The sequence below is a fragment of the Chitinophaga deserti genome (assembly GCF_003149455.1).
GTDB lineage: Bacteria > Bacteroidota > Bacteroidia > Chitinophagales > Chitinophagaceae > Chitinophaga > Chitinophaga deserti.
The window spans coordinates 253,136-310,806 of sequence record NZ_QFFK01000006.1 but is presented as its reverse complement, the minus strand read 5'-3'; the positions used below and the strand labels follow the sequence as shown (position 1 = coordinate 310,806).

The window sequence follows — 57,671 nt, the reverse complement described above, 5'->3', positions numbered from 1 at the left end:
CCTGCTGAACGGCCAGTTCGGTTACCTCACCGGCGGTTTTCTGCATACGGATCATCTGAACGATAGTATCGCTGAGAGAAGCGTTGCGTTTGGCGATATCAAGCTGTGCATCCAGCATCAGGAGGTTAAAGTAGCTGTTGGCTACGTTGGCAACGATGCCTGTCTGCACGGCACGGGCGCCTTCGTACGTCTGAAGGTAGGATGCCAGTGCAGCTTCCTTCTGACGGCGGATTTTGCCCCAGATGTCTATTTCCCAGGAAATACCCAGGCCGAGGGTGAAGTCCTCAATATGGTCCGTTTTCAGGAAGTTTTTGAGGCTGAGCCCGTTCAGGCTGTTCTCTGAAGGGAACGAAGTATTGGCGGTAGCATTGGCGCTAACCGAGGGCAGCATGGCTGCTTTTGCCTGTTTAACGTAGGCCGAGGCCGCTTCTATCCTTTTCAGTGCCAGCTGAAGGTCGAAGTTACTCTTGAGCGCACCGCCGATGAGCTCCTGCAGAGCCGGATCGGGGAAGAACTGCTTCCAGGGGGCCGCTCCAACGGAACTGTCTGCCGCAGCCGTATTACCGAACTGCGCCGGTAAGGCCACTTCGGGCCGCTGAAAGTCTTTCCCGACTTTGCAGGCGGCAAACGAAGCTGCCGTGAGTATAGCTATTAAGTATTTTGAATATTGCGTCATAATTGCCTTGATTTTACTTATACGGTTGCTTCTTCCATTTCCATCTCCTCTTCATAAACTCTTAAGCCGGGGCGGCCGGTTATTTTTTCCTGTAAGAACTGGAATATCACATACAGCACAGGAATGATAAATACACCCAGGATCACACCGGTCAACATACCGCCGATGGCGCTATAACCAATTGAATGGTTACCAACCGCGGAACCTTTGGACACAAATACCAGGGGTATCAGACCTACGATAAAGGCGAATGAAGTCATCAGGATGGGACGCAGCCTGGCTCTTGCCCCGGCCAGCGCCGATTCTAGCAATCCCATGCCGTTGCGCCGCCGCTGCAGTGCAAATTCTACTATCAGGATGGCGTTCTTCGCAAGCAAACCTATCAACATGATCATACCAATCTGTACGTAGATGTTATTGTCCAGACCGGCAAAACCGATGAAGGCAAATACACCCAGGATACCTGTTGGGATAGTCAGGATAATTGCTAGCGGCAATACATAACTTTCGTATTGAGCTGCCAGCAGGAAGTATACGAACAGGATGCTGAGCAGGAAGATGTAGATCTGCTGGTCGCCGGCGGAGATCTCTTCGCGGGTCGCACCTGTCCATTCGTAACCATATCCCTGCGGCAACGCCGTTTTAGCTGTCTCCTCAATGGCTTTGATCGCATCACCAGTACTGTAACCCGGCTTGGGCGTACCGTTGATAGTAACGGAATTGAACATGTTGTTGCGGGTCACTGTTTCAGGACCGTACACACGCTTGAGCGACACCATTGATTTTACCGGTACCATCTCGCCCAGGCTGTTCTTCACGTAAATACCATCAAGCGAGTGAATGTCGGTACGGTAAGGCACATCGGCCTGCGCTACAACACGGTAGTATTTTCCGAAACGGTTAAAGTCAGAAACATAGCTGCTACCGTAATATATCTGCATGGTCTGCATCAGATCGGTAACGGATACGCCTAATTGTTTGGCCTTGAAATTATCCACTTCTACCTTATACTGGGGGTTACCCGCGGAGAAGGTGGTGAAGGCCGCGCCAATTTCCGGTCTTTGCATCAATGCGCCGATAAAGGCCCAGGCGTTGTTACCCAGCTGGTCCAGCGGACGCCCCTGTTTATCCTGCAGCATGAACTCAAAACCGCTCACGTTACCAAAACCCTGAACCGTAGGGAAGTTGAAGAAGAAGGCACCTGCATCTTTCAGTTCGCTTGCAGGTCCGTACATCATACCGGTGATCTGGTCGATGTTATCTACGTCCCCCCTTTCACCTTTGTCTTTCAGACGTACAAACCCTGCGGCATAAGGAGATGCGGCGGCATTGCTGATAAAGTTAAAACCGTCCACCGTCCAGGTGTGTTTCACAGACGGGAACTGGCGAAGTTTTTCGTCTATTTTTGACGTAGACTTATGCGTTCTGTCCAGTGAGCTGCCCGGAGGCGTGTTCAGCGCATATAATACGAAGCCCTGATCTTCCGTAGGAATAAATCCTGTCGGTGTCTTCTTTACCAGTATAAAAGATGCGATGGCTACGATCACCAGCAGACCGATGGCAATCGCCTTCCGCTTGATCAGGAAATTAAGGCTCTTGATATACCGGTTCGTCATGGAACGGAAACCGGCGTTGAAGGCATTAAAGAAGCGGCTTCCAAAGCCCGTTTTCTGGCCATGCTCGCCGTGTTCAGGTTTTAAGAACAAGGCGCACAGCGCGGGGCTCAGGGTCAATGCATTGATCGCGGAGATCATGATAGCGATCGCCAGCGTAAATGCAAACTGCCTGTAGAACACACCTGCAGGGCCCTCCATAAAACCAACGGGTATAAATACCGCCATCATCACCAGGGTAATGGAAATAACCGCGCCTGATATTTCATCCATCGACTTCAGGGTAGCTTTTCTTGCGGGCCATCGCGTTTGTTCCATCTTGGCGTGCACCGCTTCCACGACGACTATCGCATCATCCACCACGATACCGATTGCCAGTACCAGGGCGAACAGGGTGAGCAGGTTAATGCTGAAACCAAATAGCTGCAGGAAGAAGAATGTGCCTAAAATGGCCACGGGTACTGCAATAGCAGGGATCAACGTAGAACGGAAATCCTGCAGGAATATGTATACCACGAGGAATACCAGCAAAAATGCGATGATGAGCGTTTCACGAACCTGGTGTATAGATGCGTCCAGGAAGTCCTTGGCGTTGTACATCACCACCGTCTTCACGCCGGTAGGAAGCGAGGCCTCAAAATCCACCAGCAGATGCTCGATGTTATCAAGGATCTCATTGGCGTTGGAACCGGCAGTTTGAATAATAGCAAAACCTGCCGCAGGTTTGCCATCCAGCAGGTTGTTCGCTCCGTAGTTGAGCGCCCCGAATTCAATACGGGCCACGTCTTTCAAACGAAGCATGGAACCATCGCTGTTGGCTTTTATAACAATATTCTCATAATCTTCATTCAGGCTCAGCTTGCCTTTGTATTTCAATACAAATTCAAAGGTTTCCGTGCTGTTTTCGCCCAAACGGCCCGGGGCCGATTCGATGTTCTGATCCCTGATCGCGCTCAATACATCCTGCGGGGCAAGGTTATTCGCTGCAAGACGATCGGGCTTCAGCCAGATACGCATGGAATAGTCCTTGGCGCCAAAGATCTGCGCCTGGGCTACGCCGGGTACACGTTGGATCTGGGGGATCAGGTTGATCTTGATATAGTTTTGCAGAAACTTTTCATCGTATTCCTTAGGGTTTTCGCTATACAACCCCATGAACATGATGAAACCGTTCTGCACCTTCTGCGTGCTGATGCCCGCGCTCACCACTTCTGCGGGTAACTGGCTGGTGGCTTTGGACACCCTGTTCTGCACGTTTACGGCAGCGATATCAGGATCGGTTCCCTGTTTGAAATAGACGGTCAACATCATGCTTCCGTCGTTATTGGAGTTGGAGGTCATGTAGGTCATGTTCTCCACCCCGTTCACCGATTCCTCTATCGGGTTGGCCACGGAACGGGCCACTACTTCAGCGTTGGCGCCGGGGTAGACGGCCGTCACAGTCACACTGGGCGGCGCGATGTCGGGAAACAACGTAACAGGCAGGGCAAAGTAGGAGATAATGCCCAATAATAGCAGGATTATGGACACTACCGTTGAAAGCACCGGCCTTAATATAAATAATCTTAACATGATAAATTCACTTTTAGATCGTAAGTAAAATTTGATTCTTGCATGTCATACTTTACAGGTAAAGTATGGCCTGTTACTTACAACGTTTTTGATTTAAGCACACTGTCTGCCGGTACCAGCTGCGGTGCGATGACTGCCCCGTCCTTTAAATTGCCGGTTCCGGACAGCACGATCTTCTCGCCTGCTTTCAACCCGTCGCTTACAAAATAAAAGTTGGCTGTCTTTCCGGAAATCCTGATGGGCCTGCTGGCCACTTTGTTGCTGTCTGCCACGGTGTATACCAGCACTTTGTCCTGGATCTCGAACGTAGCTTCCTGCGGAATGGTGATAGCAGCGGGAACTTCCTGTGCAAACCTTACTTTGCCCGTGTTGCCCGTACGCAGTACGCCATCGGGGTTGGAGAAAGTGGCGCGGAAAGTGATGGCGCCGGTGGTCTTATTGAACTGCCCGTCTATCATTCCCATTTTTCCTTTCTCAGTGAACGTGCTGTTATCTGCCAGTATCAGTTCAACCGGAGGTGCATTCTTCAGTTTCTCTTCCAGCGTTTTGCCGGGGAAGTTGTTCTTGAATGTGATAAAGTCCGCTTCGCTCATTGAAAAGTAAGCGTACATTTCGCGTACTTCGGAAAGCAGCGTAAGGGGCTGGGCATCGGCGTTGCTTACGAGGGCGCCCACCTTATAGGGGATCCTTCCGATGTAACCGCTTACCGGCGCGGTAACCAGGGTATAGCCTACATTGATCCGCGCGCTGCCTGCTGCTGCCCTGGACTGGGCCAAAGCGGCTTTTGCTGCCTCATAGTTTGCTTTCGCCGTTTTCAACTGTACATCAGAGATCACGTTGCTGGCAACCAGAGGGGTCAGGCGGTCTACTTCAACCTGCATCTTTTCAACGTTAGCCTGCGCAGCAAGCTGGTTAGAAGTGGCGCTGTTCAATTGTTCGGCATATACCTTCGGATCTATTTTAAACAAAGGCTGCCCTGCTTTTACATAAGCGCCTTCATCTACAAATATTTTTTCGAGGTAGCCGGATACCTGCGGGCGCACGTCTACATTCACCTTTCCTTCCAGCGAAGCGGGAAACTCCAGGTAAGTGGTAGCCGGGGCCGATGTAACCACCATCACGGGCAACTGCGGGGGACCCTGCTGGGGGGCACCAGCCTGGGGAGATGAGCAGCTATATAGTAGCATGGCTGAGGCAATACTGGCGAGTGCTCCTGCCATAAATTTTTTCTCTGAAATCATTAACGGTTTCATACTTCGGTTGTTTTTATAGATCAATTAGAATGCGTTACCATGTGCTTTCCATTGCTGGAAATGCATAGTACAGACAAGGGCATAACATTGCCTTGTATTCAAAACATGGTGTGAAAAAAGGAAAGACTACGCTACTGCCTGGGCCGCAGTAGTGCTGTAACAATCAGGGTTTTGACGCAAGTTGCTGTCCATGCGTCATCGGATTACTGTTACAGTTAGGTTATTTAACTTTCATGGTCGTTGAAATTGATGCGTTGCAATTGACAATGCAAAAGTATAAAAAGTCACATTTGCCTGTTAGTTCCATATCACGGGATTAATTGTACTTTTCGCGGATGCTTTTCTGAAACAAGGCTGGTGTTTGCCCCGTATGCTTCTTAAAGAACCTTGAAAAGTAGGCGTCATCGTCGAAATTCAGCTCTCCCGCGATCTGTTTAACGGAATGCTTCTGCCAGAACAAAAGCCGCTTGGCTTCCGTGATCCGCTTGGCATCTATTACCTGCTTGGCGCTCCGCCCGATGGTATTTTTTACCGTATCGTTGAGATGGCCGGGTGTTACATGCAGCATTTCCGCATATTCATTCACCTGCACTTTGTCCCGGAAATGCTCATCTACCAGTATCTTGAACTGCACACCTAATGCATTGCCCCCGTAATGCTCTGCCCGGTATTCTTCCGTTACCGGCCGTGCAATACGGCCGCAGGCGATGATGAAGGCCGATAGTACATTACGGATGATAGCTTCTTTCCGGACCTTATCACTCCGGTATTCATGCAGTAAGATCCGTGCAAACGAAAGCAGCTCCTGCATCTGATGATCTTCCAGGTGCAGAATGCTGTCTTTAAACGTGCATTGCCAGCAACTTAACACACCGAGGGTTTCTGTAATCAGAAAGTCACGGGTGAAGTACATGGCAAGCACTTCTGCATCGGCGCTCCTGTCGTGCTGGTGGATCTGATCCGGCTCCAGCATAATCAGCGCAGGTGCATGTATGGTATGTTTCTCGAAATCAATATATTGCGTTACACTCCCTTTCAGCAGCAGATCTACTGTGTAACCATCGTGCCGGTGGGGAGATGAAATTCCTTCCCAGTCGATCTCCTTCAGGTTAGCCAGATGTATCATGAACTGGGACCCTTCTTCCGCATAGGGAGAGTCCTGCACGCTCACAAGGGGTATATGGTTGTACTTTGTCAGTTGCATGGGTAGTATTTTTATGGGTTTCCCGCGCTGACGGTTTTTTCAATAAGCATAATTCCACGGCAAAGATAAGGCTAATCCACCTGCTGGCGCTCCTGCACCAGTACGAGGTCAGACAGCTTTACCTGTATGGGTATATTCCCGACCTGCACCACAGCGGCTTTAGACCTCAATTCGAGTACTTTGCCCACCTGGTTGTTGGTCCGGATCTTCACCCTGTCGCCTACCTTCACATCTCCCTTGATTTCCTGGAACCGGGTATCGATCTTCTTCTGAATCTTATCGTTAGCGGCTTTGGCCCTTTTATGGAAAAGCAGCTCTTCCGCCTGGCGGATTACTTTCTGCTTATCGTCGGTCCGCTTCCACTCTATCACAATCTGTTTGAGCTTACGCTCCATGTCTTTCAGATATTGAATCTCATCTTCCCGGATCTTGTTCTGGAGCTTCTGAAGGGTATATTCATGCTGCTTGCGTTCCTTGTCCGACAGCACTTCGTATTCTTTCTTAAGTTTCTCGTTGTCTTTCAGCAGTTTATGCAAATCTCTCTCCTTGCTTTCCACCTTCTGGAGGTCCTGCTCCGCCTTATTAAGCAGCTTATCGAGCCTGAAGTGCCCGTCGTCTACCAGTTTCCTGGCGCGGTTGATGAGCTGCTGGTCCAGTCCGATACGCTGGGCGATGGAGAATGTATAAGAACTGCCGGGTTTGCCGATAATGAGCTTGTAGAGGGGCGCAAGCTTTTCCTCGTCGAAGCCCATGGCGGCATTTACGATACCTTTTACCTTTCCGGCCATCACCTTAAGGTTGAGGTAGTGGGTGGTAACGATGCCGAAAGCGTGCTTGCGGGCCAGTTCTTCCATGATCACCTCTGCAAAAGCACCTCCCAGGTTGGGATCGGAGCCGGAGCCGAGTTCATCGATGAAGAAGAGGGTTCTCCCGTTGGCATTTTCCATGAAATATTTCATGTTCCGGAGATGGGAGCTGTAGGTAGACAGCTCGAACTCCAGGCTCTGGGTGTCACCGATATGGATCATGACCTGCCGGAAGATGCCCAGCTGGCTCGTAGGGTGCACCGGCACCAGGAGCCCTGCCTGCAGCATCAGCTGGATCAGTCCTACCGTTTTGAGTGTCACGGTTTTACCCCCCGCATTTGGACCGCTGATAACGAGGATATGGTTATCCTTGTCCAGCGTCATGTTCACCGGTATGGTGGGCTTACCCTGTTTACGGTTGTACAGCAACAGCAGGGGGTGATAAGCTTCTACCAGGTGAACCTGCGCATGGGGCACGAGCATGGGGTAATTCCCGTTGATGTCGAGCGCCAGGCGGGCTTTGGCCCTGATAAAGTCGAATATACCCAGGATCTCGTGGTAACCGCTGAGCAGTGCGTGATGACTGCCCAGGCCGGCCGTAAGGGTTTTGAGGATACGGTAAACTTCCCTTTCCTCATCCCTTTCCAGCGAAAACACCTCGTTGTTGAGCTGTATGGTTTCTTCCGGTTCGAGGAAAGCGGTTTTCCGCGTGTCCGACTCACCATGAAGTATCCCTTTCACCATGCGCTTCTGCTCCGCGAATATGGCTACTACCCTTCTGCCGTTGAGGAAACTTTCCTCGATATCGGCCAGGTAGCCCTGTTTCTGGAGCTTTGATAATATACGGTCGAACACCCGGCGCAGCTCTGTCCGTTTCCGGTAGAGCGACATGCGGATCTTCGCCAGGTCTGGCGTGGCATTGTCCAGCACCTGCCCTGTTTCGTCGAGCACATCATCGATCATCGTCACGATCTTCTTCTCGTAGTAGGTATGCTCGATTACGCTATATAAGGCAGCATAGGTGGATTTCCTGTCTGCGTCAAAGAACCTTACGATACTGCTCATACTTTCCGCCAGTTTGCGGATAAGCATGAATTGTTCCCCGCTGAGCACGGCTCCCTGAATTTCGAGGAGCCGCAGCTCCTTTTTCAGGTTCAGCACGAAATCATTGGGGAAATGCTGCTGCAACAGCACCAGCTGTTTGTATTCATGCGCCTGTTGGAGCGCCGTTTTTACAAAATCGATATGCGTATGCAGGCGCAGGTCGGTAGCCATTGATTTGCCTAATTCCGACTTGCAATGCTCCTGCAGCAATGCTTTTACTTTGTCAAATTCGAGCTGATAGAGCGCCGAATCCGGAAATAATTTCACTTTTCTGTCAATTTAAATAACGGCTGCCGGCCCAGAAGCAGCCTTTCCTTTTTTCGTTCCGCAAAGTTGGCCCTTGATCCCGAAATGCTGAAATGTGATTGATCAACAACCGGTAGCGAATGACAAATGCGGTTTATCACCCGTTGCTACTCAAAAGAATGTTAAAGTTACTTAACTTGTTGATCCAATGCGCCGCGGATATCGTTAATTTGAAGACAATACTTCAAAATGAACTTACTGAAAAATAGCCTTTTTGTACTGACGCTGCTGGGATCGAGCCTCGCATCCTGCGGCAGGCAAACGGCTGATAAACATCAAGAACCAGGGGATATGACTATTACGAAAGATCAAAAAACAGCACAGGCCACCTTCGGCACCGGCTGTTTCTGGTGTACAGAAGCCCAGTTTCAGCAGCTGGAAGGTGTATTGACCGTAGAATCCGGGTATTCCGGCGGTGAAAAGCCCAACCCAACTTACGAAGAGGTGTGTTCAGGCAACACCGGCCATGCCGAGGTAGTCCAGATCACGTACGACCCGGCTAAGATTACCTATGCCGAGCTGCTGGAAGCCTTTTACCTCAGCCACGACCCTACCCAGCTCAACCGCCAGGGCAACGACGTAGGCACCCAATACCGTTCCGTCGTTTTTTACCACGACGCGGAACAGCAAAAGGAAGCCGAATTTTACAAGAAGAAGGTGGAGGAATCAAAGGCTTACGACAAGCCTATTGTGACGGAGATATCGCCTTATAAAGCGTTCTACAAAGCGGAGAACTATCACCAGAACTACTATAACGAAAACGGTTCACAACCCTATTGTTACTACGTAGTGAAGCCTAAACTGGAGAAATTCAAAAAAGCCTTCCAGCATAAACTAAAAAAATAGACGCCCTGGAGCGTCTATTTTTTTTACAGGACCTCAATATCTCTGGAGCCCTGGTACAACCAGGACAGTAAAAAGTAGGCTATTGCCGTGATAATGAGCACATATCCCGCGAAGCCAAGCGCCATTGCTGCTTCCGGGCTGGCCCAGCTGTTAAGTTCCGCGAAGTAGGCAAAAACCGCAAGGATCACTCCGGCTATTCCGCCAATGAAGGTTACCGTTTTCATTTTAGGTTCGTTTTTAGGGGTAAGCGTGTAAAGTTTCGCTTTTACATATCCTATAACGTGCCATCGCTACAGAAGTTTACAGGCGTGGATAAACTTGTCTTCTCCCCTCAAAAATGTGGATAAACCACCCCGGGCCCTCTCCTTTCCGTGGAATTATAACACAAAAAAAGGACCGCCTTCTCAGGCGGTCCCATATGCTGCTATGCCTTTGCAGGCAATAGATTATTTCTTACCGGCTTTCTTCTTTTCGGTTTTGCCGGCATCTCCGCTGAGATCCTTGATACGGATATTGCGGAACTTCACCACAGAACCGTGGCCCAGGAACCCGATATGACCGGAGGTCCTTTTCAGGCCGGGATGCTCTTTGTGATCGATGCTGCCGTTATCACGGGCATCAGCGATATCGCCGTCGAGGATCACGGTGCCGTTCAGTTCCACGGTGATGCGGGTACCTTTTACAGTTACCTGCTCGTAGTTCCATTCGCCAACAGGTTTCAGGAAACCACGTTTAGCCGCGATTACACCGTATACGGAACCATGGTACTGATATACCTGGAGGTTCTTGTAGATTTCGGCATCGTTATCCAGGATCTGCAGTTCCATACCGCCGTAAGCGGCATCACCCTCGAGGGGGGCACGGATACCCAGACCGTTATTGGCGCCGGGCGTCAGTTGAAACTCAAAGCGGTATACGAAGTCGGAATACTCGTTCTTGGTGAACAGGTTACCACCACCGTGGCCACCGGGACGGCAAACAATGTTGCCATCTTCCATCACGTAGCTTACCGTGTTACCGGTCCATTCGTGCATATTGGTACCGTCGAACAGGATCTGGTAGCCTTCTTTCTTTTCCTGATCGCTCAGGGTGAAAGGTTTCGGGCGTTCAAATTCGCGAACGTAGATGTTACGGTAGTAAACGTTAGTGCCATGGGCCTGCAGTTCCAGCTGCTCTTCGGGAAAGATAGGCTGCTTGCGGTCCCAGTAGTTTTCCAGGATCACATTGTCTACCACCAGCACACCATTCAGGTATACGGTTACACGGTCGCCTTTCTGGATAATCCGGAAGGTGTTCCATTCGCCGATAGCGTTATCTGCCAGTGCCAGGGGCTTGGAAGGATTCTTGGTGTTGTTGTACAGTCCGCCGGAACCAACTTCTGCACCCACATCGCGGCGGGTAGTGTCCCAGATCTGCACCTGGGGAGTACCGCGGAGGTAGATGCCTGCGTCACCGCTCGGCTCGATCTTCCAGTCTACGAACATTTCGATATCACCATATTTTTTGGTGGTAGCGAGGTTATCACCATGACCGTTGAACCACAGCACACCGTCTTTCACGCTCCAGCCTTCACGCATTTTAACGTCCGCAACAGCCTGTTTCTTTTTCAGGGTATCGGGGTGCATTTTGGCGCGTTTGATAGGATCAGCCACGAGGCCTTTCCAGCCGGTGAGGTCTTTACCATTGAACATGGATACAAAACCTTCGCCTGCAGGCATTTCGGAAAGATATTTACGGATAGCCTCACGCTGATAGCCGGCATCGCCGCCTTTCAGTACGGAAGAGGTTTTATCCAGCAGTGAGCGAACGGTAGCACCGTTGTAGCTTTTATCAGCAAGGGCGATGTTCATTACAGCCTGTGCAGCTTCCTGCTGTGCATCTGCATCGTCCAGGAACTGGCCGGCGAAGATGAGGGCGGGGAAGGTTTTGCATTGCTCAACCTGTTGCAGGATAGATTTTTTCAGTCCGGCTTCTTTGGTGAGCTCCATGGCGTTGGTGAGGTACAGGAGGCGTTGCTCAGCACGGGTTTCTGCTTTAGCGAGGCGAACGTAGCCTTTGAGGGCTTCGCTGCGTGAGCCGGCGTCTTTACGTGCGATATCGAGCAGGGCCTGCATGGCGGAAGCGTCTTTCCAGGCGCTGAGCGCGCTAACTGCGGCCTTCTTCTGTTCTGCATTTCCTTTGTCGAATGCTTCTTTCACCATCTGGAGGGAAGAAGCACCGCCGATACCACCGAGTACGGTGAGGTAGCGGTCGCGCTTATCAGCCGGAGCGGCTTTCATGCCTTCGATAACGGCAGCGGATGCATTGGAGGAACCGGCAGCGGCAGCCACAACGGCTTCCTGGATACCTTTCACATCCTGTGCGTTACCGGCGCTGTTCAGCAGTTGCAGCAGCGCAGCCAGGTTGGCAGGGCTCACCACATCTTTCAGGGAAGCGAAAGCAGCTTTGCGAACGGATTCGTTGCTGGATTTAGTGAGGGGCAACACCTGGGCGAATGCGCCGTCGGCCATACGGCCGGCAACCACATCGAGGAGCGCAACCTGAGCATTAGCGGGCACACCTGCGAGGGCGGCGGCGGATTGCGTGGCTACTTCATTGCCTTTGATGGTTTTCAGGACAGACTGTACGGCTGCTACTTCCTTCTCACCGCCTTTAGACAGTACTTCGAGGAGAGCAGGTACGGCCTGAGCACCACCGATCTGGCCTGTTGCCGTGATGGCAGCGAGGCGTACTTCGGGGTTCTTGTCACCCAGGAGGCGTTGTACAGCAGGCAGTGCAGCAGTTACTTTATTGTCTCCCAGCATGCCGGCGATGGCTGCTTTGGATGCGGGCGATGCTTTGGCGAGGGTTTTAATCCAGGCTGCAATGCTTGCAGTGTTGAGGCGTTTGCCGGCCAGTTTGAGGGCGGCATCGCGGTATTCACCGTTAGCATCACCTGCTGCTGCGGTAAGCAGTGGCAGGCTGGCATCACCGCTGAACTGATCGAGGAGAGACAGGGCGGCGGTGCGCACATGAATCTGGGAAGGATCTTTAGCGGTATTGTTCAGCAGGGTTTGTGCGAGGCGCACGGCTTCTCCGGTTTTACCGGTAGCGGCCAGCTGCTGGATGTAAGCCAGGTATGCAGTGGTTGCATTGGTTACATCATATTTATAACCTGCACGGGAAGCCGAAGTTTCCAGTACTGCTTTGGCTCCGGGGGCAGCGATGTACGAAAGAGCGTACAGGGCTGTCTTCGCCAGCATTTTGTCGGTAGAAGCAGCTAAAGGCACCAGGATGGAGGTGGCTTCAGGCACACGGGCGTCGCCGATAGCGAGCACGAGGCTTTGCTTGTTACGGCCGGGAGCTTTGTCGATAGCATCGAGCAGCGCTTTGCGGGAAGCGGCGCTGTTGATCTGCACGAGGGTACGTGCGGTGATGGCAGACAAGCGCTCGTCGGCGAGGTAAGGTGCCAGTGCAGTCACGGCATCATCGTTACCGATGGATTCGAGGCGGCGGATGAAGAATTCTTTTACTTCTTTATCCTGCACTTTGGCGAGTGCTTTTACATAAGATTTAACAGCAGCTGCTTTCAGGCTTTCCTTTCCGGGCTGTGTTACATAAAAGGCATAACCGGTGAGGGCATATTCGGCGGCTGTGTTATCGCCTTTGCCGGGTGCGGCCATCATGGAAGCGATGCCGAGTACGCCTTCTTCGCCCATTTCAGCGAGGGCTTTCATGTTAGCCTCGAGGGCGGCTTTATCTTTGGCAGGTTGCTGTTGCAGCAAATCCGCCACTTTCGTATGTGCGGCGCGGTTATCCTGCTTCGGTTGGGCGAAAACCGCCAACTGGGCAAGGCAACAGGCTGCAATCAGTAATGTTTTTTTCATCATGGTGCTGTTGGAAGGTGAAGGGCTAGATGGTCCAGGGTCCGCGCATGGCCGGGAAGAGGAGGCGGTTAGCGCCTTCGTCGTTCACGAATTCCTGCTTAACGGGGTCGAACTGAAGATCGCGGCCCAGCTGCAGTGCAATTTTGCCAATGTTAACGATGGTACAGGAACGGTGGCCGTTTTCCTCATTGAGCGCAAATTTCTTGCGGTACTTCACGGCTTCCACGAAATCAGTCACCTGCGGTGCCGGATCGGGGAATTGGGCCAGTTTCTTTTCCAGGTCAGGGATCGTGGATTTGAATCCGGGGAAGAGTTTACCATTCGGTCCTTCGATATAAGCTGCACCGGTTTCGGTTCCTGCGCCGTCTAGTACGATCTGGCAGCCGTCGGCATAGGTATAAGTGATCTTGCGCCAGGTTCCTACAGCGTCGCTGTGCTGCTGGGGTGCGTCGATCTCCACTTTCACGGGGCTGGTATCATCTTTGCCGAGGAAATACTGTACAGGGTCGAGGTAGTGCTGGCCCATGTCGCCAAGCCCGCCACCATCATAATCCCAGTATCCGCGGAAGGTACCGTGTACACGATGCGGGTTGTAGGGTTTGTAGGGAGCGGGGCCGAGCCACATGTCATAATCCAGCTCTTTGGGAACTGCCTGCGGCTCGAGGTTGGTTTTACCTACCCAGAAGAACTTCCAGTCGAAGCCTGTGTGGCGGCTAACGGTCACTTTCAGCGGCCATCCGAGCAGCCCGCTGTCTACGAGCTTCTTGATAGGCTGTACGGTAGTGCCCATGCCATAGAAACGGTCCGCGAAGCGGAACCAGGTGTTGAGGCGGAAGATACGGCCGTGTTGCTGTACTGCTTCCACGAGGCGCTTGCCCTCTCCGATAGTGGCGGTCATGGGCTTTTCGCACCATACATCCTTCCCGGCCCTTGCTGCATCGGCAGCAATAATACCGTGCCAGTGCGGTGGTGTAGCCACGTGAACGATATCTACTTCCGGAAGCTGGATCAGCTCACGGTAGTCCGTAAACGTTTTTACGCCCTTGTCACCCAGCTGGTTCATTGCCTGCTGGATATGGCCTTTGTCCACATCGCAGATGGCCACAACGCGGGTGCCTGCATAACCGAAGTGACCGCGGCCCATGCCGCCGGTGCCCACTACGCCCTTCGTCAGCGTATCGCTCGGGGCCAGGTAGCCGCGGCCTAATACGTGACGGGGAACGATGGTAAATGCCGCTAACGCTCCCAGGGAGTTACGGACAAAGGTCCGCCTAGAAGGATGATTGACTTTTTTTCCCATGATCTTTATAAAAAAGGTAAACGTGATTTGGTGATGCCAAAATACAAATTCATAATTGTGAACCTAATACTATCTGATAAACTTTATCTCACAATTTATCAATCTGATTAACTTTTATAAAATATTTCCTGAAGTTCGTTTAACTTTAATCAAATGTTCGCCACATTTCCACCCCCTCCGCACCTTTCCCGGTACGTCCGGATGTTCTGGGTCTTCGAACACGAGGTTCCGCAGGGTGAGGCGTATGTTTACCGCTCCATGGCCGACGGCTGCGCGGAACTCATTTTCAACTACCGCAACCGCTTTTCCCCTCTCACGGGCACCCAGGGAGCCGGGTTTTCTCATCTTCATGCCCAAACCAGCCGCCATTCCCGCTTCATCACCCATGGCAGTTTCGGGATATTCGGGGCATACCTCTACCCCACCGCCCTTCCGGCTTTGTTCGGCCATTCTTCCGCCGCGCTGGCCAATAACATGCCCGATCTTCAAAGTATCATGGGCCGGGATGGCATTGATCTGGAAGAGCGTATTATCACGGCACGTTATCACCATCAGCGGGTAGAGATCCTTTCCGGCTACCTCACTGAACTGGTTACACGAAGAAAGCAGGAAACCACGGCTGTTCAGATAGCCGTGCAAACTATATTATCCGCTAACGGAATGGTCAATATTCAGGACCTGGCTGCTTCTATCAGCCTTTCCACCCGCCAGTTCGAACGGAACTTCAAAGCCGGCGCAGGCTTTACACCCAAACTCTTCACCCGCATCATCCGCTTCCACCGGGCATTGGAAGCATACGGCCAATTCGACGGAAACCTCACCGGCCTCGCCTATGAATGCGGCTACTACGATCAGTCACACTTCATACACGACTTCCGCGAGTTCTCCGGCTACCTGCCCGGCGAATACTTCCTCGGCCGCCCGGAAGGCATTGAATACCGCGAATAATTAAGGATGTCGCTTTTCTCCAATTCCGGCGGAAAAGGCGGACTTAACTTTGATAAAAATTCAATCTTATGGAAACGGTAAACAAACCAGCCGGCACCTGCACGGTAAGTCCTTACTTCATCGTTCGCGATGGTGATGGATTCCTTCAATTCCTGAAAGAGGTACTGGGCGCAACGGAAAAAGGCGTGTACCGCACGGAAAGCGGACAGGTACAGCACGCCGAGCTCATGCTGGGCGATGGCAGCATTATGTTCGGCAGTTCCACAGGAGACTGGCCAGCCGAAACAGGCAGCGTATTTGTGTATGTTGCGGATACAGACGCAGTGTATAAGAAGGCATTGGCAACAGGCAGCCAGTCAAGACAGGCACCGGAGGATAAGGATTATGGCCGTGCTGCCGGCTTCCGCGACCCATTCGGGAACAGCTGGTGGATCACTCAGCTGTGAGCGGCATAATAATCCCACATAATACGGAATACCTTTTCTTTCAACAGGGGCACATCCTCACGGGTGAGCCCTTTTGTTTCTATGGGTGCGAGGAAATGGTAATCGATCCGGTGAGGCCTGGCGTAGAGCACTTTACCGGGCACCAGTATTTTGCGGGTATGGAAAAGCAGGGAGGGAATAATTGCGGTTTGTGTATCCACCGCCAGGTTGAAAGCGCCGTCGTAGAATTCTTTCAGCGGTTCATCTGTACGGTTACGGGTACCTTCCGGGAATAAAATCATGTGCATACCCATGTCGAGGGCTGCTTTCATTTCATTGTAGCTTTCCTTCCGGCTGGTTTCGCTGCTGCGGTCTACCATTATCCCTCCTATTTTGTACATCATGCCAAAGAGAGGGATTTTAGCCATGGAGGCTTTGGCGAGGGTTTTATTGACACCGGGCACACCGGGGGTGGTTACGGGAACATCGATCAGTGAATTGTGATTGCACACTACCACATACTGCTTTCCTTTTTCGAAATAATGGAGTCCTTTACGGAATACAGGGCAACCGATGAGCGGCATATACACTTTCATCCATACACGGCCGAGGGCAAGGAAACAGCGGGATTTGAGGGGGTCGGGGAAGAAAGAGAAGATCCATATGGGGATGAGCACAACAAGCAGTGTGGCTGCGAAAAGCAGCAATCCGTATACGGCATAAATGCGTCCTGCTATATTTTTAAGCCATGTCATCGTGTGTAGGGATTTGAAATGAAGGGTTAGGATACCGGGGTGTTTACAGCTGCCAGTTCACAGGCTCCTGTCCCTGGCGCATGAGCAGCTCATTGGCTCTGGAAAAATGCTTGCAGCCGAAAAATCCTTTGTCTGCACTGAAGGGCGAAGGGTGGGCGGCTTTGAGGATATGATGCTTCGTGGCATCGATCAGCACCTGTTTATCCTGGGCAAAGCGGCCCCAGAGCATGAAAATAACGCCTTCCTTTTCGTTGGATATCTTACGGATAACGGCATCTGTAAAAGATTCCCAGCCTATTTTACTGTGTGAGGCAGGCTCACCGTCGCGCACGGTAAGGAAAGCATTCAGGAGCAGTACGCCACTTTCCGCCCAGGGGGTAAGGTCCCCGGTTTGCGGAATGGTCATACCCAGATCCTTATTCAGTTCTTTATAGATATTCACGAGAGAAGGGGGCGGTTTCACGCCTTTCTGCACAGAGAAGCACAGTCCATGCGCCTGTCCCGGCCCGTGATAAGGGTCCTGGCCGAGGATTACCACCTTTACATTACTGAAAGGGGTCTTTTCAAAAGCATTAAATATCTGGTGCCCCTGCGGATAAATCGTTTTCCCCAGGGCCTTTTCGTGCTTGAGAAACATGACGATCTGCTCGAAATACGACTTCTGGAACTCATCTTTCAGCGCTTCTTTCCAACTGCTTTCAATCTTAACGTCCATTGCTGTAACTTTGGTTCAGAGGATAATTTTTGATTTATTGACGGAAAATTATATAAATTTGCACTCCCAATAAAAATAAATTTATTGTGACGCCGGACCGGTAGCTCAGCTGGATAGAGCAGCTGCCTTCTAAGCAGCAGGTCATTGGTTCGAATCCAATCCGGTTCACGAAAGCAAGTCGAAAGGCTTGCTTTTTTTTTTGTTGAGGCAGCTCAAACAGGATAGAGCATCCCGGCATTGCGCCGGGAAGGTCATTGGTTCGAATCCAATCCGGTTCACGAAAGCAAGTCGAAAGGCTTGCTTTTTTTTTGTTGAGGCAGCTCAAACAGGATAGAGCATCCCGGCATTGCGCCGGGAAGGTCATTGGTTCGAATCCAATCCGGTTCACGAAAGCAAGTCGAAAGGCTTGCTTTTTTCTTTGTTGAGGCAGCTCAAACAGGATAGAGCATCCCGGCATTGCGCCGGGAAGGTCATTGGTTCGAATCCAATCCGGTTCACGAAAGCAAGTCGAAAGCCTTGCTTTTTTCTTTGTTGAGTCAGCTCAAACAGGATAGAGCATCCCGGCATTGCGCCGGGAAGGTCATTGGTTCGAATCCAATCCGGTTCACGAAAGCAAGTCGAAAGGCTTGCTTTTTTCTTTGTTGAGTCAGCTCAAACAGGATAGAGCATCCCGGCCTTGCGCCGGGAAGGTCATTGGTTCGAATCCAATCCGGTTCACACATAGAAAAGAACAAATCGGTATCATACTGGTTTGTCTTTTTTCTTTCTACCCCATCAAAAGCACATCTCTCCCCTTCCTGTATAATACATGTAAGTATACTGTTTAGTTACCTTATAGTATCCTAAAGTATATAAAAGCCCCCTTTTCCTTATCTGTATTGGGTTTGATACCGTTTTATATACATTAACCCTACAGTAACCCTTCTTTAAACCTTCAGTACCCCTTCAGTATGGCAGATTTAGAAAAGTAATAATTCCCCTTACCGCAACGCCCCTCCTTCTTTCACCAAACATTCTGCATTCGCTACTTTCATCATGAAATAAGGGTGTTTACCGGCCTGCTCCTGCATGAGGATGAGAAAGGGCTTATCGAAGTGAAGGCGCTTCACAGGAACGTTATCGGTAACCTCGGGGACACTGACTGCCACTGCCACGGCCTCACTTTCCAGTATCACGCCCTTTTCATCCAGCACAAAAGCCGTACGCTGGGCTGCTTCCACGATGCGTAGTGTTTGTCCGCGTACGGTAACCGGGAGGTTGATCAATTCATGAAAGGAGCACGACAAATGAAACCTGATCTCCGGGATCAGTACATCATCATCCGGGCCCAGTGTATACTTCCAGGTGTTTTTCTTTTTCGCCAGCTCCTGTTTTCCTTTACCGACAGCAGCAAGCACCTTACTCTCCATAACATTGAGCTTTTCTCCATCGGCGAAGCCTTTGGCGAGCAGGATCTCGTCGTTTTCCGGCCCTGCAGTGAGGCGGAGTATGAATTTATCATCGTCTTCGTAAAACAATACCTGCATCTGCGCGGCCTGTGCTTCCATATACCGGGGCATCCCGAAAGCACGTACCTGTGCTTTCTTTCCAAATGTCATTCCTTCCGGTTTGCGCTGGAAGGGTACGGCGAATGGCAGGTCTTTCTTAAAAAATGCGGATACCAGCAAATCATCGCCAAGCACTTGTGCTTCCGTTGAATAATTTCCGCTGCGCAGGGCGCCCTGGTGGGATGTGGAGGTATTCAGCCGCCGTACGAGGGGATTTACGCTGGCAGGATCACTGCCAAGGATACGGCTCAGTTCATCCCAGGCAATCGCAAAACTGGCGGCATAGATGATATTATCGCCCGGTTCACCGGGGTGCTCCGGTACGGGTACAAAAACCGTCCGCATAGAAGAATCGAGCCGCACTTCTGGCGGAAACCCGGTAGTATCCGGAGCGGTACCCTGCTTACAACCGGTGGACAGGAGAATAATGATAGGAATAATAAGGGCTTTGTACATAGGTTTTCACAGAAAGGAGGTCAAAGCTGCTCCTTCTCTTCAAATGTACGTTTATACCTTCTGATTAGGAACTCCCTCGTTTCAATAACAGGAAAGGGGCTGCGAAATGCTTGTATCACAAGGCTGAATATCTTTCAACAAATTAGTGCAATATGCTAACTTTGCTTTCCCAAATGCAATTCATAATATGAAAACCGCACCCAGAGTCTCCGTTATTATCGCCACATTCAACGCCATGGTCCATTTGCCGGAGTGCCTGGAATCGATCCGGAAGCTGGAACGTGACGACCTGGAGATCGTGATCGTGGATGGCGGCAGTACCGACGGTACAATTGCATACATTCAATCTCTGCAATGGCCTCACCTGCGCTGGATCAGCGAAAAAGATAAAGGCATTTACGATGCCCTGAATAAAGGTGCACGCATGGCATCAGGGACATGGGTACACTTCCTGGGGTCAGACGACCGGTTGCTGCCCGGCTTCTCCCAATTGATGGATATGATGACCGATGCTTCTACCATTTATTACGCCAACAGTGAAGAATGGTATTATGGAGACGGGAAACCCGATTACATCCTGCTGGGTGGCAAATTCAGTAATTACCGTATTGCCAAATACCCGGTGAACCATCAGGCTATCGTATATCCTGCAAAGATTTTCGAAACCCACGCGTATAACCTGAAATATAAAATCTTCGCCGATTACGCACTCAACATCCAGTTATGGGGCAGCCGGCAATACAAAAAGAAGTACGTTCCCCTTTACATCGCCAGTTATAACATGAACGGCTTCTCTTCCACCATGCGCGATATGGAATTCAGAGCCGATAAGCCTGCCCTCGTGCGTGAGCATCTTGGCTGGCTGGTATATATGCGCCTGGCTTTGAAGCGCCTGAAAAAGAAGTGGGAAGGTGATCACGACTGGTAGCAGGATCTTACTTCAGCGGATGATCGGCAGGTAAATGCCCGTTGAAGAAATGATGAGGCGGTACCCGTAGCGCCTGTGCCAGTTCCAGTATCGTGGAAAGCTGCGGATCTACGTCTGCCCGCTCTATTTTGGAAATATCTGCATGATCTACCCGGCATAACGCAGCCAGCCTGCGGAGACTAAGTCCCGCTGACAGCCTGATCTTTCTGATGTTTTGACCAATAACTTTGCGTTCTATATGCTGGTTGCCGTTCGCCATGCGATTGCGGCAGCCAAATTGATTGTTTTCTTTCCAAAAGTTGTTGGGCCCTGACCCAACAAGGCATAATTTCCTTAACTTTCCATTCACAATCCAATCAGAAACCCATGCAATCATCCATATCCGAACACCCCGTTCACCAGAAAATACTGCGCCTTACGGAGCAGCTTAAACCACTTGGGGTCACCAATGTCCACATCAGGTTTTGTGGTATCGAAGCTCATTTTGTACCGGATGAACCCATCTCTTCCATACACATCAAAGAGGAAAGGCATTCCTCTCAGCAATATTTTCCAGTATCCCCCATTTCATCCAGCGTAATTATCCTCGCAAAAGATATTCATCACCCCTGGTGAATAAATTAAGGACAAAATAATTCACGCGACCGGGCATTCCTGCCCGGTTTTTTTATCTAGATAAGGCATCTTGCTTCTGTTTTTAAAAACGGATTCTTATTTTTATACATATTATAATTTATTTAATCCCTTATCACTGTTCACTAATGAAAAAACTGCTATTGCTGTTAGGCGTCTCTTTGACTGCCACCTGTGCCTATTCCCAATCTTTCATGCATGGAGCTGGTGTTGCCGTATTTGTAGAGAAATACAAGGATGTTGATGCCGGCACTGCCGTGGGCTTCACTTACTCTCCCCGTTTTAACTTCGTGGAAAGTGAAAGCATGTCTGTATCTGTGGGTATTCCCATCAGCCTGGCCTTTTCCGGCAGCGGGGAATACAATTCCCGTACCGGCGCCTCCGACGATGCTAAGCTGGGCATCCTCATTAACGCGCCTGTAATGGTGAATCTTAACTTCGGCGCCGGTTCTTCGCCCGATAACGAAAGCCGCTTTGGCGGATTTATTGGTGGCGGCGGCGGCTTCCACTGGGGTGCTTCTACCGAGCAATTCGACCAGAACGGCAACGTTAAGAACGTAAGCGGTACCACTTTCGGCTATGCCGCCAATGCGGGTATGCGTATTGCCCTGGGCGATTCCGGTAAAAACATCGAAATCAAAGCCTCTTACTTCAAAGGCGTTAACGAAGGCAAGCTGGACCTCATCGGTGTAGCAGGCATCTTTAACTTCTAACCGGAGGTCAAAGCATATTCAAAGGGCTGTCTCAACACTGGTGAGACAGCCCTTTGTTATTCCCTCTAATCGCGCTGTAATCGTACTGTAATAGCGTTCGCATCTTACCCAGTCTGCCTACAGCTTACCGGCGTCTTATCAACTCTCTGAGTAACAGGTTAAAACAACAAAAAGGGCTTCCCTTGCCGGAAAGCCCCTTTCTATTACAATTAATTATAATTCAAGTATTTATACTACTCCCCCGCTAAAAGTCCTGGAACTGCCGCGTTCGGTTAATCCGGAGGTCGCGGAGGATACCTGCTTTGGGGTTAATGGTAATGCTGAACTGACGGTAGCTGCCGAAAGGCACCAGGTTGATGCTCATCTGCCAACAATGCAGGTCGCGGGAGATGGTAAGCGTCGTATACGATATCTGCTTCAGCCTGAAATCGAAACCACTGCTCATTATGATCTTCCACTTGGGGGTAAGACTAAAATCTCCGCTAAAGCCCAGATATTGGGTGAAGATGGTAGTATCGCGCAGCAGGTCCTGCGAGCGGCCGCGAGTATAGTTCAGGCTGTAAGACAGATCCAGCCGCCAGGGTATATCGAAATCCACATAATCCCCCGGGTTGGCACGCATCATTTCCAGCTGGCGGCGTTGCTCTTCGAGCTGCGCATCAGGCAGTTCCCCGTTTTCCTCCATCTCCTCTTTCTGCTTCTGCTTCTCTTTCGTTTTGGCATCCTGGCTCTGGAAAGAAGTACTCAGGGCAATGTTGGCGTTCGTAAGTCGGCCCAGACTGAATTTATCCCCTTTCCACATATACTTATTCACCCTGCGGCCTATCTCGTTCAACTGGTAAGGGTCAATAGTACCGCTGGCAGATATGTTTACTTTATCAAAGAGGTTGGTACGTGCGTTAATAACGAAGGGAGACAGGTTAAAACTGTCTGCCACCAGGTTATAACTGGAGCTGATACCGAAACCGTCGAGTATTTTGACCTTGCGGAAGCCGGACGTGTCTTTGTCTGACCGCACTTTCATTTCAAGGTTGTTATCAATACCGAAGGTAAGCCCGGCAAAAGTCTGGTTGGAAGAAGGGCCGAATGGCGCACCGGCAAAGAAAGAATAAGGTGTCTTGATACCCGTCATATCAGTCTGCAGAGAATCATATTCTTTACCGCTTGCCAGGTCCGGTGAATAGTTCACACCTATATTAGGTCGCATCACGTGGCGGATGGCCTGTACCTTTGATTTCTTATTCCTGAACCCGTACATACCATACAACGCAGTACTGAGGGAAGTACCGGCAGACATGGCGCTGCTGCGGAAGAAACCGTTTACATATGTGGTATCCAGGTTCTTATCTGTCGGGTTCCATTCCAGGTGCTGCTGGCGGATGTACCATTTCTCCGTATAGTTGACGTTGGGCGTCATGATGATATTCCGTGTTAAGGGAATAGACAGCGAGATGGGAATCTGGTGCTGCATACCGGCCTGTAGCCTGTCGAACATGGCGGGAGTTCCGAAAGTACTGTCCGCAAAGTTGATATTGTTACGCAACAGGGCGTTATAGCTCACCCCGATCTTCTCATACCACTTGGGATTACCCACCATCTCCTGCCGCTGGAACGGGTAAATGGTATTCACGTTAAACGAACCATCGGGGAAGTTGATATTATATTGGCGGGTAGAGTTGTTCTGGTTATGGTTGGCGGCGAGGGTAAGGTTATATGGCTTGCCCACCCAGCTTTTTGAATAGTTGATGGACGACGACATGTTGTTGTTCAGCCTCCGCGAAGCGTCGAACACGTTGTACGTATTATAAGAGGAGGTACCGAACTGCACGCTGGCGCCGAAGTTGGTACCGGGGCGGGCTTTACCGTCCTGGCTATGGCTCCAGGTAATGTGGAAGTCTTTCGACCGGGAGAAATCCTCCTTTACTTCCGGATCACCGAAGCGGGTAAGCGAATAGGCCAGGTTGAGGCCGCCGTTGTATTTATATCGTTTGCGGTACGAGGGACTGAAAGTAGCGCCCCAGCTGCCGTAAGAATAGATGTTGGCGCGAACGGTCATATCGAGGTATTCGCCCAGGCCGAAGTAGTAACCGCCGTTTTCAAGACCGAGGCCTTTCTGCTGGTTCACCACGTATTGCGGTGGCAAAAGGCCGGTACGCTGGCCCTGGCTGATGGGGAATATCGCGAAAGGGATGAACAGCGGAGTGGGGATACCTTCGATCTCAAGGTTGGCCGGACCGGATACAATCAGTTTGTTGGGGATTACCTTGATCTTTTTAGCACGGAAAGAGAAGTGCGGCGTATCGAGGTTACAGGTGGTATACCCGTTCCTGAAACCGAAAATGGTATTATCGGGCTGCTTCTTCACCTTTTCGCTGGCCACAAAACCTTCGCCGTATTGTGCACGGGTCTGGTAAATCATGGCTTTGCCGCTGTTGAAGTTATACTGTACCGAGTCCATCTCAGAACTGGTGGCACCATCGTTCAGTACGGCTTTATCAATGGGTTTGCCTGCGGTATCCACTCCCATGCGGGAAGTGAGAATGCCGGTGGCCTGGTTAAAGTCCATCGTATTACCGGTGAGGGTGGTATTCTCGTATTTTACGTCTGCCTTCTTATATAACCGGAATTCCTTTTTCTTCACATACATGACGATGGAGTCTTCCGCTTTGTAATTAACCGGTGCGGTAAGACTATCTTTGGAAAGCCGGACGTTCACGGTGTCAGTTTTGACAACGGAAGCGGTATCGAGGCGGAGAGAGTCGGGAACAGGTGGTGGAACGGTGTCGCGGGCAGGCACAGGGCGTGGGCGCGAGGTATCTTTTGCGAGAGAATCCCTGCTGGGAAACTTAACCGCATGGGGCCTGGGTACTGTGTCTGTGAAAATTTTGTTAAAGTAATTCGGCTGAAACACCGCAGCAGCCGCTATTTCGTCTTTCAGCAAGGACCAGGCCGTGAATAAAAGTACGATCAGCGGCAGGAACCGCCGCCTTAAAAAGTTTTTTAAATTATTTTTGCAGAAAGGGTCCATGTGTAAAACGGGCACAAACCTACATGATTTTATACAATTTATTAAATTGATCGTAAATACAACATGCAGGAGAGGGTGGCGGCAGGGAATGGACCTGTGCAGAACGAATCAGACACAACCCATTAAAACATAGTATTGACATGCGCTGGAAAAGAGTTTTATTTTCAGGATTAGGCATAGGACTACTCTATACCTTTTTCATTCAAGCAAAAACTGCACCGGATTCCGGTCCGCCGGTTCAGGATAAGCCCATCCGTACCATCGTGATAGACGCGGGTCATGGCGGGCACGACCATGGGGCTACCGGGTCTTATTCCAGTGAGAAGAACATTACGCTGGACGTGGCTACCCGGCTGGGGAAGATCCTGGAAGAATCGCTCCCGGATGTAAAGATCGTGTATACACGAAAAACCGACCGGTTTGATGATGTGAACCGCAAAGCCGCTATTGCAAACGAAGCCAAAGGCGATCTTTTTATATCCATCCACTGTAACGCCGCACCTGATATTAAACGGGTAACAGGTTACAGGACACAGACTTACCGTGATAAGAAGAAGCGCAAGCGTACCCGTAAAGTGCCCATTTATGAATCGTACCCCAACCCTGCCAAAGGCACGGAAACGTATATCTGGGCCACGAGTAAGAACAATGCCAAAACAGAATCGCTCCGGAACAACTCCGTGATCGTGTTCGACGCCAATTCTGAAGAAACCCAGCAATTGATGGATACGAAGGACCCTGAGACCATTATTATGCTCAATACCCTCCGTAACGCCTTTTTCGATCAGAGCCTCCGCCTGTCTAACCTCGTGGAAGATGAGTTTACCCGTGTAGGCCGCATCAGCCGCGGTGCCCGCCAGAGGAATGAAAAGGGTATCCTGGTACTGCATGCCACCGCCATGCCCAGCGTGCTGGTGGAACTGGGCTTTATCAGCAACCCTGAAGAAGAAAACTACCTCAATTCCGCCGACGGCCAGAATGAAATGGCTCATTGCATTGCCCGGGCGGTAAAGAAATATAAGGAAGAGCTGGAAAGGTTTAACAAACCCGGCCATTCCACTACCCGCCCTGCGGAATCTCAGGAACCGGCCCCTGCACAGCAGCAACCTGCTTCTCCCCCGCCTTCGCGGGTGAACCCTGCACAGGAGTCCCCCGTTAGCGGGGGGCACGCTGCAGCGGCATCGGCTCAAACAGACTATCGTGTACAGCTTCTCACTACAGAGAAGGTGTACACCTCCCGGTCTTCCCTCTTTAAAAACCTGAAAGGCAATGTGAAACGGGAATCGTTCCGCCAGAAGGGTAAATCTGTCAATAAATATATCTGGGGTAACTTCCGCACCGAAGCGGAAGCCAACGCCGCCCTTTATAAAGCCCGTAAAAACGGCTTCGATGATGCTTTTCTGCTTACCTACAAGGATGGTGAGCGTATAGACTGACCCCGCCCCTCTGGCCCGCCTTTTGCATTAATTCTGTTTACCTACGACTGCGCACCATTGTTTTGACTATTTTTGCAAACGAACTAATACTACCCGATGCTGAAAGTTAATAATGAAACGAAAGTAGGTATTCTGACCGTGCTCGCCGTTGTGCTGCTTGTACTTGGTTTCAACATCCTGAAAGGCAGAAGCCTCTTCTCTACCAAAAAGACCATCTATGCCGTATATACGCAGGTAAACGGCCTGCAAGCCTCCAACGTTGTTATGGTCAACGGCCTGGGGATCGGTACCGTGCAAAGTCTTTCCGTTATGGACAAGCGCGCCGGCCGCATCCTCGTTACCCTCCAGATCAATAAAGACATCGAAATCCCCAAGAACTCAGTAGCCCGCATCAGTGCAGACCTGCTGGGAACAAGAAAAGTGGAGATCGATTTCGGGAATACCGATGAATTCCTTAAAAACAAAGACACCATCTACGCCGCTACCGACGGTTCCATTACCGATGCGCTCAAAGAGCAGCTCAGCCCCCTCGTAAAGAAACTGGAAACTACCCTCGGTGCGGTAGATACCCTCCTGCTCACGGTGAACTCGGTATTCGATACCGCCACCAAGCATAACCTCCGCCAGGCGGTTGCCGGCCTCAACGGTACCCTGAACAATCTCAATAACGCCACCCGTTCCATCAACGGAATGCTGGCCGAAGGCGGAAAGATCTCCGGGACCTTTGATAATTTCAGCGCCGTATCCGCCAATCTGAAGAACAACAACGAAAAAATCTCCAATATCCTGACCAACTTCGACAAAGCCTCCGGCTCACTGGCCAACGGGCAGATCGATTCCACCCTTACTTCGCTCCACAGCACCATGGCGCGCCTGAATGAAGTAGCCGGAAAGATCAGCAGCCCCGATGGCTCGCTCGGGTTGCTCATGAACGATAAAAAAGTGTACAACAACCTGCAGGGCTCCCTCGGCAGCCTCAACAAACTGCTGGAAGACCTCCGGTATAATCCCTGGAGATATGTACACCTCAGCGTATTTGGCCGGAAAAACAAGGTAGTGCCCATTCCTTCCGATACCGCCACCGCACAATGATATCAGTAAAAATGTTCAAACAGTCCATATACGGCCTCGTTCTCCTTGGCGGGATAGGCGCCACCGGTGCCATGTCTGCCCGGAATACACTGCCTGCAAAACAGTCCGGTACATTCCAGCAGAAAGACACCTCTAAAATTATCCATGTACTGCAGGCCAAAAGCCTGGTCAACCTGCAAAGCGACTCCGTAGTGCAGCGCCGGTTTATTGGTGATGTTATTTTCAGGCAGGGCACCAGCACCCTGTACTGCGACAGCGCCGCCTTTGATCAGAAAACCAATATCATCGAAGCCTGGGGCCATGTACACATCAACCAGGCCGACAGTGTGCATACCTATTCCGACATACTCACCTATCACGGTAACGAACGTACGGCCATCCTTAATGGCAACGCCAAACTGACCGATAACAAGATCGTACTCACCTCTCCCATCCTCCATTATGATCTCAATACCAAAATCGGGACATACGACAAGGGCGGGAAGCTCGTGAACGATAATACCGTGCTCACCAGCCGCGAAGGGATTTACTTCGGCGATACAAAAGATGTGCATTTTAAAAAGGAAGTAGTGGTGGTAGACCCTGAGTTTACCCTCGGTACCGATACCCTTTACTATAATACCGAAACCAAAATCGCCACCATCATGGCGCCGACGACCATCAACGACGGCAAAATGATCATGTACGTGACGGACGGGTATTATAATACCGACCTCGGGTATGGCCATTTCGGCCAGCGCCCCGTGATCGAAGACAGCACCAATACATTCACCGCCAACGAAATAGAAACCGATAAGGCTACCGGCATCTCCATCGCCAAAGGCAACATGATCTGGCGGGATACCGCCCAGAAGATTGCCGTGCTTGCCAATTACGGCATCATCAACCAGGGACAGAAATCGGTAATGGCCACCCAGAAGCCGGTTACGCTGATTGAAGGGAAAACCGATACCCTGTTCGTTCGTGGAGATACCCTTTATTCCGGTGTGGTGCCCCGGTTTATTGACAGTGCTGCCCTTGCAGTAAAAGACAGCGTTGGGGTGAAAGACAGTCTGGCAGCGAAGCCGGATACTACCGAAAAACGATTCGTTATCGCATATCATAACGTGCGCATCTATTCCGATTCCCTGCAGGGTGTTTGCGACAGCCTGTACTATTCCGGGGTGGATTCCATCTTCCGCCTTTACCGCGATCCCGTATTATGGGCCAGCATGAACCAGCTTACGGGGGATTCGATTTTCCTCTTTACCAAAGACAGGAAAGCCGACCGCATCCTGCTCGATCAGAATGCCATGATCGTCAACGAAGTAGGGCCGGACCTGTTCAACCAGATCAAAGGCAACACCATCCTGGGGTATTTCGGGGAAGAAAAGCTGGACTCCATGTATGTGAACGGCAACTCCGAGAACATCTATTACGTGCAGGACGACGACAGTGCATTTATATCCGTGAACCGGCTGCAAACTGCCAATACGCGTGTATATTTTGAGAAGGGCGAACTGGAAAGGATCGTGTTCGTAAAAGAACCGGAAGGCACCATGTATCCCCTTTCGCAAATACCTGAAGACCAGAAAAAACTGAAAGGATTCCGCTGGGAAATTGCCCGCAGGCCTAAATCCAAATATGAACTGCTCGGGCAGTAATTTCTCAACAAAAAACTTTTCATGAAGCTGTTCTCCATCAAAGGACCCTTACTATCTCCCCTATGGCAATTTCTGCACGACAGCCGTGCTGTCGGAATCGTGCTTATCGTTTGCACAGTGGTATCCATGATAGTAGCCAACTCTGCCTGGGGTAACAGCTACATAGCTTTCTTCACCAGTTTATTTGACGCTGAAGGTGGCCACCACATCGAGTTTTATGGCCTGCACCTCCCTAATTCCTGGCTGTTGTGGATCAACGATGGCTTTATGGTGGTATTCTTTTTCCTCGTAGGTATGGAAATCAAAAGGGAGCTGACAACGGGCGAACTGGCATCTCTCCGCAAATCCCTGTTGCCTGTATTGGCAGCAATAGGCGGTATGCTGGTACCTGCGCTCATTTACGCCATTTTCAACAGCACCACGGATTACCATCACGGATGGGGCATACCCATGGCAACTGACATTGCATTTTCGCTGGGTGTGCTTTCACTGCTGGGCAGCCGCGTTCCCCTGTCGCTGAAGATCTTCCTTACCGCCCTCGCCATCATCGACGACCTGGGCGCCATCCTTACCATTGCAATATTCTATACGGATGAACTGCATACGGCATACCTGCTGGGCGGTGCCAGTGTACTCGCCCTGCTCCTGTTGCTCAACTTCTTCAAAGTAAAGCGGATAATTTTCTACATCATTCCCGGCCTTGTGTTGTGGTATTGTGTATTCAATTCCGGCATCCATGCCACCATTGCCGGTGTGCTGCTGGCATTCTGCATTCCTTTACAGAAAATTTCCCAACTCGAACATAAGCTGCACGACCCGGTGAATTTCATCATCATGCCCATGTTCGCCCTTGCCAATACCGCCATTATTTTCCCATCCGATATTACCGCCGCCTTCTCCCACACCGTGAGCTATGGCATTATTGCCGGGCTTGTGCTGGGTAAGCCGCTGGGCATATTCGGCATGAGTTTCCTCGCAGTAAAACTGCGCGTGGCAAGCCTCCCGGCAGGTACCAACTGGAAGCAGCTATGGGGTGTGGGTATGATTGCAGGCATCGGTTTCACCATGAGCATATTCATTGCTTCGCTCGCATTCAGTGAAGCGGAGATCCAGGTGGTTTCCATCATGTCAGTAATACTCGCTTCCGCAGTTGCATCCCTCACAGGGTTCATCTTTTTACGGAGTTTACGCCCCTCTGTAAAATAAAGCCGGTTACCTGCCGTTTATGTAGCATTCCTATGCAAGCGTTTCCCCGCGCCTGTCCGCCTTTGGCATTGTTATTGCAAATAATCGTTTAGCATGAATAAAAGTATCATCTATGCCATGATACTGCTTTGCATGGCAGGCAGCGCCAGTGCACAGCAGTCGCTGAAAGGACAAAAAGAAGCCGGTATCCGGCTGGGGCTTCCGCTCGGTGTTACAGGCCGTTATTTCTTCACAGATAAATCCGCAGCGGAAGGTATCGTAGGGCTTTATAACCGGACCTTTACGGTAACGGCTTTGTACCAGTATCACTTTGACCTTTCCGCGCTTACCATGGATGGGTTCGGATGGTACGCAGGCGGTGGCGCTCACCTCGGCACACGTGACATTGATGGCTCGTATAAGTTCCTGGGTGGTATTGACGGCGTGGCGGGCATCAATTACAATTTCGGGCCCATCCCCCTCAATCTCAGCCTCGACTGGAAGCCTGCCATTCATTTCGGTCAATCGTCTGACCTGGCGGACTTCGCTGTATCCGCACGCTATATTTTCGGCAGAAGCAAATAACCAACATTCCGTTTAATCTAAAATGCACATATGAAAAGGATTCTGTTGCTCTTTGGAGTACTTTCACTGATGATGACAACTTTCCAGGCAAATGCCCAACGCAGAAGCGGTGGCGGCGGTAACCCAGCCGACTACAACACTGCACTTGGCGTTCGTTTAAACCCCTGGCTTGCAGGCTTCACCGTAAAGCATTTCATTAAGGGGCCACATGCCATCGAAGGCCTTGTTACCCACTATTTCAATGGTAACGACGAGCCTACCAACGTAACCTTCACCGGTCTTTACGAGTATCACTGGAACGTGTTCGGTAAATCCGAATGGAACATGTACGCAGGCGGTGGCGCCCACCTCGGCCTCTGGCGTGCTTATGAGTGGGATAACGGCCGCAGAAGAGACCGTACCACCAAAGCAGTTGCCGGTCTCGACGGTATCTTCGGTGTAGAATACACCTTCAAGAAAATTCCGCTGAACCTCAGCGCCGACCTGAAGCCGTTCATCAACTTCAACGACGATTACAACGATTTCATCGGTGAGCAAATGGGCGGTGTTTCCGCACGTTTTACTTTCTAAAGCGTATTCCTCAAATTAGTTAGCGGCTGCTTCCGGCAAGGGAGCAGCCGCTTTTTTTTGTTATATTGGGGGATATGAAAATCTTGTCTGCCCCCCAGATACGAGCAGCGGATGCCTATACAATCGCGCATGAACCGGTATCCGGACTGCTCCTGATGGAGCGTGCCGCCACTGCATGCACGGAATGGATCGTGCAACGGTATGCCAACGATCCTAAGCCGTTTTACATCTTCTGCGGTACGGGTAACAATGGGGGCGACGGGCTGGTAATTGCCAGGAGGCTGGCGGAACAAGGGTTCCCGGTACAGGTGTGGCTCGTGGCGCATGGTAATCCATCGCCTGATAACCTTGCCAATCAGGCCCGTGTACCTTTTCTGCAAATGATCCGTGAGCCTGCGGAGTTCCCTAAAATGGAAGCACCCGGGGTTATCATAGATGCCCTGTTTGGGACAGGCCTTAACCGTGCGCCCGAAGGCTGGGTGGCAGGTATCATTCATCAGATCAACGACCAGCGCGGCCGTCATGAGGTGATCGCCATCGATATACCTTCCGGCCTGATGGCAGATAAAAGCGCAAAGCAACATGCGTGTATACATGCGCGTTACACCCTCACTTTTGAATACTGGAAGCTGGCATTGCTGATGCCTGAAAACGGCGCATATGTGGGTGAAACAGTGCTCATCCCTATCGGGCTGCATCCTGCATATACGGCTTCCGTACAAACGGAATATCACCTGGTGGATATGGAGATGATCCACACTATTTACCGTCCGCGTGATCCTTTTGCGCACAAAGGCACGTATGGCCATGCGCTGTTGATAGCAGGCAGTTACGGGAAGATGGGGGCCGCGGTGCTTTCCGCCAGAGCGGTTATGCGTGCGGGTGCTGGATTACTGACCACACATATTCCCCGTTGCGGATATGAAATTATGCAAACCGCTTTCCCGGAAGCCATGTGTGAAACCGAAGAGCAGGCGCTGTATGCGGCGCATTTCGATGAACCCTTCCGCCTGCGGCGTGCTCCTGATTACGATGTGATCGGTATTGGCCCGGGCATTGGTACGGAGCCTGCCACCGCCAAAGCATTGGAGCGCCTGCTGGGGCACTGGCAGGGGCCCATGGTGATAGATGCCGACGCCCTCAATATCCTCTCCAGATGGCCTTCCCTCCTGCCCCTGGTGCCTAAAAACAGTATACTGACGCCTCATCCGAAAGAGTTTGAACGGCTTTTCGGGGCTACTGACGATCATTTTGAGCGCCTCAGCCTCCTGCGTGCAAAGGCGTCCGAATGGCAACAATACATTTTGCTGAAAGGGCGCTTTACCGCCATGGCCTGTCCGGACGGGGCCGTATTCTTCAATCCTACGGGCAATCCCGGCATGGCAACTGCCGGAAGCGGTGATGTACTCACCGGCATCCTTACAGGCCTCCTGGCGCAGGGATATGCCCCAAAAGCAGCGCTTATCCTCGGGGCATGGCTCCATGGCAAGGCGGGAGACCTGGCCGCTCCCACCTCCCCGGAATCCATGATCGCTTCCGATATCATTGAGCAACTGGCAAACGCATATGCAGAAATACAGCAGTAGCGTCCATATTACGCTTATAGTAAATATATTAGACTACTAGTAAAATAAATTCTAATACATTATCTTCGTCAACCTTGAAAATCATAACATAAAGCCTTGTAATTTTTAAATGGATTAAAAGAGTATGAGTATAGCTTACATTATTCCACTGTTCGGACTGATTGCACTATTATTTACCGCGGTACAGAGCGCCTGGGTTTCCCGTCAGGATGCGGGAAACGAGCGGATGCAGGAAATTGCGAGGCATATTGCGGAAGGCGCCATGGCCTTTCTGAAAGCTGAGTACAAGATCCTCACCTATTTTGTGATCATTGCAGCCCTCCTGCTGGGCTACATGGGGTATTCCCATGAAAATTCTGACTGGACCATTGCACTGGCGTTCATTGTGGGCGCTATTTTCTCTGCAACGGCCGGTTTCATCGGTATGAGAATTGCCACCAAAGCCAACGTGCGTACAGCACAGGCTGCACGTACCTCCCTCGCCAAAGCCCTGAAGGTGTCTTTCACCGGTGGCTCTGTAATGGGTATGGGCGTTGCGGGCCTCGCCGTACTGGGCCTTGGCGGGTTGTTCATCATCCTCAAAGCTTATTTCGGTGCCGAAGCCAACACGGCCGAAATGGTAAAAACAATTGAAGTATTGACCGGCTTCTCCCTGGGTGCAGAAAGCATTGCGCTCTTTGCCCGTGTGGGTGGCGGTATCTATACCAAAGCGGCCGACGTAGGGGCAGACCTCGTGGGTAAAGTGGAAGCCGGTATTCCGGAAGACGATCCGCGTAACCCCGCCACCATCGCCGACAACGTGGGTGATAACGTGGGCGACGTGGCCGGTATGGGTGCAGACCTTTTCGGATCGTATGTAGCCACTGTACTTGCCACCATGGTACTGGGCAGTGAGGCACGCGCTACCGATAACTTCGGTGGTCTTTCCCCCATCCTCCTCCCCATGGTAATTGCCGGTATGGGCATCATCTTCAGCATTCTCGCCACCTTCCTGGTGCGTATCAGCGACAAATCCGGTCTCAGCACCAGCGCAGTACAGAAAGCGCTGAATATGGGCAACTGGGGTTCTATCGTTATTACCGCCATTGCCTGCGTAGGCCTTGTTTACTGGATTCTTCCGGCTGAACCCTTCTACCTGCAGCGCGACTGGATCGGTGGAGACGCACTCCGCCCCGGAGCAATCGCCATCACCCAAAATGGTGTACTGGGCGCCATCTTCGTGGGTCTTGCCGTAGGTGCACTCATGAGCATCATCACCGAGTACTATACCGCTATGGGTAAACGCCCGGTATTGTCTATTATCCGCCAGTCGTCTACCGGCCATGCCACCAACGTAATCGGTGGCCTAGCAGTAGGCATGGAATCTACCCTGCTCCCCATCATTGTACTGGCAGCAGGTATCTATGGTTCTTTTGCCTGCGCCGGTCTTTACGGTGTGGCAATCGCCGCAGCCGGTATGATGGCAACTACTGCCATGCAGCTGGCTATCGACGCATTTGGTCCCATCGCTGATAACGCAGGTGGGATCGCAGAAATGAGCGAACTGCCGAAAGATGTGCGTGAAAAAACCGACATCCTCGATGCCGTTGGCAATACCACAGCCGCTACCGGTAAAGGTTTCGCCATTGCATCCGCAGCACTCACCGCACTGGCGCTTTTCGCGGCATTTGTTGGTGTAGCGGGTATTTCCGGTATCGACATTTATAAAGCAGATGTACTGGCAGGCCTCTTTATCGGCGGCATGATCCCCTTCATCTTCTCCTCCCTCGCCATCCGTGCGGTAGGTGAAGCGGCCATGGCTATGGTGGAAGAAGTACGCCGCCAGTTCCGTACCATCCCTGGTATCATGGAAGGTACCGGCAAACCGGAATACGATAAATGCGTGGCCATCTCCACTGAGGCATCTATCCGTAAAATGATGCTCCCCGGAGCCATTGCACTGGCTTCTCCCCTGATCATCGGTTTCATCTTCGGACCTGAAGTACTGGGCGGCTTCCTCGCTGGGGCTACCGTTAGCGGTGTACTCATGGGTATGTTCCAGAACAATGCCGGTGGTGCCTGGGATAATGCCAAGAAATCTTTCGAGAAAGGCGTTGAGATCAACGGAGAAATGTTCTACAAGAAATCTGAGCCGCACAAGGCTTCTGTTACCGGTGATACCGTGGGTGATCCTTTCAAAGACACCTCCGGCCCTTCGATGAACATCCTCATCAAACTGATGTCTATCGTTTCGCTGGTAATTGCCCCCACCCTCGCTGAAATCCATGTACATAAACAAGAAGTGCCTGTTGCCAAACAACAGCCTGCTCCTGAAAAAGTACAGAAGGAAGTAGCTGCGGTGAAATTCTAAGCTTACCGTTTTATCACCATACAAGCCGGTCTCCAGTGAGACCGGCTTTATTATTTCCACAAACCCAATTGTTGTTCCGACAGGAAAAACAGCTTCCTGAAAAGCCGATTCCAGCTGCACGTAACCATTTGAAATGCAGGAGCTTTGTTATCCCAGCAGCCATATAAGAACCGTCATCTATTGTTAAAACCTAAATTCTATCTCATGGAACTCACCCAAAAGATCCGGCAGACAGACATTGAACCCCATATGTCTGCCCTTCAGGGATGGCTACGCAACAACATCACAGGTATGTATGCCGGCCGTAAAAGGAAAAATGGTAAGAAAACTGAACAATGGGCGATAGTGATGCATGTGCAGCAGAAGAAGTCGCCCGACAGGCTGGCGTTAGATGGTGATACACCCATTCCTCCTTATTTCGAGCTTCCCATTTCAATATCCGGCGGGAAAACGGAAATGGTCAAAGTACCGACGGATGTCGTAGAAGTAGGCGCATTTGTGACTAAGCAGATGCCGCAGCCAATGGTTTCTACAGACCGGGTGCGCCCTGCTCCCGGCGGTTACCAGATACAGGCACAAGGGTGCCCGCTGGTGGGAACCCTGGGTGGCAGCATTACCATCAATAACCAGTACAGGATGCTATCCAACAACCACATCTTGTCTTGGAACGGACAATTCACCCATATTTTCCAGCCCGATGCCCGGGACCCTCAAAACGCGCTGGCAGATGTATCGGGATTTGTGAACATGGTTACTTATCCCACCTCCAACCAGCAAAACCCGGTTTATAACCAGACAGATCTGGCATGGTGCAATGTAACCCAGGAACAATGTGCGCCGCAAATACAGGGTATCGGGGTGCCGGTGGGCTTTGCTGCTCCGGCGGTAAACATGCAGGTAAGATGCTTCGGCGCCTCTACCGATGAGGTTATCCAGGCCACTATTGAATCCATCCAATTCCGCACCATCTCAATGATGCTCAATAATCAATATGCCTGGTTCCAGAACTGCCTTTTGCTGGAAGGGGAAGACTTCTTCCCGCTGGCGGGCGATTCCGGGGCATTGCTGATCAACAACAACATGCAGATCGTTGGCATCCTTGCAGGCTGGAACGCGATTGCCGGCCCATGGGGCTGCCTTATCCCCACACAATTAATTCAATAAGCGATCTATCCTTCGGTATTAAGAAATCCTATAGCAAGAACCGTCAGCTATTCTCGAAAACCTAAACTCTCTTTTATGCAACTCACAAAGCAAATTGAGCAGACGGACATTGAGCCTCACATGTCTGCCCTGCGCGGCTGGCTTCGCGGTAACATCGTTGGTATGTATGCCGGCCCAAAACGTAAGAACGGGCACAAAACCGATCAATGTTCTGTCGTTTTTCACGTACAGCACAAGAAATCGGCAGACAGGATTGCGCTGGATGGTGATGAAGCTATTCCTCCATTCCTGGAGCTGCCCATCGCACAGAACGGAGGTAAACCTGTAATGGTTAAAGTACCTACGGATGTGCAGGAAGTGGGCCCCTTCCGCGATGATGCGGAGCCTGTTGCCAAACCGGAGCCCATGGCATCCTGGGATCGTATCCGCCCTGCCCCGGGAGGCCAGCAGGTGCAGCCTCAGGGCATCAACATGGCAGGTACGCTGGGTGCAAGCTTCAACATCAACGGGCAATACCGGATGTTATCCAACAACCACGTATTGTCTTACAACGGGCAGTATACACGCATCTATCAGCCCGACGTAAGCCAGCAGCAGAATTACCTCTGTGATGTATCAGGGTTTATTAACCTGATCACGTATCCGAACTCCAACCAGTTCAACCCGATTTACAACACCACCGATCTGGCCTGGTGCAATACCACGCCCCTTGTATGCTCTCCGGCCATTAATGGTATCGGAACGCCGGTGGGCTTTGCTGCTCCGGCTGCAAACATGCAGGTATCATGCTACGGTGCCACTACAGATGAAGTGATGCACACCTCCATAGTATCGGTTCATTACCAGGGCGTCATGCGCATAATGGGACAATATGCGTGGTTTCAGGATGCCATCTGGCTGAATGGGGACAACTTTGCTCCCCTCCCGGGCGATTCCGGATCAATCCTCGTCAACAATCAATTACAGATGGTAGGTATTCTGACCGCTACAAATGTTTTCGGAGCTATGGCCTGCCTGATTCCCACCCAACTGATTCATTAATCATCCTATCTCTCACCCTAAAACCCAAGGAGGTTTATCATGAACATCATTCCAGGAGCCGACGTAGTAGGATTCGGCTTTAACATTCTGGGCGAATACGACATTTCTTCGCTCACCTCACAGCTTTTCATACACAAAACAAATGATGCATCGGAATACACATTTGCCGGCATCACGTATGAAGTGCCCGACAATCTCGCGGTAGTGCCTAACTCCAACGTGTATGGCACTACGGAAGTATTTGAAGGTGCCGAACAATTCCAGAATTTCTTCTCTGCCAAAGCAGGCGTCAGTGGCTCATACGGGGCTTTCAAGGGCCAGTTTGACGCAGCCTATGCCAACACCTTCAACTCCAACACCAGTTACTGGTACTGCATGACGGAAGCATCCTTCAATTGCTGGGATCTTGTACTGGAAGACACGGGCGTCCAGTGGCTTTCTCCCGGATTCTCGCAAGACCCGTCTGTAGATACGCTCCCCAGCGTGTACAACAACGACAACAAGGAAGATTTCTTCCGTGTATTCCGCAAATTTGGTACACACTACGTATCGCAGGTGATCTGCGGCGGCAACATGAACTACTACGAAGCGGTGGAAAGATCCTACAGCAGCAACGAGCAGGAAATCAGTGCCAATGCTTCCATGGAGTATAAAGCACTGTTCACTTCCGCCAAAGCCACCTCCGAAGCAGAATGGAATCAACTGGGACAAACATGGGCCAACAGCCGCATTGTGACTATTGCCTGTACCGGTGGGGACGCCAGTATCCTAAACATCCTGAACCCTGGATTCGGTGACGATTACAGCAGCCTGTACACCAAATGGTCCACTTCCGTGAATACCAATCCTGCCGTTATGCAGTTCACCCTGCGCCCGCTTTCCACACTCTTTACCGGCGCAACCGCAGATGCAGTACAGGAGGCCCTCGTTGCTTACATGAACGGTGCTATCATTGCTCAGGCAAATGCCAATTTCACTCCCGGCACCGGGCAAAACGGCAGCAACTTCACAACCGGCGCTACCATGATCTGCAACAGCAACGTCATCAACCCCGACTCAGTTATTCCTCCTTCCACTCCTAAGGGCTGGCCGGTAGGTGCGCTGCAGGTAGCCCTGCTCGACAGTCAGACGCAGGAAGTGCAGATGTGCAAAATCTATTACCAGGACAACAACGATTTCAATAACCAGCCCCTCATTTACACCTATATGCTGAAGGATATCCAGCAATACGGACAGGGGAACTACATCTGCGTGGTATCCGCATTCGCGGTGAACCTCATGAACTACCCCACCGCAGATTTCGCCAACTGGCTCTATACCTGCGGCGCCTCCCTCAGCGGCTGGAAACAGTACATCGGGTTTACGGGTTCTCCGGGTATGGTCAGCTACACCTGCATCGGAATGAAAGGGCTCATGCCGGGTAAAGCAAGCGAAAGCTTTGCTATGACTACCGACTGGATGGACAGTCCATGGCTCGTTGGCAGCATCAATGCAGAATCGGAAATACTCCTGTATGATCCGATTGTGACCACACAGCAACAAAAGGAATTGCAGGACAAAGGATAGCACCGTTATCAGACAGCATATCAACGCGGCGGCCAGGGTACTCCCTGCCGCCGCTCCTAAAAGAACCGGAAGACGCGCATGAAACTCTTACTTATAGGGCAATTTGCACAGCAAACAGGCATGGCCCGCATCACACAACTAATAGCCCGCGGGCTTTCCACCCGGCACGATGTTCATGTGCTGGGTGTAGACGCATTCAGTAAAGAACCATTCAAAGGCACATTCACATTACACTACAACCCACACCCCAACGATGTATTCGGGGAATCCGTGCTGCCGGGCCTTATAGACCAATTGCAGCCCGACGCCATCCTTCTCTATTGCGACATCTGGTTCGCAGGCAGATACACTACCGCCATCCGGCAGGCAGCGCACCGCTGCCATGTTGCAGGGTACATCCCGGTAGATGGCGGACTCAACCATGCTGATTTTGCCAAAGGCCTGGCACAGCTCGATTCCATAGTGGCCTTTACCAATTTCGGGAAGCGCGTGCTGAAAGACTGTGCCACACAACTGGGCCTCTCGCGCCGGCAGCCTTTCCGCAACATGGCAGTGATCCCCCATCCCCTCGATGGCGGGCGCTTTTATCCATTACCCGGTACTACCGCCGGCCGCAGGATCGCTGCCCGGGAAGCCCTCTTTCCGGGGCAGGATGACCTGCGCAGGGGCTTCTGGGTACTTAATGCCAACAAGAACCAACACCGCAAACGCATCGATCTCACACTGCGGGGCTTTGCAGCTTTTGCCCGTAACAAACCTGAGAACGTACGGCTTTGCCTGCATATGGCCACAAAGGGTCTGGAAACCGAAGTGGAGCAGCAGGCACGGCTGCTGGGTATATCCGGCAGGCTGGTGCTTACAGATCCGGGCCGTAATCATCCGCACTGGCCTACCGAAAAACTGAACCTTCTATACAACGCCTGTGATGTAGGGATCAATACCGCCATGGGCGAAGGCTGGGGACTGGTAAGCATGGAACATGCCGCAACCGGCGCACCACAGATAGTGCCCGACCATACTGCCTGTTCGGAATTATGGAAAGGATCTGCCGCTCTCATACCCGCCAAACCTCATACATATGGCAACGGATGGCTTACCGGCGGGCTCGTGGAACCTAATGGCATAGCAGCGCAACTGGAACGGCTGTATGAAGACAGCGGTCATTACCATCACCTGCTGCAGGCTGGTATCCGGAACGCCACACAGGATGCCTGGTCGCAGGAAAGCATTGCCAATATGTGGGAACAGCATTTTGAACAAATCTTATTAACCGATCATGCAAACATTCATTAAGCAGTACGGTGAAAAGCGCACAGGCACCAATTACCTGCGCGCATTGCTGACCACGGCCTGTCCGCAGGCACAGGTGCTGATGCATATCCTCGGCGATAAGCACGAAGCCCCTCCCCGGGCCCTCTTCGCCGGTGATGCAGCCTCACCCTGGGAGCTGACCATCCGCCATGCCGCTGCCACTACCCGTGCAGATGACAACCGGCAACAGGTATTTACCGAAGAATTATCCACCGCGCTCGCGGAAGCCCTGCAACGGCGGGAAGTGTATTACTGCATCTCCGTTAAGAACCCGTATGCCTGGGCATTCAGTATGATGAAACAGCATGGATGTGCAGATTCCCGGGATGTAAAGCCGCAGCGGCTAAGCCTTTTCCAGACGATACTGACCGCTGCCTGCGAGGAGTTTAACCGCAAATATGCAGCCTGGTACCGGCTTAGGGAGGAAATGCCTGAACAAACCATGATCGTACGGTATGAGCACCTGCTTGCCTGCCCCCGGGAAACGGTGGCCAACATCTGCGGTAAAATGCACCTCCCTTTTCTGCCAGAAAGCATGCAGTCTCCCGAAAAGATCGTGCTTCCCGCCCACTGGGATCACCATCCGCCCGAAACGCATCATGAAACATTCGACGGCGGATTCTACCGCTCCGGAAAGTACCTCAGCCTCCTGCATCCTGCATTGATTGAGGTGGTGGATCAGCATACAGACTGGGAGCTGATGAGCGCCTATGGATATAAAAACGTTTCAACTTTTCAGTTATGATCGTACAGTTTTGCGGAATGTCAGGCGCGGGAAAAACCACACTGGCACGCTTTGCGGAGCAAAAACTCCGGGCAGCAGGATGCCCTGTGGAAGTGCTGGACGGTGATGAATGCCGGGGCCGCCTATTTAAGGAGCTGGGGCTGAGTATGGAAGACCGGGCCGAAAACATCCGCAGGCTGGCATGGCTGGCCAGCCGTTTTTCCCGGCACGGCATCTTCACTATCATTTGCGCCATTAACCCCCTCGACCATGTGCGCCGGGAAATCACCAAGACTTACGGCATCGCCGCCACCATCCAGATAGACTGCGCTCTGGAAGAACTCATCCGGAGGGACACAAAAGGGCTTTATAAGCGCGCATTTCTCCCCGAAGGACATCCAGACAAGGTATATGGCCTTTCCGGCGTTAACGGCGTTTTTGAACATCCTATGGCCCCGGATCTCATTATCCGGACAGACCAGCAGAGCGAGGCAGAATGCGGTAATCGCCTGTATGAAATGCTATTGCCCCTGGCACTGGGTATGGCTGTACGCTAAAATATTTTTGGCGGGAATTTAAAATCCTATACATTTGTACTGTAATCTTAAATATTACAGTATTGGTCCGCAGTAAATTTGCCATACACGTTCACATACTTTCGCTCATGGGCAGTTTCACAGACGAATGGCTAACCTCCGAATTCATCGCGGGGTCGCTGAACAGTAATGCTGCGCTGGTGAGGAAGGAACTGAGTGCCCTGCGGAATGCGGGCCTTGTGGAAAGCAGGGAAGGTAAAAACGGAGGTAGCCGGCTGGCCCGCCCGCTGGAAAACATCCGCCTGTCGGACGTTTTTGCCCTCGTGAAGGAGGATCATATTTTCAGCTTCTCCCCCAACGATCCTAATCCGGACTGCCTTGTTGGTAAAAATATCAACAAAGCCCTCGACAGCTTGTTTACCGGTATAGATGATGCGGTTGGCCGCCAGTTAGGGCAGGTTACCCTTGCTGAGTTCATCAAAAAGCACTTCTGATTTTTTTTACTCATAACTGTAACAATATTTATAACATTTATTAAAACAAGAAACATGTCAAACACTATTCTCGTACTCGGAGCAACCGGATTTGCAGGAAAGGAAGTTGTAAAGGCCCTTGCGGGGAAACCCGGCATTGAGGTGAAAGCTGCCACCCGCTTCCCGGAGAAATATAAAGCCCCGGCGGGTAACGTAACGCCGGTACACCTGGTACAGGAAGATGCGGCTACTTTCGCACCGGCCCTGGCTGGCGTGGATCTGGTATTCCTTTCCGCCCTGCCCCTTGATGCAGATGCAGCCGGCAAGCTCCGTCCGTTTATCGACGAAGCGAAGAAAGCACAGGTGAAGAAAATCGTTTTCCTGTCTGCCATAGGCGTTGAGCATGTGGAAGCGGCCCCTCTCCGCCAGATAGAGCTGTACCTGATTGCTTCCGGCATCCCGTACAACATCGTTCGCCCTAACTTCTTCATGGAAAACTTCTCAGAAGGCCCTTTCAGCCCCACTATTAAACAACTGGGCAAGATCCTCATTCCTGCCGGAGATGGTAAATATTCCGTGATCTCAACGGCGGATATTGCCGCGGTTTCCGTGGAATTGCTGCTCAATGAAGCACATGTTGGTAAAGAACTGACGCTCACCGGCCCTAAAGCGGTTGATAACCATGAAGCAGCAGCTATTATTTCTGCAGCCAGCGGTAAAACCGTTACGTACGAAAACATTCCCGAGGAAGCTTTGATCCAGGGTGTTATTGCATCCGGCGCTCCTGAAAGTGCAGCGCATTACCTTGCTATGCTCGTGGGAGCAGTGAGAAACGGCCATTGTGCTGTGGTAACCACTGCAGTGAAGGATATTACAGGTAAAGACCCCGTATCGCTGGAAGATTTCGCAAAAGCGCATAAAGCATCTTTCTCCTGATAAAATGCCCGCATACAGTCTTAAAACACCTGACTGATTTATATGAAAAAGGCCGTCTCATTCTTTCGAAGAGACGGCCTTTTTCATGCTCAGTGCTTTTGCTTTACAGTTAATATCGTATCGGATTCGGGAGTTTCATCCTTCAGTGATCCTTCAGTGATCCTTCAGTCAACCACCAGTGAACACCCCCTTTTACTGAAGGATCACTGAAGGATGACTGAAGGATGGCAGTTTAATTACTTGATAATGAATTATTTGTGAAATGCCCGAAAATAGGGCAAAAGAGCCTATTCTGATAGTAATTTAACTCAAATAGTATCTGAACCTTTATTTCGATTGAAATTCACGGGGGCTGCAGCTGAACTTTTTCCGGAAGGCGTTACTGAAATGCTGCAGGGAAGAATACCCCAGTTCATCGGCGATTTCGGTAAAGCTCATGTTCCCCTGCCGGATCATGCGCTGGGCTTCTTCCAGGCGGTGTTCACTGAGATAACCGAAAACGGTATTGTTAAACACCTTCCGGAATCCCGATTTCAGCTTGAATTCATTTAACCCCGACTGCCGGGATAGTTCTCCCAGCGATAATGGTTCCTGGGCATTGGCAAGCAGCAGGTCGCGCGCATACCGGATTCTTTCTTCATCAGACCGGATGAGCGACATCTTATCAGGACGGGCAACCCCATCCAGCTCAAACTGCTCGCACTGGAGCGCCAGTAACTCGATAGCTTTGGACTGGAGGAAGAGCTTCTTCAGTCCGCCGGTGAAATGACAGTTCTGCACTTCATCGATCACCTGCATCATGCGGGGTGTCATTTTATAGATCTGGTCGGGGTATACCGGCCGGTTGTTTTCCACGTTTTCGCCAAATCGCTCCAGAACGGGGCCGTTATGATGTGCCAGCTGAATGAACCGGTCTTTCATGAATGTGAGTGCAAACACTCTTATTTCCGGCTGCCGTTCTACCTGCAGCTTTTCTTCCGGTTCGGGGCTGTAAACGAGGTTATGTTCAAATTCCCGGGTCCTGAAATCCTTTCTGAGTCCTTTTATGGAGGCAGTCACCTCCCCCCGGATCATGAAATGCATGCCTACGCGCTGGAGGGTATCCAGACTGTCGATTTGCAGTTTCTCGTTTATGACGGCGCTGCCGAACCCCATAAGAAAACCGTCGAAACTGATTTCATGGAAATCCGCCCTGCCTGATTTGAGATTCACTTCATGACGGCGCTCTTTCAGCTCCGCCCGGGAGAAATATTCCGGGCACATCACTGTATCATCGTGAAACAAGACTTCTTTGCGTTCGTTGGTGACGGTGATCGACATAGAAAATCCGTTAAGTGTAAGTTTAAATCCGTTTGATGCAAGCCTTTTAACCTGCCAGGTCCGAATTTTGAGGCAAATTAATTCAAATCGGACCATGATCGGCATCTTCAAAACAAATATCAATACCCAAAGGGAGAAAAACCAGGTAATCCGCGCTTTGTCCGGCGAGTTTTCCGCTACCATGTGCACCCTCGACCTGGAGGATTGCGACAAGGTGTTACGGGTAGATTGCCCGCAAATGGAAGAGCATCAGGTTATCTCCTTCGTGCGCCACCTGGGGTACCAGTGCGCCGTTCTGGATTGAATTTATTCCGTTACGCGCCATGAAATTCCGCTCTTTCAGTGGGAAAAAACATGATTTTCATCAGATGCTGTTGCAACATTAACTTCCTTTTCATCATATTCATTTCCCTTAATTAAGGTATATTTCCATCTCCACTCCACCTGAACGGGCAAACTCCGGCCGCCTTCTCCCATGAAAAGAGCAGGACGGCCATTTTTACCTTCAACATAGAATTAATTTCCCATCCATAGGGGTATGTTCTATTTTGCACGTCATATGTTCGGAAAATGACCGGAACTGGCTTCCGGTACCATGCATCCGCCCTCACTATAAACTGAAAACCAATATGAAATCAACAGCCCGCCTGCTGACGAGCCTTTTACTCATCCTGATTGCTACCGCCTCATCGGCACAGCAACGGTTTACCATCAGCGGTTATGTAAAAGACGAAAACTCCGGCGAAACACTCATCGGCATTTCCATAGGGAAGCCCGGCACTTCCACAGGTACCGTATCCAACGAATACGGCTTCTACTCCCTTACCCTGCCTGCCGGCAAGCACGATATACAGTTTTCCTATATAGGATACCAACCGCAGAAATTCACTATCGACCTTACCGCCAACAAGCGGCTGGACATCAAGCTGGGTAAATCCGACCGTCAGCTCAACGAGGTAGTGATCTCCGGCAAGCAACAGGAAAAGAATATCAATACCCTCAATACCAGCATGAACAAACTCGATATTGCGGAAATCAAAAAGCTGCCCACCTTCATGGGTGAAGTAGACGTGATCCGTACTATCCAGACCCTCCCTGGTGTGAACACTGTAGGTGAAGGCGCCGCCAGCTTCAACGTACGCGGTGGTAATGGCGATGAAAACCTTATCCTGATGGATGAGGCGCCTGTTTACAACTCCACCCACATGCTGGGCTTCTTCTCCGTATTTAATCCTGATGCAGTAAAAAACATCAACCTTGTAAAGGGTGGATTCCCCGCTGAATATGGTGGCAGAACCGCTTCCGTACTTGATATCAGGATGAAAGACGGTAATAACCAGAAGTTCGGAATGACCGGCGGTATCGGTAATATCTTCAGCCGCCTCGCTATTGAAGGTCCGCTGCAGAAAGATAAGTCCTCCTTCATCGTGGCAGGCCGCAGATCGTACATGGACGTGCTCATGAAGCCCTTCCTGAAGGGAGACATGAAAGATACCAAACTGTACTTTTATGACCTGACCGCCAAAGTAAACTTCCAGCTGAATAAGAATAACAGTCTTTTCGTTAGCGGATACTTCGGCCGCGACGTGTTCGGGTTTGGAAAAGAAGCCAATATGAACTGGGGTAACAATACCGCATCGCTGCGCTGGAACCACATCTTCAATAACCGGCTTTTCATGAACCTGACCACTTACTATACCAAATACGATTACAGCCTGAAGTTCCTCAGCAACGAGAAATCCTCTTCCGATCAGGAGTTCAGCTGGAAATCAAACATCATCAACTACGGCGTGAAGCCCAACTTCACCTACTACCTGAATTCCAGCAACACGCTGCATTTCGGTGCTCAGGGAACGTTATACACCTTTAAGCCCGGCAACACCCTTGCCCGCCAGGATGCTGATGAAACACGCATCGTACTCAAAGACAAAAACGCGCTGGAAGGTGCACTCTACCTCGATCATGAGTGGAAAGCCGGTAACAAATTCGGAGTGCAGTACGGCGTACGCCTTTCCGGATTCCAATACAGAGGAAAAGGCACGGCCTATTACTATGCAGACACTACAGCCGGTATCCGTAAACGCTTCCTCGGAACGAAGGACTATGAAAACGGTAAAACCATCGCCGATTATTACTTCCTCGAGCCCCGCCTTTCTGCACGCTATGCCATTAACAGCACATCATCTGTTAAAGCAGCATTCAGCCGTTCCGCACAATACATGCACCAGTTGAGCAACACCGCTTCCCCTACCCCGGTAGACATATGGACGCCTGTTTCCAATAACGTGAAACCACAGCTGACAGATCAGGTAACTGCAGGATATTTCTATAACGCCCCCGGTGATAAATTCGAACTGTCTGCCGAAGTGTTTTATAAGAAAATGCAGGATCAGCTTGACTTTATCGACAACGCAGACCTTGATCTGAACGAATTCATTGAAGGCGACCTGCTGGCATCCAAAGGCCGTGCTTATGGCCTTGAGCTGTATGTAAAGAAAGACATCGGCGCCACTACCGGCTGGATCAGCTATACCCTGAGCCGCTCTGAAAGGAAAACACCCGGCTTAAGCCTGAACGAATGGTTCATTAACCGGTACGACCGTACGCACAACCTGAACATTGTGGCAAGCCACGAATTCACGAAGCGTGCCAGCATGAGTGCCAACTGGATGTTTGCATCCGGGACACCCGCAACGTTTGCCGACAGCCGCCTCGAGTTCCAGGACTGGGACATCCCTTACAACACAACAGAGAAGCGCAACAACTACCGCCTGAAGCCCTTCCACCGCCTCGATCTTTCCTTTACTTACAAGGGCAAGCAGCTGAAACGCTGGAAAGGCGAATGGGTGTTCAGTCTCTACAACGTATATGCGCGGAGAAATGCTTACACCGTATACTTCCGTCAGAACCCTGACGATCCTTCCAAGAAGGAAGCCGTTCGCCTCAGCATCATCGGATCTATCATCCCCGGTATCACTTATAACTTCAAATTCTAATTTCCAAGCACGCTATATATGAAAAGGAACCACACCACCATCGCTCTTCTGCTCGCCGCTGCCGGATTCACCGCCTGCGAAGACACGATCGATATCGATATACCGAAAGGAAAGACCTTCACCGTTGTAGACGCCTGGCTTACTGACGTACCGGGCAAACAACAGATCCGCATTACCCAAACTGTACCTTATACCAGCCAGGGCACAGCACCCGCTGTGAGCGATGCGAAGGTGACGGTAACAGACATCACTGCTAATAAAACCTTCAACTTTATATATGCCAACGGCGTGTATAGCCACGACCCCGGGGCTGGTCAGAAGATCGGTGAAATCGGGCACGTTTATAAACTCCGCCTGGAATTGAAAGAAGGAATATTTGAAGCGCAGGACACCCTGAAACGTGTGCCCGTCATCGATTCCATTGCCGCCGACTTCAAAACGAAAGAAGAAGCGGTTTCAGGGGAAGAAGGCTTCTTTGCCCGGTTTTATGCCAAAGACCTTGTGGGTGCAACCGACTGGTATTGGGTGCGCAGCTACCGCAACAATCTGCAAACCCGCGTGGAAGATATTTTTACCATCGATGGGTCGTATGCGGAAGATGTAGCGGATGGCAAGGATTTCATCCAGCCCATTTCTGAAGGTATTACCGATTACGGCAAACCTTTCCTCGAAGGCGAGAAAGTGATCGTTCGTCTCTCATCCGTTACTAAAAGGAGCCACGCTTTCCTCGACCAGGTGCAGCAACAGATCGACAATGGCGGTTTGTTTGCCAAGATCCTGGAAAACGTACCTACCAATGTGCTGAATACCGATAAAAATTCACAGGGCCGCGTGCTGGGATGGTTTGGCACTTCGGCTGTGTCTTACAAGGAAAAAACTATGCAGAAATAATCTGATCAACCAACAGATCACCCCATAAAAACAACGAACATGAAAAAAACAGGTAAGCGCCTGCTGCTTGCCCTGGCCGTGCTTTGCACCGTGCCGGCACTTGCACAGGACCAAAAGATTGAAAGTCTTGCCCGCGGAGGCAAGGTAAGAGTAGGTGGCTTCGGCGCCCCCGCTATCAAATTCACCACATTCGATGACAAGATGGGCGTATTGCTGGGAGGATATGCCGGGGTAATGCTCAACAGCAAACTGATGCTCGGAGCCGGTGCCTATGCATTGGTTAACAACATCGAAGCCCCCCGTACCCATGCCTCAGACCCTACGCTTTACTGGAACATGTGGTATACCGGTTTTGTGCCTGAATACACGATCAAAGGGAATAAGCTCATCCACATTGCTGCAGGCGCCCTTATTGGCGGCGGCGGTGTAATGAAAAGTGAGCGGTACAAGGAATGGGACGATCATGAATCGCTGGATTACAGCAGCTTCTTCGTAGGTGAACCCCATATAAACCTGGAGCTGAACATCACCTCCTACCTGCGGCTTGGCATTGGCGGATCTTACCGCTTTGTGAAAGGCTCCAATACGGCAGGTATTACCGATGAGAAGCTAAGCGGTCCTTCCGCCCATTTCACTATCAAGGCAGGCCGCTTCTAGCCTGTCAACCACGGATCATCTTTTTAGGCAATACGGGCCGTCACGGGAATTTTCGTTAACTTTTGGCAAAAGGAATATTCCGCAACATCCCCTTACCGATAAAGATGATCCGTTTTTTATGGACCTGATACATTTCGCCATACCTGGTTTCATCCTGCTCATCACCGCCGAAGTGATATTTTCCGCGGTAGAAAAGCGGGGCCTCTACGAAACCAAAGACGCCGCCAGCAGTATCGCCATGGGGCTGGGGAACGTTTTCATCGGGCTGTTTACCAAAGCAGTTATTTACCTGGTGTACCTCGCAGCCTACGAGTTCCGTTTGTTTACCCTCGATGCTGCATTATGGTGGGTATGGGTTTTATGTTTCTTTGCTGACGACCTCACCTATTACTGGTTTCACCGCAGCAGCCATGAGATCCGGTATTTCTGGGCATCCCATGTGGTCCATCATTCCAGCCGCAAATACAATCTTTCCACTGCCCTCCGGCAGACCTGGACGGGCAACCTGAGCGGGGCTTTCCTGTTCTGGATATGGATGCCCTTCCTGGGGTTCCATCCCGCAATGGTAATGGCCATGCAGTCTATCAGCCTGCTATATCAGTTCTGGATACATACAGAAGCCATCAACAAGCTCCCCAGGCCCATAGAATTCATTTTCAATACCCCCTCGCACCACCGCGTGCATCATTCTTCCGAAATAAAGTACCTCGACCGTAACCATGCAGGCGTGCTCATCATATGGGACCGCCTTTTCGGCACATTCCAGCCCGAAGAGGAAAGACCTGTTTACGGGCTGACAGTGAACATCGGCACATATAATCCGCTGCGCATTGCTACCCACGAATGGGCGGCTATCTGGAAAGACCTCCGGCAGGCACGTACCTGGCGGGAAGCCTGGATGTATATATTCGGCGCTCCCGGCTGGGACCCTAATGGCAGCGGGAAAACTGCAAAGGCACTGCGGAAGGCTTCTGAAGCCGGCTCCGCTCCTCCTGCGGGCATGCCGCTCATCCAAAAATAATCCCCCATGTTTTGCAATTACGAAAACTATCGTACATTTGATTACGAAGACATTCGTACAAAGGAGAGATATCATGGAAAACAAGGCTAACAACAAACATATTCGTCCTACCGAAAGCGAGCTGGAAATACTGACGGTCCTTTGGGAGCGTGGTACCAGCACGGTGAGGGAAGTGCATGAAATTCTGGAGAAGCAGAAGGAAGTGGGGTATACCACCACGCTGAAGCTGATGCAGATCATGCATGAAAAGGGCTTGCTTCAGCGGGATGCAAGCGCTAAGACGCATATTTATGAAGCCGCCGTACCGAGGGAGGAAACGCAGGCGCAGTTGCTGAACAAGATGATTGACACGGTATTTTCCGGCTCCGCTTCCCAGCTGGTAATGCAGGCGCTGGGCGGGCACCGCTCTTCGCGCGAGGAGATTGACCGCATTCGTGAGTATCTCAACGAAATCGATAAAAAGCAGTCGTAAAAATACCGTTTTATGAACTTGTTGCATCCTTTCACGACAGACCTTATCCAGGCCTTCGGCTGGACCCTCCTGCATTCTTTCTGGCAGGGCTGCTGCGTCTTTCTCTGTTTGCGCATCGTACTGTGGCTATGGCCGCAGGCGGGGCCGTCCATCAAATACCATCTCTCCTTTTTGTCTCTGACAGGTATTGCCGGATGGTTCGCCGCCACGTTTGCCGCACAATTGAGATCGGCCCGTGAAGCCGCAGAAATAGTATTGGTGAACACCAGTGGCATTTCATCCGTGTCATCACCCATTACCATCGTGAATGCCCCCGCACAAACCGAAGGCTTAAAGGCTGCGCTTCCCGGTATGGAAGCTTACTTTCCCCTGCTGGTTTGTATTTACGTGGTAGGTGTAACCGTGATGCTCATACGGCTTTGTATTGACCTTGCGCAACTGAAAACACTCCGCAAGCAGGGACTTATCTCACTGGGATCGGTTTGGGAAGAGCACCTGGTGGTGCTGGCCCGTAAAATGGGGATCAGCAAACGCGTGGGACTGCATATTTCCAAACATCTGCAGGTGCCGGTGATGATCGGCTTCCTCCGCCCCGTGATACTCCTCCCAGCTGCCATGGTTAACAACATGAGTCCGGAACAGCTGGAAGCCATTCTCCTGCATGAACTGGCACACATCAAACGCAATGATTATCTCCTGAATATCTTCCAATCCATTGTAGAAACGCTCCTTTTCTTCAACCCGTTCGTATGGTGGATATCCCGCAACATCCGCCTGGAACGTGAACACTGCTGCGACGACCTGGTAATTGCCGGAACCGTTCAGCCCATGCACTACGCCAAAGCCCTGGTTGCACTGGAAGAATACCGGTTGACCGTGAACCCGATGGCAATGGCCGCCGCGCATGACAGGCACCATTTATTTCATCGTATCAAACGTATCATGGAAATGAAAACTAAACATCTTAACTATAGCCAGCGGCTCCTGGCACTGCTGATCATACTTTCCGGCCTCGTTTCCATAGCCTGGCTGAACCCGGACAGCAGGCGCAGCCGCAAAGAAAATAAAGCAGATACCGTGGCGCCCAAAGCGGTAACAGGTAAAACTGCACAGCCATCTCCTTCCGCCCAGCCTGACGTACCGGATTTCATTATAGCACCCACGCCTCCTGCGGCACCGGCCCCTGCCGCAATGCCTAAGGCACCTGAGGCTCCCGCTGCACCTGACTGCAACGTGCCTTGTCCTGAACCTCCGGTTACAGCAGAGGGATTTCCTGCACCACCCGTGCCCCCTTTGCCTCCTTTAGCTCCAGCTACACCAAGAGGCCCGATGGCTCCTTTGCCCCCGGCACCTCCCGCTCCCCCGGTTGCGCCTTTAACACCCGGTGTAGTGTATAACTTCAGCAACAGGAACTCATATTTCTATTCTGATGGCGATACCACTGTGCCCGGAGGCCGTATTATCATCCGCGATAAAGATGGTAAAGCCAAAACTTACAACTCGATCGATGATATGTCGCCCGCTGAAAGGAAAGAGTTTGAAGAAAGCTATCTGAAATACCAGAAGGTTTTCGATAACAAGAACTTCAACTTCGACCATTCTTTTAAATATACTTTCGATTCCTCTTTCCAATTCAAGGACATCGACTTCCGCAAGGTTCAGCTTCAGGCGCTTGAACAACTGGAAAACATGGACCTCAGCCAGTTACAGTTCGATCTGAACAAAATCGGGGTTATGAAATACGAAATGCTTTCTGATGATGTAAAAATGCATATCAAGAAGGCAGACTGGGACAAAGCCATGAAGGAAACCCGCAAGAATCTCCAAAAAATTGACTGGAAAAAGCAACAGCATGAGATCCGTAAAATGAATGAAAAGTTGCGGAAAGACGCGGAAAAGTACAGGACAGACGCTGAGAAATTCCATAAAGACGAAGCCCGTTTCCGGGTAGACGCGGATAAGTTCAAAGTGACCGAGGAAAAATGGCGCATGGAAACTGAACGCGCACATAACGCCGCAATGGCCCGTGCCGATGTAGTACGCAAGCATTCCGACAAACTTACTGCCGAGCAAATTGCCCGGGTAAAGCAACAGGAAGCCCGCATTCAGGAGATGAGCCGCAAGCATGAAGCCCGCGCCCGGGAAATGGAAGTAAAACACCGTAACCTTACCGAACGCAATAAAGCCACTACCGAGAATTACAATAAACTGCTGAAGCAAATGGAATCCGATAAGCTCATTGACCGTAATGAAGGCTTCCATATTGAAAAGAAAGGCAATGACCTGTTCATCAATGGAAAGAAACAATCTAATGATGTACGCAGTAAATATGAACAATATCTTGAAAACGATAACGTTACTATACGTGGGAAACAAACTGACCTGCACATCCATGCGCAAAACAACAATTGACCGCATGCAGGCTCTTTACCCGCTCATGTAACCATTCTCCGCCATTCTATCTTCATTTCCGCTGCCGGTTCCGGTGGCGGTTTTTTCTTATATTTGCCCCTCGTTTATTCACATTTTTAAAAACCCGCGTATATGCCGTCTTTCGATATCGTGAGCAAAGTTGATCTCCAAACCCTGGATAATGCTATTAATACCGTTAAGAAAGAAATCAACAACCGGTACGACTTCAAGGGCTCTCCTGTTGAAATTGACCTGGATAAGAAGGAAATGATCGTAAAACTGGAAGTGGAATCGGATATGAAGCTGGACCAGGTGATTGATGTACTGATCAGCAGGAGCATGCGCCAGGGGCTTGCCGCCGAAATCTACGACCTTAGCAAAGAACATTATGTGAGCGGGAAGATCGTGAAAAAAGAAGTGCCGGTCCGAAACGGTATCAAACAGGAAGACGCTAAGAAAGTGGTGAAAATGATCAAGGATTCCGGGCTGAAGGTGCAGGCTGCCATTATGGACGATATTGTTCGGGTTACCGGCAAGAAAATAGATGATTTACAAGACGTTATACAGAAATGCAAAGAAGCCAATCTGGGGATTCCCTTGCAATATGTAAATATGAAAAGCTAATTTTTCTTTGGATTTTCAATTTATTGCTTTACCTTTGCGCTCTGTATTTATTAACTTATTGATATGAAACAGGGAATTCATCCGGAAAATTATAGATTCGTAGTGTTTAAAGACATGTCCAATGGGGATAGCTTCCTGGGCAAATCCACCACTCCTACCCGCGAAACCATCACCTGGGAAGACGGGAACGAGTATCCAGTGATTAAACTTGAGATCTCCAATACTTCTCACCCGTTCTATACCGGTAAGAACGTACTGGTGGATACTGCAGGTCGTATCGACAAATTCAACAAACGTTACAAGAAAGACGCTAAATAAGCCTCTTCCGAATATTTTTATTGGTCCCGCCGAATGCTTTCGGCGGGATTTTTTTATTTTGCCCCGTTATGAACCGACACTACATCCTGTTTGACACGCCCGAGCGCGACGAGCTCTACCCCTTTACCCATACGCGCCCCGTTGCCGAAATCCGGACGGGCATCCTCACTATTCGCGAAAAATGGGAAAAATGGCTGGGTACAGGACCGCTCAGCAGCTTTACCACTGAATACCTTCAGGCGAAATTCCCCCTGCAGAAAGCCCCTGCAAAGAGTATAACCGTGCTGGTAAACGGGCACCTCCTCCCCTCTACCGGACTGGTGGAAACACTTGCATGTATGGAGCCGGGCCAGGAATTGTATAAAAACGGCCGGCTGCTGGCAAAGCTCATCAGCGGGGAAGACTTCTTCGCACCGGCTACCCGCGTGCGGCTTGAATACGAAGGTGAAATCCGGCGGATAGACCAGCCATGGGACATTATCCGGCATAACGACAGCGCCCTGCGCGACGATTTCGCATTGCTGACTAAAGGCCGGAAATCCGCCACTATCTCTTCTACGAATCAGGTAGTGAATGCCAATGACGTTTTCCTGGAACCGGGTGCCAGGGTAGAATGCAGTATTCTTAATGCCACCAACGGACCGATCTACATCGGTAAGGATGCAGAAATCATGGAAGGCAACCTCATCCGCGGGCCATTCGCCATGGGTGAAGGGGCGGTACTCAAAATGGGAAGCCGGATATACGGCGCCACCACACTGGGTCCGCGCAGCGTTGCCGGAGGAGAGATCAAGAACACCGTTTTCTTTGCCCATTCCAATAAGGGGCACGACGGTTACCTGGGCGATGCGGTAATAGGCGAATGGTGTAATCTTGGCGCCAATACCAGCTGTTCTAACATGAAAAACAATGCCCGCGAGGTACGGATCTGGATGGAAGCCAAACAGGCGTATTGGCCGGCAGGTAATAAATGCGGGGTATTGATGGGCGATTTCAGCCGTTGCGGGATCAATACCATGTTCAATACCGGCACAGTGGTAGGCGTAAGCTGCAACGTGTTTGGCGGCAATTTCCCGCCCAAATACCTCCCCTCCTTCAGCTGGGGCGGTGCAGGTGTCACAGACAAATACAGGCTCGAAGAAGCGCTCCGGGATGCCGATGCGTGGATGCGGCTGAAGGGTGCGCAGCTTATGGAAGCCGACCGCGAAATTCTAACCCGGATATTTCGAGGATAAATGCGTATTTTTCGCGCCACTTATCAAAAGCACCGTAAAATCATGAGAAAGAAGATCGTAGCAGGCAACTGGAAAATGAACCTGACCCTCGCAGAAGGCGAGCAACTGGTGAACGATATCCTGGCCGCAGGCTTAACCCTGGCAGAAGATCAGGCTGTGGTAATAGCCCCGCCTTTCCCCTACCTGGCGAAAGTGAAGCAGCTCACCCGCAACTATCCCGGCATTTTCGTTGCCGCACAAAACTGCGCCAGCGAGAAGTCAGGCGCATATACCGGTGAAGTTTCAGCCTCTATGCTGGCTTCTGTTGGTATTGCCTACGTAATCCTCGGCCACTCCGAACGCCGGGAGTATTTCAATGAAACGAATGCACAGCTGGCGAAGAAGATCGATCAGGTGCTGGCAACCGGACTGAAGCCTATCTTCTGCTGCGGCGAGCCGCTGGAAGTGCGGAAAGCGGAAACGCAGAACGCATATGTGGCAAAGCAGTTGGAAGAAAGCCTGTATCACCTCGATGCAGAAGCGCTGAAGAATATCGTGATTGCATATGAGCCTATCTGGGCTATTGGTACCGGCCTTACTGCGAGTGCACAACAGGCGCAGGATATGCATGCATTCATCCGTGCGCAGATTGCTGCAAAATACGGACGGGAAGCAGCGCTTGGGCTTACGATCCTGTATGGTGGCAGTGCCAAGCCTTCTAACGCGGTTGAGCTGTTTGCATCTCCTGATGTGGATGGCGGCCTGATCGGCGGGGCATCGCTGGTAGCGGCAGACTTTGCTGCGATCATTAAAAGCCTTTAATCGTATTACAAATAATAGTGGCTGAGGAAGTTATGCTTCCCGGCCATTTTTTTTAGTATTATTTGCTAACTTTTTTAGTATTTGCCAATTTTCTTCGTATATTTGTATTGTGAAAGAGGGGCTGTTATTATGTTGCTGTATATGATAACAGTTGTTTCGAATTGATGATTGCATAATCATAACGACATGGAACAGGAAGTATTACATGATTACATGCTGGTAGTGCATCCGGACGCGCAAACGGTTCAGGATGTGAGTATGTACAAGCATTTGATAGCAGAAGAGCTGGGATCGAATCCGGCGGCATTTTCGCAGGCGCATATTGCGCTGTTCAGGTCCGAGTTTCCTGAACGTTATGAACAGGTGTTCGTAACGATGCTGGAGGGGCTTGTGGCAGATCAGTCGGCATTCACGGTGTATACGTCCCGCATAGATCATGGCCGTCATGCAAACGGGCGCCATACGTTTTATGTGAACGTGGCTAATCCTAAGCCTTTGGAGGAGCTTCACAGGAAAGTGTTGCGTGCTTTCGAGCTGGAGCCGGGCAGCTATCGTCCGCATATAGCCCTTGCACGTTCGTTGCAGCCGCATCAGTTTACACAGTTAGCGCCTTACCTCTCAGGTAAAGTGTTTGTACGGAGTTTCCATTGCCACAGTTTTAGTTTACTGAAGCGTTTGGCAGGGAGCGACCGTTACGAGCTGGTTCGTGAGTTCAACTTCGGAAAGGAGGTTCCTTCGAGCCACCCTCTGTTCCATCGTGCGGCCTAGGTGGCACTGCGGGTGTGGTCATTTATTAGGGCAGCAGCGAAGCTGAAGGGCATTCTTTGAGGATGCTGAGGCAAAGGCGGACTGCAATCATGACCCTGGCCAAACGACCAACCCCGATCAGTGGAGTTATAAAAAACGGCAGAAGGTAATGCTATTTACCAGGAGAAGGAGTTGAGTAGCGGAGGTCACAGCAAATGTTCATGGTAGATTTAGCTAACCTGGATGAAGGAACTCCTAAAGACAGCGGCCCTGCAATGTTAGTTACCGGCACAAAAACTCAGGTTGAGGAAATCACTGGAGGAGTCATGGTAAGAACAATGCAAAAAGAGACCAACTGCAAAGATGTGGTCAGTAATTTGACTGCAGGCTGGAGAAACGGCACTTCATGGAAATCGGGCTCCGCGGTCATAATCCGGTTAATTCGGTAAAAGTAAATCAAGCGAAAAGACAGTAATAATGACACAACTGTTGAATATATTTTTTAGAGTCAGTATCATTTAGTTACGGGTCGGGCGTTTATCACCCGGCCCCTTCTACCCTAACCCATCTGCTTACTACCCATCCGATTCAGGAAAACACCCTTGCATTCGCATGCTTTTGGGCATGCACCGGTAAAATATGGAAAATGGAATCATCGGCTAATACGCCTGGTGACGGAATATCATTGTCAATGAGATATTTCGTTTGCCGGAAGTATAGTGGCCGGGAAGCGCACTGGACTGTCGGCACTTCCGGTACGTGAGGTTTCTTTTCAGGGATAGATGCGTCATTGCATACCCACCCTGACAGGACAACACTTTCGTGCCTCAGAGAAACTGTTGCAGCTTGACGATTCCTGTTTCAGGAGATTATAGCATTTCTGATAAGAGCAGGCTCTGCCAGTTCTGTCCGGAGTTAGGATTCGTGTTTAAAGTAGGTACGAGATTTCCTTGTTCTTATAAGGGCGTGTTCGTATTCGAATAGGAAATGGCTTTATCTGCCTAGTTCTGGAGTTTGAGCCTTTCTAAGTGGAACAGGACTACCTGGCCATGGGAGATCGCATTAGCACCTACGGGAGGCATTCAATCAAAGGGTTTTGCTTTAGAAGGCAACTGCATCATCAGACAGGAACAGCAGGATACATCGGTTGTATCCGGTAGCTGTATTCGAATCGCCGGAGGTATTGAAGATAAGATTTGCTTTAAAAGGCAACTGCATCATCAGACAGGAACAAGATACATCGGTTATATCCGGAAGCTGTATTCGAATCGCCGGAGGTATTGAA

General features: G+C 50.8%; 49 protein-coding genes and 1 tRNA gene (1 of these 50 cut by a window edge). 34 read left to right on the top strand and 16 right to left on the bottom strand.

Going from position 1 to position 57,671, the window contains the following annotated elements; translation table 11 throughout:
- The 5 genes from DEV76_RS15825 to DEV76_RS15805 form a co-directional block, all read right to left on the bottom strand.
- A protein-coding gene (locus tag DEV76_RS15825; protein WP_109698884.1) for an efflux transporter outer membrane subunit crosses the window boundary here: on the bottom strand, positions 1–676 show its start. The gene continues 731 nt to the left of window position 1, outside the view; 676 of the gene's 1,407 nt are visible here — the first part of the coding sequence; it begins with the start codon at positions 674–676; its stop codon lies beyond the left edge, outside the window.
- A 17-nt stretch (positions 677–693) separates the two neighbouring features.
- Entirely contained in the window at positions 694–3,861 is a 3,168-nt protein-coding gene (locus DEV76_RS15820; RefSeq protein ID WP_109698883.1) for an efflux RND transporter permease subunit, read from the bottom strand.
- A gap of 77 nt (positions 3,862–3,938) precedes the next feature.
- A complete protein-coding gene (locus tag DEV76_RS15815) occupies positions 3,939–5,114 on the bottom strand; it encodes an efflux RND transporter periplasmic adaptor subunit (RefSeq protein WP_232826963.1) in 1,176 nt (391 codons plus the stop codon).
- A 316-nt stretch (positions 5,115–5,430) separates the two neighbouring features.
- Positions 5,431–6,318: a helix-turn-helix domain-containing protein gene (locus tag DEV76_RS15810; RefSeq protein ID WP_109698881.1), complete on the bottom strand. Its 888-nt coding sequence runs from the start codon at positions 6,316–6,318 to the stop codon at positions 5,431–5,433.
- A 71-nt stretch (positions 6,319–6,389) separates the two neighbouring features.
- Positions 6,390–8,495, bottom strand: coding sequence for an endonuclease MutS2 (locus DEV76_RS15805; protein WP_109698880.1), 2,106 nt, complete (start codon positions 8,493–8,495; stop codon positions 6,390–6,392).
- Positions 8,496–8,825: 330 nt separating this feature from the next.
- Here DEV76_RS15805 and msrA point away from each other — a divergent pair, with 330 nt between their 5' ends.
- On the top strand, positions 8,826–9,380 hold the full coding sequence (gene msrA, locus DEV76_RS15800; protein ID WP_109699034.1) for a peptide-methionine (S)-S-oxide reductase MsrA: 555 nt from the start codon (positions 8,826–8,828) through the stop codon (positions 9,378–9,380).
- Between the two features lie 23 nt (positions 9,381–9,403).
- Here msrA and DEV76_RS15795 read toward each other — a convergent pair whose 3' ends face one another.
- From DEV76_RS15795 to DEV76_RS15785, 3 genes are all read right to left on the bottom strand, one after another.
- A complete protein-coding gene (locus DEV76_RS15795) occupies positions 9,404–9,604 on the bottom strand; it encodes a hypothetical protein (RefSeq protein WP_109698879.1) in 201 nt (66 codons plus the stop codon).
- 222 nt (positions 9,605–9,826) lie between these two features.
- On the bottom strand, positions 9,827–13,246 hold the full coding sequence (locus DEV76_RS15790; protein ID WP_109699033.1) for a DUF1080 domain-containing protein: 3,420 nt from the start codon (positions 13,244–13,246) through the stop codon (positions 9,827–9,829).
- A 25-nt stretch (positions 13,247–13,271) separates the two neighbouring features.
- The gene (locus tag DEV76_RS15785) at positions 13,272–14,546 is read right to left on the bottom strand and encodes a Gfo/Idh/MocA family oxidoreductase (protein WP_109698878.1); all 1,275 of its coding nucleotides are present in this window, start codon (positions 14,544–14,546) and stop codon (positions 13,272–13,274) included.
- 153 nt (positions 14,547–14,699) lie between these two features.
- On the opposite strand from DEV76_RS15785, the gene DEV76_RS15780 reads away from it, so the two are divergent.
- A complete protein-coding gene (locus tag DEV76_RS15780) occupies positions 14,700–15,494 on the top strand; it encodes a helix-turn-helix domain-containing protein (protein ID WP_109698877.1) in 795 nt (264 codons plus the stop codon).
- Between the two features lie 68 nt (positions 15,495–15,562).
- Positions 15,563–15,940 (top strand): VOC family protein, encoded by a 378-nt coding sequence (locus DEV76_RS15775; RefSeq protein WP_109698876.1) that lies wholly within the window; start codon positions 15,563–15,565, stop codon positions 15,938–15,940.
- Here the strand turns inward: DEV76_RS15775 and DEV76_RS15770 are convergent.
- Positions 15,931–16,674 carry a lysophospholipid acyltransferase family protein gene (locus DEV76_RS15770; protein ID WP_109698875.1) on the bottom strand — a complete coding sequence of 248 codons (744 nt, stop codon included), beginning with the start codon at positions 16,672–16,674 and terminating at the stop codon, positions 15,931–15,933. The genes DEV76_RS15775 and DEV76_RS15770 overlap by 10 nt on opposite strands.
- 43 nt (positions 16,675–16,717) lie before the next feature.
- The gene (gene ung, locus DEV76_RS15765) at positions 16,718–17,389 is read right to left on the bottom strand and encodes a uracil-DNA glycosylase (protein ID WP_109698874.1); all 672 of its coding nucleotides are present in this window, start codon (positions 17,387–17,389) and stop codon (positions 16,718–16,720) included.
- 94 nt (positions 17,390–17,483) lie between these two features.
- Between ung and DEV76_RS15760 the strand changes: the two genes are divergently transcribed.
- Positions 17,484–17,557 (top strand) — tRNA-Arg (locus DEV76_RS15760).
- 812 nt (positions 17,558–18,369) lie between these two features.
- On the opposite strand, the gene DEV76_RS15735 is transcribed toward DEV76_RS15760, so the two are convergent.
- Entirely contained in the window at positions 18,370–19,392 is a 1,023-nt protein-coding gene (locus DEV76_RS15735; protein WP_109698873.1) for a hypothetical protein, read from the bottom strand.
- A gap of 187 nt (positions 19,393–19,579) precedes the next feature.
- Here DEV76_RS15735 and DEV76_RS15730 point away from each other — a divergent pair, with 187 nt between their 5' ends.
- Positions 19,580–20,320, top strand: coding sequence for a glycosyltransferase family 2 protein (locus DEV76_RS15730; protein WP_109698872.1), 741 nt, complete (start codon positions 19,580–19,582; stop codon positions 20,318–20,320).
- 7 nt (positions 20,321–20,327) lie between these two features.
- Here the strand turns inward: DEV76_RS15730 and DEV76_RS15725 are convergent, their stop codons facing one another.
- Positions 20,328–20,579, bottom strand: coding sequence for a helix-turn-helix domain-containing protein (locus DEV76_RS15725; RefSeq protein WP_157962922.1), 252 nt, complete (start codon positions 20,577–20,579; stop codon positions 20,328–20,330).
- A 113-nt stretch (positions 20,580–20,692) separates the two neighbouring features.
- Entirely contained in the window at positions 20,693–20,854 is a 162-nt protein-coding gene (locus DEV76_RS25955) for a hypothetical protein (protein ID WP_157962921.1), read from the bottom strand.
- A gap of 227 nt (positions 20,855–21,081) precedes the next feature.
- On the opposite strand from DEV76_RS25955, the gene DEV76_RS15720 reads away from it, so the two are divergent.
- Positions 21,082–21,666: an outer membrane beta-barrel protein gene (locus tag DEV76_RS15720; RefSeq protein WP_157962920.1), complete on the top strand. Its 585-nt coding sequence runs from the start codon at positions 21,082–21,084 to the stop codon at positions 21,664–21,666.
- Positions 21,667–21,910: 244 nt separating this feature from the next.
- Here DEV76_RS15720 and DEV76_RS15715 read toward each other — a convergent pair whose 3' ends face one another.
- Complete coding sequence (locus DEV76_RS15715) at positions 21,911–24,607, bottom strand: putative LPS assembly protein LptD (protein WP_157962919.1); 2,697 nt, start codon at positions 24,605–24,607, stop codon at positions 21,911–21,913.
- A 227-nt stretch (positions 24,608–24,834) separates the two neighbouring features.
- On the opposite strand from DEV76_RS15715, the gene DEV76_RS15710 reads away from it, so the two are divergent.
- The 16 genes from DEV76_RS15710 to DEV76_RS15635 all read left to right on the top strand — a co-directional run bounded on the left by DEV76_RS15710 (position 24,835) and on the right by DEV76_RS15635 (position 42,892).
- Positions 24,835–26,130, top strand: coding sequence for an N-acetylmuramoyl-L-alanine amidase (locus DEV76_RS15710; RefSeq protein ID WP_109698868.1), 1,296 nt, complete (start codon positions 24,835–24,837; stop codon positions 26,128–26,130).
- Positions 26,131–26,226: 96 nt separating this feature from the next.
- A complete protein-coding gene (locus DEV76_RS15705; protein ID WP_109698867.1) occupies positions 26,227–27,222 on the top strand; it encodes an MlaD family protein in 996 nt (331 codons plus the stop codon).
- Positions 27,223–27,233: 11 nt separating this feature from the next.
- Entirely contained in the window at positions 27,234–28,865 is a 1,632-nt protein-coding gene (locus DEV76_RS15700; protein ID WP_232826962.1) for an OstA-like protein, read from the top strand.
- A 21-nt stretch (positions 28,866–28,886) separates the two neighbouring features.
- A complete protein-coding gene (gene nhaA, locus DEV76_RS15695; RefSeq protein ID WP_109698865.1) occupies positions 28,887–30,071 on the top strand; it encodes a Na+/H+ antiporter NhaA in 1,185 nt (394 codons plus the stop codon).
- Positions 30,072–30,164: 93 nt separating this feature from the next.
- Entirely contained in the window at positions 30,165–30,635 is a 471-nt protein-coding gene (locus tag DEV76_RS15690; protein ID WP_109698864.1) for a hypothetical protein, read from the top strand.
- A gap of 30 nt (positions 30,636–30,665) precedes the next feature.
- Positions 30,666–31,205, top strand: a complete 540-nt coding sequence (locus DEV76_RS15685; protein WP_109698863.1) for a hypothetical protein — start codon at positions 30,666–30,668, stop codon at positions 31,203–31,205.
- A gap of 74 nt (positions 31,206–31,279) precedes the next feature.
- Entirely contained in the window at positions 31,280–32,791 is a 1,512-nt protein-coding gene (locus DEV76_RS15680; RefSeq protein WP_109698862.1) for an NAD(P)H-hydrate dehydratase, read from the top strand.
- Between the two features lie 124 nt (positions 32,792–32,915).
- Positions 32,916–35,141 carry a sodium-translocating pyrophosphatase gene (locus tag DEV76_RS15675; protein ID WP_109698861.1) on the top strand — a complete coding sequence of 742 codons (2,226 nt, stop codon included), beginning with the start codon at positions 32,916–32,918 and terminating at the stop codon, positions 35,139–35,141.
- A gap of 204 nt (positions 35,142–35,345) precedes the next feature.
- The gene (locus DEV76_RS15670) at positions 35,346–36,305 is read left to right on the top strand and encodes a hypothetical protein (protein ID WP_109698860.1); all 960 of its coding nucleotides are present in this window, start codon (positions 35,346–35,348) and stop codon (positions 36,303–36,305) included.
- A gap of 75 nt (positions 36,306–36,380) precedes the next feature.
- Positions 36,381–37,346 carry a trypsin-like serine protease gene (locus DEV76_RS15665; protein WP_157962918.1) on the top strand — a complete coding sequence of 322 codons (966 nt, stop codon included), beginning with the start codon at positions 36,381–36,383 and terminating at the stop codon, positions 37,344–37,346.
- A gap of 39 nt (positions 37,347–37,385) precedes the next feature.
- A complete protein-coding gene (locus DEV76_RS15660; RefSeq protein WP_109698858.1) occupies positions 37,386–38,912 on the top strand; it encodes an MAC/perforin domain-containing protein in 1,527 nt (508 codons plus the stop codon).
- Positions 38,913–38,990: 78 nt separating this feature from the next.
- Entirely contained in the window at positions 38,991–40,205 is a 1,215-nt protein-coding gene (locus DEV76_RS15655; protein ID WP_109698857.1) for a glycosyltransferase family 4 protein, read from the top strand.
- On the top strand, positions 40,189–40,968 hold the full coding sequence (locus DEV76_RS15650) for a sulfotransferase domain-containing protein (protein WP_109698856.1): 780 nt from the start codon (positions 40,189–40,191) through the stop codon (positions 40,966–40,968). The genes DEV76_RS15655 and DEV76_RS15650 overlap by 17 nt, the downstream gene beginning before the upstream one ends.
- Entirely contained in the window at positions 40,965–41,504 is a 540-nt protein-coding gene (locus DEV76_RS15645) for an adenylyl-sulfate kinase (protein ID WP_109698855.1), read from the top strand. Before DEV76_RS15650 ends, DEV76_RS15645 begins: the two co-directional genes overlap by 4 nt.
- A 62-nt stretch (positions 41,505–41,566) precedes the next feature.
- Positions 41,567–41,977: an Rrf2 family transcriptional regulator gene (locus tag DEV76_RS15640; protein ID WP_109698854.1), complete on the top strand. Its 411-nt coding sequence runs from the start codon at positions 41,567–41,569 to the stop codon at positions 41,975–41,977.
- A 54-nt stretch (positions 41,978–42,031) separates the two neighbouring features.
- Entirely contained in the window at positions 42,032–42,892 is an 861-nt protein-coding gene (locus DEV76_RS15635) for an NmrA family NAD(P)-binding protein (RefSeq protein WP_109698853.1), read from the top strand.
- Positions 42,893–43,219: 327 nt separating this feature from the next.
- Here DEV76_RS15635 and DEV76_RS15630 read toward each other — a convergent pair whose 3' ends face one another.
- Positions 43,220–44,212: a helix-turn-helix domain-containing protein gene (locus DEV76_RS15630; protein ID WP_157962917.1), complete on the bottom strand. Its 993-nt coding sequence runs from the start codon at positions 44,210–44,212 to the stop codon at positions 43,220–43,222.
- A gap of 94 nt (positions 44,213–44,306) precedes the next feature.
- On the opposite strand from DEV76_RS15630, the gene DEV76_RS25950 reads away from it, so the two are divergent.
- The 12 genes from DEV76_RS25950 to DEV76_RS15575 all read left to right on the top strand — a co-directional run bounded on the left by DEV76_RS25950 (position 44,307) and on the right by DEV76_RS15575 (position 56,407).
- On the top strand, positions 44,307–44,516 hold the full coding sequence (locus tag DEV76_RS25950) for a hypothetical protein (RefSeq protein ID WP_157962916.1): 210 nt from the start codon (positions 44,307–44,309) through the stop codon (positions 44,514–44,516).
- A 325-nt stretch (positions 44,517–44,841) separates the two neighbouring features.
- On the top strand, positions 44,842–47,208 hold the full coding sequence (locus DEV76_RS15625; RefSeq protein WP_109699032.1) for a TonB-dependent receptor: 2,367 nt from the start codon (positions 44,842–44,844) through the stop codon (positions 47,206–47,208).
- An 18-nt stretch (positions 47,209–47,226) separates the two neighbouring features.
- Entirely contained in the window at positions 47,227–48,099 is an 873-nt protein-coding gene (locus DEV76_RS15620; protein ID WP_109698851.1) for a DUF4249 domain-containing protein, read from the top strand.
- 39 nt (positions 48,100–48,138) lie between these two features.
- Positions 48,139–48,756 carry an ABC transporter substrate-binding protein gene (locus tag DEV76_RS15615; protein ID WP_109698850.1) on the top strand — a complete coding sequence of 206 codons (618 nt, stop codon included), beginning with the start codon at positions 48,139–48,141 and terminating at the stop codon, positions 48,754–48,756.
- A gap of 118 nt (positions 48,757–48,874) precedes the next feature.
- On the top strand, positions 48,875–49,777 hold the full coding sequence (locus DEV76_RS15610) for a sterol desaturase family protein (RefSeq protein ID WP_109698849.1): 903 nt from the start codon (positions 48,875–48,877) through the stop codon (positions 49,775–49,777).
- 37 nt (positions 49,778–49,814) lie between these two features.
- The gene (locus DEV76_RS15605) at positions 49,815–50,249 is read left to right on the top strand and encodes a BlaI/MecI/CopY family transcriptional regulator (RefSeq protein WP_232826961.1); all 435 of its coding nucleotides are present in this window, start codon (positions 49,815–49,817) and stop codon (positions 50,247–50,249) included.
- Between the two features lie 12 nt (positions 50,250–50,261).
- Positions 50,262–52,661: a M56 family metallopeptidase gene (locus tag DEV76_RS15600; RefSeq protein WP_109698847.1), complete on the top strand. Its 2,400-nt coding sequence runs from the start codon at positions 50,262–50,264 to the stop codon at positions 52,659–52,661.
- Between the two features lie 132 nt (positions 52,662–52,793).
- Positions 52,794–53,285 (top strand): YajQ family cyclic di-GMP-binding protein, encoded by a 492-nt coding sequence (locus DEV76_RS15595; protein ID WP_109698846.1) that lies wholly within the window; start codon positions 52,794–52,796, stop codon positions 53,283–53,285.
- Between the two features lie 63 nt (positions 53,286–53,348).
- Complete coding sequence (locus tag DEV76_RS15590; RefSeq protein ID WP_109698845.1) at positions 53,349–53,603, top strand: type B 50S ribosomal protein L31; 255 nt, start codon at positions 53,349–53,351, stop codon at positions 53,601–53,603.
- A gap of 68 nt (positions 53,604–53,671) precedes the next feature.
- The gene (locus DEV76_RS15585; RefSeq protein WP_109698844.1) at positions 53,672–54,838 is read left to right on the top strand and encodes a putative sugar nucleotidyl transferase; all 1,167 of its coding nucleotides are present in this window, start codon (positions 53,672–53,674) and stop codon (positions 54,836–54,838) included.
- A 42-nt stretch (positions 54,839–54,880) separates the two neighbouring features.
- Complete coding sequence (gene tpiA / locus DEV76_RS15580; protein WP_109699031.1) at positions 54,881–55,639, top strand: triose-phosphate isomerase; 759 nt, start codon at positions 54,881–54,883, stop codon at positions 55,637–55,639.
- Between the two features lie 186 nt (positions 55,640–55,825).
- Positions 55,826–56,407 carry a 2'-5' RNA ligase family protein gene (locus tag DEV76_RS15575; RefSeq protein ID WP_109698843.1) on the top strand — a complete coding sequence of 194 codons (582 nt, stop codon included), beginning with the start codon at positions 55,826–55,828 and terminating at the stop codon, positions 56,405–56,407.
- A gap of 1,080 nt (positions 56,408–57,487) precedes the next feature.
- Here the strand turns inward: DEV76_RS15575 and DEV76_RS26210 are convergent.
- A partial coding sequence (locus tag DEV76_RS26210) for a hypothetical protein (protein ID WP_232826960.1) occupies positions 57,488–57,671 on the bottom strand: 184 nt, incomplete at its 5' end.

What these genes read in the sequence shown, in the direction of transcription:
- DEV76_RS15820 (WP_109698883.1), bottom strand. Translation starts at nt 3,861, where the DNA reads ATGTTAAGATTATTTATATTAAGGCCGGTGCTTTCAACGGTAGTGTCC.
- DEV76_RS15815 (WP_232826963.1), bottom strand. Translation starts at nt 5,114, where the DNA reads ATGAAACCGTTAATGATTTCAGAGAAAAAATTTATGGCAGGAGCACTC.
- DEV76_RS15810 (WP_109698881.1), bottom strand. Translation starts at nt 6,318, where the DNA reads ATGCAACTGACAAAGTACAACCATATACCCCTTGTGAGCGTGCAGGAC.
- msrA (WP_109699034.1), top strand. Translation starts at nt 8,826, where the DNA reads ATGACTATTACGAAAGATCAAAAAACAGCACAGGCCACCTTCGGCACC.
- DEV76_RS15795 (WP_109698879.1), bottom strand. Translation starts at nt 9,604, where the DNA reads ATGAAAACGGTAACCTTCATTGGCGGAATAGCCGGAGTGATCCTTGCG.
- DEV76_RS15790 (WP_109699033.1), bottom strand. Translation starts at nt 13,246, where the DNA reads ATGAAAAAAACATTACTGATTGCAGCCTGTTGCCTTGCCCAGTTGGCG.
- DEV76_RS15785 (WP_109698878.1), bottom strand. Translation starts at nt 14,546, where the DNA reads ATGGGAAAAAAAGTCAATCATCCTTCTAGGCGGACCTTTGTCCGTAAC.
- DEV76_RS15780 (WP_109698877.1), top strand. Translation starts at nt 14,700, where the DNA reads ATGTTCGCCACATTTCCACCCCCTCCGCACCTTTCCCGGTACGTCCGG.
- DEV76_RS15775 (WP_109698876.1), top strand. Translation starts at nt 15,563, where the DNA reads ATGGAAACGGTAAACAAACCAGCCGGCACCTGCACGGTAAGTCCTTAC.
- DEV76_RS15770 (WP_109698875.1), bottom strand. Translation starts at nt 16,674, where the DNA reads ATGACATGGCTTAAAAATATAGCAGGACGCATTTATGCCGTATACGGA.
- ung (WP_109698874.1), bottom strand. Translation starts at nt 17,389, where the DNA reads ATGGACGTTAAGATTGAAAGCAGTTGGAAAGAAGCGCTGAAAGATGAG.
- DEV76_RS15735 (WP_109698873.1), bottom strand. Translation starts at nt 19,392, where the DNA reads ATGTACAAAGCCCTTATTATTCCTATCATTATTCTCCTGTCCACCGGT.
- DEV76_RS15730 (WP_109698872.1), top strand. Translation starts at nt 19,580, where the DNA reads ATGAAAACCGCACCCAGAGTCTCCGTTATTATCGCCACATTCAACGCC.
- DEV76_RS15725 (WP_157962922.1), bottom strand. Translation starts at nt 20,579, where the DNA reads ATGGCGAACGGCAACCAGCATATAGAACGCAAAGTTATTGGTCAAAAC.
- DEV76_RS25955 (WP_157962921.1), bottom strand. Translation starts at nt 20,854, where the DNA reads ATGCCTTTCCTCTTTGATGTGTATGGAAGAGATGGGTTCATCCGGTAC.
- DEV76_RS15720 (WP_157962920.1), top strand. Translation starts at nt 21,082, where the DNA reads ATGAAAAAACTGCTATTGCTGTTAGGCGTCTCTTTGACTGCCACCTGT.
- DEV76_RS15710 (WP_109698868.1), top strand. Translation starts at nt 24,835, where the DNA reads ATGCGCTGGAAAAGAGTTTTATTTTCAGGATTAGGCATAGGACTACTC.
- DEV76_RS15705 (WP_109698867.1), top strand. Translation starts at nt 26,227, where the DNA reads ATGCTGAAAGTTAATAATGAAACGAAAGTAGGTATTCTGACCGTGCTC.
- DEV76_RS15700 (WP_232826962.1), top strand. Translation starts at nt 27,234, where the DNA reads ATGTTCAAACAGTCCATATACGGCCTCGTTCTCCTTGGCGGGATAGGC.
- nhaA (WP_109698865.1), top strand. Translation starts at nt 28,887, where the DNA reads ATGAAGCTGTTCTCCATCAAAGGACCCTTACTATCTCCCCTATGGCAA.
- DEV76_RS15690 (WP_109698864.1), top strand. Translation starts at nt 30,165, where the DNA reads ATGAATAAAAGTATCATCTATGCCATGATACTGCTTTGCATGGCAGGC.
- DEV76_RS15685 (WP_109698863.1), top strand. Translation starts at nt 30,666, where the DNA reads ATGAAAAGGATTCTGTTGCTCTTTGGAGTACTTTCACTGATGATGACA.
- DEV76_RS15680 (WP_109698862.1), top strand. Translation starts at nt 31,280, where the DNA reads ATGAAAATCTTGTCTGCCCCCCAGATACGAGCAGCGGATGCCTATACA.
- DEV76_RS15675 (WP_109698861.1), top strand. Translation starts at nt 32,916, where the DNA reads ATGAGTATAGCTTACATTATTCCACTGTTCGGACTGATTGCACTATTA.
- DEV76_RS15670 (WP_109698860.1), top strand. Translation starts at nt 35,346, where the DNA reads ATGGAACTCACCCAAAAGATCCGGCAGACAGACATTGAACCCCATATG.
- DEV76_RS15665 (WP_157962918.1), top strand. Translation starts at nt 36,381, where the DNA reads ATGCAACTCACAAAGCAAATTGAGCAGACGGACATTGAGCCTCACATG.
- DEV76_RS15660 (WP_109698858.1), top strand. Translation starts at nt 37,386, where the DNA reads ATGAACATCATTCCAGGAGCCGACGTAGTAGGATTCGGCTTTAACATT.
- DEV76_RS15655 (WP_109698857.1), top strand. Translation starts at nt 38,991, where the DNA reads ATGAAACTCTTACTTATAGGGCAATTTGCACAGCAAACAGGCATGGCC.
- DEV76_RS15650 (WP_109698856.1), top strand. Translation starts at nt 40,189, where the DNA reads ATGCAAACATTCATTAAGCAGTACGGTGAAAAGCGCACAGGCACCAAT.
- DEV76_RS15645 (WP_109698855.1), top strand. Translation starts at nt 40,965, where the DNA reads ATGATCGTACAGTTTTGCGGAATGTCAGGCGCGGGAAAAACCACACTG.
- DEV76_RS15635 (WP_109698853.1), top strand. Translation starts at nt 42,032, where the DNA reads ATGTCAAACACTATTCTCGTACTCGGAGCAACCGGATTTGCAGGAAAG.
- DEV76_RS15630 (WP_157962917.1), bottom strand. Translation starts at nt 44,212, where the DNA reads ATGTCGATCACCGTCACCAACGAACGCAAAGAAGTCTTGTTTCACGAT.
- DEV76_RS25950 (WP_157962916.1), top strand. Translation starts at nt 44,307, where the DNA reads ATGATCGGCATCTTCAAAACAAATATCAATACCCAAAGGGAGAAAAAC.
- DEV76_RS15625 (WP_109699032.1), top strand. Translation starts at nt 44,842, where the DNA reads ATGAAATCAACAGCCCGCCTGCTGACGAGCCTTTTACTCATCCTGATT.
- DEV76_RS15620 (WP_109698851.1), top strand. Translation starts at nt 47,227, where the DNA reads ATGAAAAGGAACCACACCACCATCGCTCTTCTGCTCGCCGCTGCCGGA.
- DEV76_RS15615 (WP_109698850.1), top strand. Translation starts at nt 48,139, where the DNA reads ATGAAAAAAACAGGTAAGCGCCTGCTGCTTGCCCTGGCCGTGCTTTGC.
- DEV76_RS15610 (WP_109698849.1), top strand. Translation starts at nt 48,875, where the DNA reads ATGGACCTGATACATTTCGCCATACCTGGTTTCATCCTGCTCATCACC.
- DEV76_RS15600 (WP_109698847.1), top strand. Translation starts at nt 50,262, where the DNA reads ATGAACTTGTTGCATCCTTTCACGACAGACCTTATCCAGGCCTTCGGC.
- DEV76_RS15595 (WP_109698846.1), top strand. Translation starts at nt 52,794, where the DNA reads ATGCCGTCTTTCGATATCGTGAGCAAAGTTGATCTCCAAACCCTGGAT.
- DEV76_RS15590 (WP_109698845.1), top strand. Translation starts at nt 53,349, where the DNA reads ATGAAACAGGGAATTCATCCGGAAAATTATAGATTCGTAGTGTTTAAA.
- DEV76_RS15585 (WP_109698844.1), top strand. Translation starts at nt 53,672, where the DNA reads ATGAACCGACACTACATCCTGTTTGACACGCCCGAGCGCGACGAGCTC.
- tpiA (WP_109699031.1), top strand. Translation starts at nt 54,881, where the DNA reads ATGAGAAAGAAGATCGTAGCAGGCAACTGGAAAATGAACCTGACCCTC.
- DEV76_RS15575 (WP_109698843.1), top strand. Translation starts at nt 55,826, where the DNA reads ATGGAACAGGAAGTATTACATGATTACATGCTGGTAGTGCATCCGGAC.